The sequence below is a fragment of the Bacillus sp. FSL W8-1143 genome (assembly GCF_037965155.1).
In the GTDB taxonomy this organism is placed as follows: Bacteria; Bacillota; Bacilli; order Bacillales; family Bacillaceae; genus Bacillus; species Bacillus pumilus.
In genome coordinates this window covers 288,358-346,028 of the sequence record NZ_CP150182.1, presented here as the reverse complement: position 1 = coordinate 346,028, position 57,671 = coordinate 288,358, and the positions used below count along the sequence as shown (strand labels likewise).

Genomic DNA, 57,671 nt, shown 5'->3' with positions numbered 1-57,671 from the left:
AGCCGCTACAAGGTCTTTTTCTTCCACACATTTCACAAGTTCAGCGATCAAATCTGGCACGAAACAGCCGAAACCTACAAGTGCTCCATCAATGCCTTGAACCAATGTTGGCAATAAATATTCATCATGACATGTGAGTAACGATACATCTGGTGCATGTTTTTTCAATGCCCGTACATCGACCTCGTATTGTGCCATGTCTCTTTGACCAATTTTAAACGAAACAACATTCTCAATTTCCGACATTTCTAGTAATTGACTGGTTGTATATGAGGTTTTTGTCCATGTTGGATATTGATGGACAATGATTGAAATATCAATCGCTTCTGCAACATCTTTAAAGAATTGGACAGGTGATTCAGGCTGCATACCGAATCTTAGCCATGAATGTGGCGGCATGAGAAGTATACCTTCACCACCAGCTTCTTCAACGGCTTTTGCATGCTGGATCGCTTCAATTGTCCCTTCTGCAGAAACCCCAGAAATGACAGGTACTTCCCCTTTTAATTCGTCGGCTGCAATGCGCACTGCTTCAGCTCGTTCATGTGGCAGTAAAGTCATAATCTCGCCAGTATGTCCATTGACAACGATCCCGTTAATCCCTTTGTGATCCGCCACCCAACGGACAAGCTTACGAAAAGCAGGTTCATCAATTGAATAGTCATCTTTAAAAGGAATTAAGACAGCCGGGAATACACCGCTCCATTTTTCTTTATTTTTCATAAACAAATTCCTCCCCATTCGTTATAGTAAACGTTTACGGTAAGCGTTTACGTAAACTATCATAGAATGATATTGCCGGAGGTGTCAACATTATTTTTTTAAAATTATAATAATTCAAAAAACTATTGTTGAATTTTAGATACTATTTTATTTTTCCAAAAAAGAAAATAAGGGATAAATTTTGTTTACCATATCAACCAAAAAAACCCTCATCTTCATGAACTGGTTGAAGTATGATACCTCTTTTTCCAAACGGCAACATACCAAAAAAGGATAAATAAATTTTTATGGTCAAAACATCAAAAGGTTTTCTATCACGCTGAAAAGAAAGAAGACAAAGGGCTAAAATAAAGATCATTTTAGCCCTTTGTCAACAATCTGAGTCTACACTAAACGGTAGACTTTTTTTATTTCGAATATAAATCCCAGCCAAGCTTGAGTGTGTCCACAATATAATTGGCGACTTCCTCAGCCTCTAAATGATCTGTTTCCACCCTGGAGTTATGAAGAGAATAAATCTCCCGGCGTTCTTCAAACAGCTCTTTCATTTCATCAAGCGTCCGGTTGTGAAGAACAGGGCGGTTTTCAATTAAAATATCAAGCCGCTGCTTCCAATTCTCCCAAGATAGGTCAAGGAAAAGAACCGTACAATGCTTCAAGCAGGCACGTTTGATTTCTTCCTGTTTGAATGCACCGCCTCCAAGTGAGACGATCTTGAGTTGTGTATGTTCGCATAAATCGACGATATAATCCTTTTCAGCCTGTCTGAAGAATGCTTCTCCTTTTTGCTGAAACATCTCTGGAATCGTCATGTTGTATTTTTTTTCAATCTCCTGATCGACATCAATAAAATCTCGATATAGCTTTTTGGCAACTAGCTGCCCAATGGTTGTTTTCCCAACACCCATAAAGCCAATGAGAACAATATTCCGCTGTCTTACAGGGATTTCTCTATTGATTTTCATGATCGTGACACGTCCTCCTTACGACAAGGAATGCTACATAACGTTTCTATTATATGATAAATGGAGCGCGAAAAGATAGGCAATCTTAAAAATTGTGTTTGACGACGTAGCCGAGCTGTTCAGAAAGCCTTTGTGCCTGTTCTTTCACTTTTTGCTGCAGCTTGGGAATGACTTCTTCAGTAAACCGTTGGGTTGGACCAGATATGGATAAACAAGCCTTCACTTCCCCATGAATGTTAAAGACTGGTGCCGCTACTGCCGCAGAGCCTACCTCTCGTTCATCGATGCTGCAAGAAGTATACGTGTCAAGAATATGTTTACATTCCTTTTGCCAGTCATCTCTCATCACATGATCAGCCTCAGACGCTAATACTTTTTGTTGAAATTCTTCACTTTGAAATGCCAATAATACCTTTCCGCCTGCACCTGCGTATAACGGCAGCTTCTCACCAACCTTGACAAGATGTCGAATCGATTGCAGCCCTTCCGCCTGTTCAATACAAACCCTGCTTGTTGCATCCAGTACATACAGGTTGACGGTTTCTTTTGTTTCATCACGAAGTGCGTACATGAGTGGTTTAGCCAGTTCTCTCAATTTAATGGACTTCCCTGCAACGTATCCAAGGAGATAAAGTCTTTGACCCAATCGGTATTTCATTGTGTCTGGATTCTTTTCCACAAAATGATTCATTTCAAGTGCCTTGAGCAGTCTCGTTGTAGTAGACATTGCTAAATTCATCTCTTTTGAAATTTCCGTTAGCGTCAGCTCTTGACGTTCTTCACTAAAACAATAAAGAATATCCAAAGCGCGCTGAACCGTACGCAGTCCTGATTCTTCTTTTGACTTCTTATCAGCCATGTTCACTTTCTCCTTTTCCCCTTTGATTTCTTATCGACATAAACGATCGATTTTGCTATAATCCATTTTAAACGTTCCACTAAAAGAAAACAAATTCCACCAGTCGGAACAAAAACGATTGGAGAGGTTTGATGGAGGAGATATTTGAATGTACCTGCTCGTTTTTACACTTCTTATTAGCCTATATATTGTTCATCAACTATTTCCCGCTCCCATACTCTCCTATTTTGTTGGTCTGCTGGCCGCTGCTTCGCTCATCATTTCTTTTAAGAAAGCAAGTGGGCTTTATTTGAAAACAGGTGCTATGTTTCTCATGATTGGCTTGTTCTTATTTTTCTTATCCGACGAGCCATTGCACACGTTTTTTCTTCACTTTCATTCCATGCTAGGCTTGCTTTCTCTATTTTTCATGCTGCCTTTTATTCATTCTCTCATACATGTTGGACATTTCGATACACAATTAAATAAACTGCTCACACTGCATACAACGAGCACAAACCAGCTTTATCGCAAGAGTTCATTTGTCACTCATATTCTTGGCATGTTTTTAAATATCGCGACGATCCCCTTACTATATACATCGCTCAAACCGTCGCTGGATTCCCTAAAAGAACAAGTGAGACAACATCTTTATACACGTAACCTTTTAAGGTCATATGCATTATGTTTAAGCTGGAGTCCTGTTGAAGTGCTCGTAAGCGTCACCATTGATGCAACCAAACTCAAATATTATCAAATCGCACCCGTTACTTTTGGTTTAATGGTCCTCGTGCTGGCGACAGATTGGATGCTCTTCTCTCGTCAAAGCAAACGATTCCCAAACATCATTCAGTCCGCAGAAACAAACTCCAATCCTCGTCGAATTAAGCGAAAAACCCTTCAGCTTGCTTTCATGCTGCTGAGTTTTATGACAGCCGTCTCACTTGTCGATGCATGGATTGGGAAAGGCTATTTATTCGCTGTTGTGCTAACCATTATTCCATTTGCTCTATTATTCTCTTCTGTCATCAAAAAAAGAAAACAATATATCGCCGTCTCTGTCCCTCATTGGAAAGAAAGTACCCGTCAGCTCTCCAACTATATGTGTCTATTTTTAAGTGCTGGCTTCTTTGTCGATATGCTGCTTGCCACAAACAGTATGCAGCCGATTCAAGCATTTATTGTCAGTATATCAGACGATGCCATTTTGGTTTATTGTGTCATTGGGTTATATTTTCTGATCACCGCTCTTTGCGGTTTTCACCCGCTCGTCTCGCTTGCTTTGTTAGTCAGCATGATGGCACCTGTCATCCAAGAACTTCCTGCTCTTCCCATTGCCATCATGCTTATCGTTGCTGGAACATCAACTGTCATGTTTAGTCCTTTTAATGTTTCTGTCTCCCTATTAGCTGATTTGATGAAGGTCAACCCTTACCGTATCACTCGCTGGAATATATGGTTTGCTGGCTTTTATATCAGCATGGGTATCGCATGTGCAACGATCATCACTATTATCTTTTATTCATAAAAAAGAGAACTCAACTTGGTTTGAGTTCTCTTTTGCTTTCTCACTCTGGTTTTAATTGAATACGTTCAATTTTCCCTACGATAAAAATGTACGACAATGCCCCGCCTAATGCGACTAAACTGACGAATAAAATACCCCCGTTGTATGAGCCTGTCGCCGACACGATGAATCCGATAATAAGCGGAGTGATGATCCCAGCTAAATTTGCAAAAAAGTTAAATACACCGCCAGCCAGACCAACCATTTCCCTTGGTGCCACTTCAGACAGCATCGTCCAAGAGATATTAGACAGTCCTTGTGCAAATGAAGCGATGGATAAAATGGTCAGCACAAGCGGAATATTTGTTGTAAAGTTCGCTAAAACAATGGTACTCGTCAGAAGCAAGCCAACCACTACCGGCAGCTTCCTCGCTACATTAACGGATACGCCCTTTTTAAGCAGCCAATCAGACACATAACCTCCAAACAATACCCCAAAGAATGCAGCAATATAAGGAAGAGAAGCCGCAAAACCTACCTTAAGAAATGCCATATTTTTCGCCTCTGCTAAATAGGTCGGAAACCATGTTAAAAAGAAAAAAAGTGTAGACGCTACAGAGAATTGGCCAATATAGAGCCCAATCAATTTACGATATTTTAGAAGGGCGGCAAAGTCTGCCCATTTCAGCTTCCCCTGTGATGCTACTGTCAGTCCATCGCCTTGCCGAATCAATTCTAACTCCTCTTCATTCATCTTCGGATGCTCTTTCGGTTCGTGATAATACTTGTACCAAAAGAAAGCAAATATGATACCGAGCGCACCTGCTGTAATAAAGACGGTTCTCCAATCGAAAGTCGTCATGATCCAAAAAAGAAGAGGTGTCGCAAATGCAAGACCCACATACTCTCCAGCAGTATAAACACCTGTCGCAAAAGCCCGTTCCCGCCTTGGAAACCATGTGGTGACAATGCGGTTATTCGCAGGAAATGCGGGAGATTCTGTAATCCCAATAAACAAACGACAGCCGAATAAAAAGGCAAAGCTGTTCGCAAACGCCTGCAGGCCTGTGAAAATAGACCAGGTAATGAGTGATATCCCATACGTTACCTTTGAGCCAAATTTATCGAGAATAAAACCGCCTGGTATTTGCATCGCTGTATATGTCCAGCTAAATGCTGAAAAAATGAGGCCTAATAAGGCAGGATTTAATTGCAATGAAGATTGAATAGCAGGTGCAACAATGGATACACTGGCTCGATCAATATAATTAATGGCGGTAATAAAAAACAACAGAATCAATATGCCAAAACGGGCTTTCGTTGGCTTCATATAAGCGGGCCGCAATTCATTCCCCTTCAGTTCTGAATGCACTTTCATAACCATCCTCCTTTGTTTCCGCATCGTGCGGTTCGGTTGAGCGCCTTAAATAACCCCTTTTTCCTCCAATTGTTTACACTCTTCTTCTGTTAAGCCAAGCATATTTGTTAAAATCTCATAATTATGTTCGCCTAAATCAGGTGCAATGTGCCGGATACTTCCGGGTGTTTTTTCAAACTTTGGAATGATCCCAGGCACCTTTACTTTTCCAAGACGGGGGTGATGCACCTCGACGATATTCTCTCGTGCTTTAAATTGCGGATGCTCGAAAATATCCTGAATACTTAAAATTGGGCTCACAGGAACGCCATGAGTATCTAGAATTTCTAATACGTCATCCCTTGTTTTCGACGCGATCCATTGAGAGACGATCGCATCCATCTCTTTGTTATGCTTCAGCCTAGATGCATTGACCGCGAATTTTTCATTCTCTAATAAATCTAATCGATTCATCGCCTCTGCCAATCGATTGAAGGTCGAATCCGTACTCGTCACAAGAACCAAATAATGCCCATCCTTTGTCACATAGGTGCCGGCAGGGCTTGAATGACCGCTTAACCCCGGTGAACGCTCACGCACCTTCCCAAGCTTGTCATATTCTGCAACCAAAAATTCTAACATACGAAACACAGATTCATAGAGGGCCAAATCCACCATTTGCCCAGTTCCTTCTGAATGTGTATCTCTGTAATACATCGCTGTCACAGTAGCAAACGCCACATATATGCCTGCAATATAATCTGTTAAAGAAAAGGAAGGACTGACTGGATGCCGGTCTGGAAACCCTTGAATATATGTAAATCCGCTAAACGCCGTCGCAGGTGTTCCAAATCCGGCCTTGTCCTTAAACGGACCCGTTTGTCCATAACCCGATACACGAATCATAATTAATTGAGGGTTGATTTCTTTTAATACGTCGTACCCCACGCCCCATTTTTCGAGAGTTCCAGGGCGAAAATTTTCAATCAACACATCGACCTGACCTGCAAGCTTTTTAAAAATGTCTTTTGCTTCGTCTTTGTGCAGATCCAGTGTTAGAGATTTCTTATTCCGTGAGAGACCTGACCATCTAAGTGGTTCACCTTCTGCAAAAGGGCCAACATGCCGCAGCGTATCGCCTTTACCAGGAATCTCGACTTTGATGACCTCTGCACCAAAATCCCCTAGAAGCACCGCGCCATAGGGGGCAGCGATCATCGTAGAGACGTCTAATATTTTCATTCCTTCGAGCGGTGTATTCATATTCATTGCTTGACTCCCTTTCATTCAAGTGATGAAGGGCTAAATAACTTTCTATTTTAGCCCTTGTCATCTTTCTGATTGACCCGGAAGCCCCTGATGATTCAAAAGGAGGGCTTACCGGAGCAGTTTGTTAATCCTTCGGAAGCTGCCCTTGCGGTGTGTAAAGCCAAATCAGCCATAAAGGTTCATCTCCTGTATTTACATGCTGGTGCGAGACACCGTCTGGAATGAACATGAAATCATTTTGTTTAAAGGACTGCCTTTCTCCATCACAAATGACTTCGCCAGATCCTTTAATCACATAATCAAATTCCTCTGAACCTGGGTGATTGTGCACTGAACTTGCTTCTCCCGGTTCAAAAATGGTGAGACCTGCCATCATATGCTCTGACCCAACAGTATCTGGTGTAATGGTTTGAAATACCTTTCGAATCATTTGCTCCTCTGGATGATCTAAACCTAACCATAATGGGTTCCCATCTTGAAACGGATTCAATACTTTAATTTTCATTGTTACTTCCTCCTCGTTATGTTTAATTCACGCTGACATGTGAGCGCTTTGAATTTGGTGAATAAATATCATTAATATTCCAATGTCCATCCGTAGGGACAGGATCATTTTTCATTGCTACATCGATGACGCAAGGCTCTTGAGATGCAATTGCTTCAGCTAAAGCTTCTTTGAATTCAGAAGCAGAGGTGATTTTAATCCCCTTCATCCCATAACCTCTTGCAATGGCAGCAAAATCCGGAGAATAGCTTTCTCCACCTTTTCTGAAAACAGTACCGTACGTCGTTTCATAGTGCGCCATTTGCAAGCCAGCTATTGTTCCAAACGCACTGTTATTCATCACAATCCACACAACAGGAATGTTCTCTTCAACGGCTGTTGCGAGAACGGATGGATTTTGACCGAATCCGCCGTCCCCAACGAGTGACACAACGACACGGTCAGGCTGGGCAATCTTTGCCCCAAGTGCGGCAGGTGCTCCAAATCCCATCGTTGCAAAGCCGCCTGGTGTTAGAATGGTCCCTGGCGTGAGCACAGGAAATTGCTGTCCCACCCCATTTTTATTCCAGCCAACATCCGTTGTAATAAAGGCATCTGGCGGTAATACTTCTCGTACTTCCTGCAAAATACGCTGCGGCTTCATTGGGAAGGATTCATCTTGAATGTTCGTCAGGTTGCTCGCCTGAAAATCCTTACGATATGCCGCAATTTCCTTTTTCAATTCAGGTCGATTCAGCCCTTCTGGCAGTCTTTCTCTCGCCACTCGATTGAGTACAGTCAAGGCCTGCTTCAGATCAGCTACTGCTCCAATGTCAACAGGATAGTTACGTCCAATTTCATTCGGATCAATGTCAATATGAATGAGCTTGGTTGATGGGAAACGGAACGTATATTCTGATTCCCACGAACTCGCATCAGCTTCAGCAAAACGGGTGCCTAAAGCCAATATATAGTCCGCCGCTTTGCACTGATCATTGATAAATTTTGTCCCCCAAAATCCTGTCATTCCAAGGGTCATTGGGTGATCATCTGGCATGGCTCCTTTCCCCATCAAAGAATGGGCGACAGGGATACTTAGATGATCAGAGAATGCCTTTAATTCTTCAGCTGCGTCAGCTAGTAAAATGCCTCCCCCTACATATAAAAGCGGCCTTTCTGCCTGCAGCAATCGATCTAATATCCGATTGGCCGTTTGATCATCAATTGAAGGCTTTTCAATGGTGTGTGTATGATGGTTGATTTGTTCAAACAGGGACACATCTAGGTCTTTTGAGAACACATCCATTGGAACAGATATCAGCACTGGGCCAGGACGGCCGCTTTCAGCTAACTGAAATGCTTTTGATAAAATCTCTGGAAATAATTCTGGAATATCGACTCGCCATGCTCTTTTCACAAACGGCCGGTAAATTTCGTATTGAGAGGCATCGGAATGAAGATTGATCTCTTGATGTGGGTGCTTTCCGTAGTAATGACTCGGGACATCTCCTGCAATGACAACCATTGGAATGGAATCAAGTGCTGCATTCGCTACCCCTGTTGCCGCATTGGTGAGTCCAGGACCTAGATGACTGAGAACAACAGCTGTCTGTTTCTTTGCTCGCGCATAACCATCTGCTGCATGTGCCGCTATCTGTTCATGTCTGACATTTACAAATTGAATCGAGCTTTTTTCAAGCGCTGATAAAAAAGCAATATTCGTATGACCGCAGAGACCAAAAATATGCTCGACTCCCCGATTCTCTAAATACTGAATAACCTGTGTAGAAATATTCTTCTTCATGTTTCTCTCCTCTCACGGTGCAGCTATGAATCTGCTACTCTCTTATTCTTTGAAAAACAATAGATAGAACGCTGTTCAAATCCTGTATTGCCACTTGCCCGGGAGCTGAGCTTTCTTTCCCTACAGCAAAGGTCATGACAGATCCAAAAAGTCCACCAACCATTCTTGTAAAAGCCCCATATTCCCCCATTGCCATCGAAATAACGGGAATCGACAGCTGCTTGTTCGCATGGCTGGTCGCAGAGAGCAGTGTTAATGCATCCTCATAGGAATGCGGCATCACTGCAATCTTTGCGATGTCGGCGCCGACTGATTCTGCATTGACGAAGAGCTGCACGAGACGATCCAACTCAGGGGTACGCTGGAAATCGTGATACGACACAATCAAGATGACCCCATTACTTTTAGCCGCCTGACTGACTTGCTGTAAATGTGTCACATCATGCATCAATTCATAATCAACGGCGTCCACAAGCTGTGTGGAACAAAGCTCGACAAGCAGAGAAACCTTCTCATTTTCTGAGAGTGATATACTTTCGCCGCCCTCCTTTTCAGAGCGGATGGTGAATAAAAATGGTATGCCCTTTGCCTTTTCTACCATCCCCTTAAGGGTTTCTATGACTTGTTCCTTGTCATGAAGGTGATGAAAAAAATCCGCCCGCCACTCTATCACATCAGGCTTCTTCTCAGTTAATACCTCGACCTCATGAAACAATTCTTCCTTTGTTTGCCCGATGAGCGGCGTACAAATCATTGGCTGACCGCCTGTCTGCACACTTTTTACCTTTTGCTGAAATGCATTCACATCCATACGCCCCTTTCACAGACCATTTGGAAGCACGATCATTTTGGTTTCGGTCATCTCCTCAATAGCGAAACGCGGACCTTCTCTTCCAAGACCACTTCGCTTAATTCCTCCATAAGGCCAATGATCCAGTCTAAAATTTGATGTCCCATTGATGACAACACCGCCAGTTTCAAGCTCTTTTGCTGCGTGTAACGCAACATCCAGCTGATTCGTAAAGATCCCTGCCTGCAAACCATATCGACTATCATTTGCTTCTTTAATTGCCTCCTCCAGCTCCGCATAAGGGAGAATGCTGACAACTGGGCCGAATACTTCCTCACAGACGACCTTGGCCTGTTTCGGAGGGTTCAGCAAAATAGCCGGTGTGATGCTCGCTCCATTTCTTTTTCCCCCACATAAAAGCTGTGCCCCCATACTCTGTGCCTCTTGTATCCATGTCTCAACTCGCTGCGCGGCCTGTGCATCGACCATACAGCCGATATCACTCTCACTGGACAGCGGATCTCCAACGACAAGCTGCTCTACTTTTTGTTTTAATACCTCAGTAAACGACGGCATTATTTCCTGGTGGACATAAATTCTTTGAACAGAAATACAGCTTTGACCAGAATTACTAAAGCCTGTCTTGGCACAAAGGGATGCGGCTTGTTCAATATCAGCATCGTGATGAACAATCGTCGCGCCATTCCCTCCGAGTTCGAGCAATACTTTTTTTAATCCCGCAGAGGTTGTAATATGCTCTCCTCCGGCAGCCCCACCGGTAAAAGAGATGAGATTCGTTCTTTCATCAGTGACTAACTGTTTCCCAGCCTCGACCCCGCCAATCACAAGCTGCAAACTCGCCTCAGGGAACCCTGCTTCGAGAAGGAGTTTGACAAACGCTGTAGCAACAGCTGATGTTTGCGGTGCAGGCTTCAAAATAATGACATTCCCTCCCGCAAAAGCTGGACCAACTTTGTGACAAATTAAGTTGAGCGGTGCATTAAAAGGAGTAATCGCCAGCACAACTCCGACTGGTATTTTAAATGTCATGGCCATTGCTCCCTGCCCACGTGATGATACATTGCCTGGAATGGTCTCACCTACTAATCGATTCGCTTCTTCCGCCGACTGCGCTAGCGTCTCGATTGATCGTGAGACTTCATCTCTTGTATTTTTAAGCGGTTTGCCTAATTCTAACGAAATCAGTTTTGCGAAATGGTCTTTTTGTTCTTCAAGCAAGGTGGCTGCTTTCGTTAGAAGCTTTGAGCGTTCGATTGCCGATATTCCCGCTATTTGTTTTTTAGCATGCTGCGCAATAGAAAGTGCCTGTTCTATGTCTTCTGATGAGGCGAGATATGATGTACCGATCCTTTCTCCTGAGTAAGGATTGATGATATCTGTTTTCACACGATCGGTATCCATCCACTCGCCGTTTATATATGATAATGCTTTTAAACTGCTCAAATTTTCTCTCCCTCCTTGAGGTGCCGCGTTCCATGTCCTGCATAACGAACCAATCTTTCTTCGTTTGGACAAGGTCCCTTCACGAGGGCTCCCTTTCTCAGCTCCTCATATGCATGCGCCACGATGCCCATTCCTCTAGATAAGGAAAAAATGCCTTTTGCTGCTTCTGCTGGAATGTTTAATTCACATTGGATTGCAGCAGATACACCGTCTATATTCATCGTGATTTTCTTCCCTTTCAGGTGTTCAAGCTCATGTCTAATCGCTTCGGCTAACCGTAAATATATCCCACTGATAAGACCTTGCTGGACATATGTGTGACTTAGCTCATATAGACGTCGAACCCTCGGATCATCATCATGAAGCTGATGGCCGATCCCCGGGATTTTTTCCTTGCGAGTTAACCATGTGTGACATACTTGCTTGGCCGCAGACTGTATATCCTTTTGATCATCGTAGATCGCTTTGGCTTCGTATAACATACGCATGGCCTTCTCTCCGGCTCCGCCGTGAATATCACCTAATAAATTCACCCCTGTTGCAACAGAGGAATTAAACGAAATGCCGCAAGTCACCGCCATTCTGGCAGCTGCAATAGATGGCGCTCTTGGTCCATGGTCCGCGCCTGCGACAAGAACACTTTCAAAAAGAGCTGCTTTTGAATCATCCAATAATTCACCAACAAGCAGTAAATAAAGCATTTGTGGATACGACAGTTCGCCAATCAGTTCTTCAATCGGATAACCTCGAAGTTCAATTGAATTTTTTTGAATATGACTAATCTCAGTTTCCCACCAAGCGCCTCCCTCTTTGTAGATTTCCAGTGCACTTCGATTTTTCATTGTGTCAATCATTCCTTTAGCTTCTTATTTGGAGGTGAACCACCCCTTTATTCCATTCAGTGGAATCTAATTTCACTTTTCGGAATGTGGTTTCATTGTAAGCGCATTCTTTTTCTTCGTCAATCATTTTTTCTGAAAATACTGTAAATAGCAGTGAAATTAAGTGAATCGAACTAATTATGCTTGCTTTTTTTGATCAAAAAAATCTTTATTTAGTTAAATGGACTTGAGTAGATCGTTCTACTAATTTAATGAATTTTTGGTTATTTTGTCAAACCCATTTAAAAATTCACCATAAAAAAACCTCTCCGTCTACTGGAGAGGTCGCTTTTTTATTTCCACCAGTCATCAAACATGGAAGCGGGTACTTGGCGTTTATGCTCTGATTGAACATAGCGCTTTTCAATCGCTTCTGCTGCTTGTTCTGACACGGGCTTACCTTCTAAGTAATCATCAATTTCATTGTACGTAATGCCTAGTTCTGTTTCATCCGTTTGCTGAGGTTTGTCATCAAGCAGATCGGCTGTCGGTTTCTTTAAGTATAGGCGCTCTGGTGCTTGCAGCGCTTCTAGCAGTGTCCGGCCTTGGCGTTTCGTCAGACCTGTGAGCGGGAGAACGTCTGCACCGCCGTCACCATATTTCGTGAAAAACCCAGTGACTGCTTCGGCTGCATGATCTGTACCAATGACAAGTAATCCTTCTTCTCCTCCAACAGCATATTGCGCGATCATTCGCATGCGTGCTTTGACATTCCCTTTATTAAAATCAGACAACGGTCCGCCTGTGTCTTTTTGATATTGTTCACTGAATGCCGTCACGGCAGGCGCAATATCATATTTCCACGACTTGTCCGGCTGAATAAATGATAAAGCGAGCTGGGCATCATCTTCATCCTGCTGCACGCCATGCGGGAGACGCACCGCAATAAAGACTACCTCTTCCTTTCCTTCTTGACGCAGTTCAGATGCAGCGAGCTGTGCAAGACGGCCAGCGAGCGTTGAATCCTGTCCGCCGCTAATGCCGAGAACGAATCCTTTCGCGCCGGTTTTTTTCAAGTAGTCCTTTAAAAATCCAACCCGTTTTTCAATCTCCTGCTTCGGGTCAATTGAGGGCTGCACATGCAACTCTTGGCTGATCTTTTTTTGCAAACTCATACACTTTTCCTCCTAAGCATCCTCTACATGAAGAGAACAGGTTTTACTCTAAATTCATTGATTTTACAACGTTTTTTGAATCTTCATTATACCATGTTTTCAGGAAGAACATTTTGTAAGACGTTCCCCTATTTCATCAATGATCAAACATTCACAAATGAAAAAGACCCTGTCGATACGGACTGGCCTTTTTTTCAATCAATTTCTACCCGTATAGATGTACAGCTTGCGCCATTACACTTCCCAATATCAGCAGGGCATGCGGATACGGCCACAATGAGGTCCATTTCGGCTCGCAGACGAATGTAATCACCGGGAAGAGATTTTGGCAGCTCCACAGACAGCTTTCCTTTTTCATCAATGACTGTATTCATAAAGGCATTAAAAGGATAGTACATATCCTCCTTCGGAATCCCAAATGGTTCAAAGGCAGTCCTTAAATTATCGTAGCATGTATGCATGACCTCTAAATGCGTCCGTCCGTATAAAAGCTGGTACATTTCTTGCCGGCAGGCGGGCATATATAAATCATGGCACTCGACTGTATCTTCAATGACCGTAAACATCGGTTTGTATAAATTAGAATAGAGCTTATCGCCTTTTTTCACTTTGGACGAAAATAGGCTGTCCATTGTCGCGCCTTGGTCAAATTTTTCATAAAAATCCTTTTCGTGATAGGCCATGACATCTGCTACTTGCTGGCCTTCAACATCAACCACCCGCATACATTGACCTTTTCCTAAACGAAAGCCCAGTCTGCCCTTTGGTAAAATGACATATTCTCCGTTCATCACATACACTCCTTTCCTTGACAGTATGCCCAAAACGTCCTCTTGATCATGTATAAAAAAAAGAGGCGGTCACAAGCTAATGTCATTGAAACAGAAAGGTGTTGCGCATGCATTGAAAGAAGAACAAACTTTATCTTGGTGGCAGCTTTCTCTCATCGGAGTCGGCTGTACGATTGGCACTGGTTTCTTCCTTGGTTCCAGCATTGCCATTACAAAGTCCGGTTTTTCCGTCTGCATTTCTTTTTTACTTGCTGCGGTTGGAACCTATCTCGTCTTTAAGCATTTGGCTGCGATGACAGCCGATAATCCTGATAAAGGGTCATTTTGTTCCTATGCTCGTAAAGCATATGGACGCTGGGCAGGGTTTAGCAATGGCTGGGTGTATTGGTTCGCAGAAATGCTGATTACAGGAAGTCAGTTAACAGCGATTTCTCTTTTTACCCGCCACTGGTTTCCATCTGTGCCGCTCTGGGTGTTTTCTGCAATTTATTCCGCTCTTGCCCTGCTCGTGATTATCATAGGGCTCTCTTCTTTTCAAAAGACAGAAAATGTCCTTGCGGTACTGAAGACATCGGCGATTTTTCTATTTATGATCCTTGCTGTGCTTGTGTTATTCGGGATTCTGACAGATCATAAACCAACCCTTCACCTCCCAAACAAAGATCACGAATGGATGCCGCTCGGTCCACTTGGTCTTTGGAATGGATTGATTTACGCGTTTTATGCATTTGGGGGAATTGAAGTCATGGGGCTGATGGCGGTTCATTTAAAGGACCCGAAGGATGCAGCAAAGTCTGGACGCGTCATGCTGATCATTCTAGCGGTCATCTATATCGTCTCAATTGGACTTGCTCTCTTGCTTGTCCCAGTGACAGCCTTTAATGAGAACAGCAGTCCCTTTATTACATCATTAGAGCCATTTCATTTATCGATCTTTCTTCATATCTTTAATGGCATTTTCATTATTGCCGGCTTTTCGACATTGGTTGCCTCTCTCTATGCAGTCACGACGCTGCTTGGCACGATGTCAGAGCATCAAGATGCACCTGCTTGTTTTAAACAAAAAGACCCATCTCATGTCAGATGGTCTTCGATTATCTTAACTGCTGCTGGATTAATTGTCTCGATTTTGCTTGCGCTCTTTTTGTCCAAACACATCTACGAGCACCTCACAACAGCAGCCGGCCTTACCCTTCTGTACACGTGGGTCTTCATTCTGTTCTCAAGTAAAAAGCTATCAAAGCCATCCACTCGCCAAACGTGCGAAATGTTTCTTGCACTGCTCCTGATTGGAGCCGCCATTTCAGGCACTTTAACAGAGGCAAGCGGACGACCTGGCTTTTTTATCAGCCTTGGGATCATTGCAGTGATTGCCATCATGGTGCTATTTATGAGGAAAAAGTGGAAGCAGCAGGATCAGACCGCATCATAATTTCATCATGTTTCTTAATGCAGTAAAAGGACATTTGGCGGAGGCTGGTTTCTCCGCCTCTTCATCTGGGAGAAAGTATTGCTTCCATTCATGATTGGTCGGATCACCGTACCATTTTAATGATGGATGAACGCCGACCTCATCATACGCTTTGAGCCGCTTGCGAACGAGCTGGCTCATTTTTTGACCAAACTTGGTCGATCCATTCAATTTCTCAAACACCCATCTAGGCTGAAATGCCATTAAGACATAAGGAAAGTGGCGGCTTTTTCTGAGCTTATGAGCCGGTGTGGAGCATAAAATAAAATACGCTTCCCCGTGAAAGCAATACTCCCACTCATGATGATGAGCATCTAGCGGAATATCCTCAGGCCATGGCACTTCATCTTTCTGGTGCAGTCGTTGAAGCAATGACCAAAACTGCTGCTCAAGCTCTTCAAGCGAACTTTCCTTTAAATCCTGTGGTGTTTCAAAAAAGCATATAAATGAAGCATATTGACCCGTTTCTTTCGCACAGCTTTGATATTCTCTCAGCAGCTGCGCTAATTCCTCAACAGCTTCCTCTTTTCTCGGATCACCCACAAACCCATAGCGTAAATGATCGAGAAAAAATCCCTGTCTTCCTGGGACACAAGGGAATGTATCTGCCTCATCTCCTACCATCTCTCCAAATAGCGTAAAAGCATCCTGCTTCCATTCTTCTAGTGATCGTAGATTTTGATCAAGGCAACTTTTTGCATACAACTGGGCCATTTCCTTCCACCTCGTTTTAGCGTCTTCTCCATAGCCTATGAGAAAAAAAGGCTGTGGTGACTGTCCCTAAGCGACTTTCCTTGCGCATTCCAGAGGTGGATGTTCTCATTCAAATTCAGCATGTATGTGCGTCTTTCACTCCATGCTGCTTCTTTTAATAGAGCGCTTTTGTATCTTCCCTATGATCGGTTCTTCATCAAAAAGACAGAATCGAGCACCCAATAAATGAGGGCTGAGCAAAAGCTAAACAGATAGACTTTGTAGCTAATGAACACAACCAGTCCATAATCAATCCATAACGCTAACGCAGAGCAAATCACCCACGCCGCAAGAAAATAAACAAGTAAGTCACGGCCTCGAAACCTTCTAGGATGCCTGTGTAAAACAAGCTGAATCGGTGCAGCAAACACTACATAAGCGATTAAAATCAGCAGACTTGTCATCTCCACATAACCAAAGCCTGATTCAGTCGGGATAAATAGCATGGTATATACGAATGTCGCTGTGATGACTGATAAGATCAGCATGCACAAATAGTTGAATACTGGAAGAAAAATACGCATGGCAAAGCTCCTTGAATCCATTTTATATCTCACCATTATTCAAGAATGTGTTATGTCTGTCAATCCTTACAAAAAAAGCAGACTGACATGAGTCTGCTTTTCTACCCAATCAACGCCATGATCCCTTGATACCCGAAATAAGCGCCGAAACCAAGTAAAGATAAGCCTGCAAGCACGGATAAGCCATGTAAGACACGTTCACTTAAATAGCGCCTAAACGAACTAGCAAGCAGCGCCATGCTGAAATCCCAGATCAACATGCCGATAAAAATAGCCAAGCTGTACATCAGCATTTGAGATGCCCCATACTTTTCGATCGTATTGGCCAAAATACTGCCATAGATGCCAAGCCAAAATAAAATACTGAGCGGATTGGAAAGAGAAATGAAAAATCCCGTCATGAACGACTGATTAATTGAAGTGTTTCCCCCATCCTTTTTTGGGCTTTCCTGCAAATTGATTTTACGCAGACTTTCAATGCCCGTATAGGTCAAAACGAAAAAACCGAACAGCCACAAAAAGGTTTTCACAAGAGGTGCGGTCAAAAGCTGGGCGACACCAAAATAAATGAGGAGCATATAGACAATATCCGCAGCCATTGCCCCCACACCAAAAATCCACGCGTGCCAAAATCCACTTTTAATCCCTCTGTCGATTTGAGCTGCATTGACTGGCCCAACAGGCGCTGAAAGTGACAACCCTAAAAAGATATAACCAAAAAACACCGCCACATAGACGTCCTCCTTTTGATGCTGACTTGTACATATTATTCAAACGTTCTATGGTTTAGTACAAGTCCTTTGCCATCTTTTCAGGTGGATTCAAGGAGACATTGGATATTGCTTAACGATCGGCTTTCAGCGCCGATTGTTGCGGCAGGACCGTTTCCTTTTTCGTAGCACGTTTCATTTGAATCGCAGCTGCAAACAGAAGAACAGCTAAGAAGGCGAAAACAAAGACGGCACTTGCTGCTCCTGCCCATTCAAGACTAAAGCCGATCAAGAAGGACAAGCAGGCTCCGCCTAAACTTGCGGCTGCAATAAAGTAACTCGTCGCCTCGTCGATCGCATTTTCAATCATTAATGCAGATGCAGTCAGTGCGATTGGGAACATACCAGCTGCACACAGACCGATGAAAAAGATGAGAAGCAGCTGCGCGGCGATGTGGGTTGTCAGGGCAAATACAACGAGCAGCAGAATCATGAGTGCTGCGCTTAGCTTTAAAAAACGCAGCGGGTGCAACTTATCAGCTTTTCTCGCAATGACAGTTCTGCCAATGACGATCGCTGTCCAAAAGGTAGAGACCGCAAAGAGACCCCAATTGTCTCCTCCCTTCTCCAGCATGATCGACGGTAAAAAGTTCGCAAAGTTCGTTTCAATCCCTGCGTAGAAAAAGGCAAAGCAAATCATGATCACCACAATGATTCGATTGTTTCGATCAACAAGTAAGGACGGTTTTCTTACCCCATTGGAAGGAGCAGTCATCTGTCCACTAGGCAATTTGTTCATGAAGGTAAGCCAGAGCATAAGGAAGAATGTCAGTGCACCGACTTGAAATAAAAACACATAGTGCCACGTCTGTTCATTGACAGTTAGTAAAATCACAAGTGGAAATAACAGTGCTCCTAACCCAAAGAAGACCTCCATGATGCTGATTCGCTTCGCACTGTTTGCCATCGAAATCACATACGCTCCGGCTGTTGTCTCAAGACTGCCTGCCCCGCTCCCAAGAAAAAAACCTGCCAGCACAAGTGTTGACCAGCCAGGAACCAAAAGCCCAAGCAGAAGTGACCCGATCATCAGCAAAAGACCCATGGTCAGAACAGCGCCGTAGCCTTTTTTCCTCACAAGGATGGGGGATAACAGAACCCCTGTCAAAAAACCAATAAACTGAAAAAAGATTAAAGAAGATAATTCCCCAGGACCCTTATCGTAACTAGACAGTAAATAAGGAGTTAAGCTGCCAAAAAACACATGAATGGTCCCAATAAAAAAATAAAAGACACAGCCAAAATAAAATACTTTTTTCATCTTTTCACTTCCTCTAAAAAGGAGCGGAGTTTTGACATCCTCCGCTCCACCTCTTTAATATGTCTGGGCAGACTCGACAGCCTCTTCCCTCTCGAAGCACGTATTAAGCGCTGCTTGCGCGCGATACCCGTCTACAAAATCAGCGACTTTCATATGAGATGGATATGGATCTGTATTCACCCAGTGCATCAGCTGATCACGGAACGTATCAGACCATCCGTAAAATTCGTTTGGCGGATCTGTCAGCAAGGTTTGCGGCATTTGATGACGCTCCACACACAAGCCATCGCTGATCTCATATTCGTTTTTCATGTTCGTATGGTATTTGAATACCTTGTCATGACCAACGACTTCTACACTAAATCCGCATTCCTCCGGCTGCGTACTTTTGGATGTGACCAAATGAAAGAACACTTGATTCTCCATCTGACCGAAAATTTCGGTATGATCATCCACCTGTACCTTTTTCTCTTCCTTTTCCTTTACATGCGTCAGCATCTTGGTATTTAAGGAGTCTTTCTTCATGTCACTGCCAAATAAGTACCAAAGCATATCAATTAAATGAATGCCAAGATCTCCTAATGCACCGCTCGTACGCAGACTCTCCCCGCTGTCTCTCCATGAAAATGTCTTTCTTCTGAGGGCACTGTTTTTCTTAAAATGAGTCCTGACAGTTAAAATCCGACCTAATTCACCATTGGCAATCAAATTCTTCAAAATATTCACAAAGGATAAGTAACGATAGTTAAAGCCCATACTGGCTTGAACCTGGAACTGTTTGGCTGTCTCCACCATTTCCTTCGCTTCCTTCAGCGACACAGCCATCGGCTTTTCACATAAAATGGGCTGTCCTGCTCTTAGTGCCTGAAGGGCATGGTCTTTGTGACAAAAATTCGGGGAAGCAATGATCAACCCATCAGATGCATCTGCTAAAGTTTCGATACTTGAATACACGCGTCCGCCATACTGTTTAATGAATCCCTGTGCAACTGACTCGTGTAAATCATAAACACCTGATAACTCTGCACCTTTGATCGTTGATAATGCTCTTGCATGTGCTTTTGCAATATTCCCTGCTCCAACAATTCCAATTTTCTTCATGAATGTGCCTCCTCATGTTTATACATCACTGTTTTCAGTGTTTCATAGATTCCTTTTGCATACCCATGATGACAAATTTGATGATGGTGCCGCTTGGCTTCGGCCGTCGCATTTTGGACGAGGAAACCGTGCGTGACGGATTGAAGCATCCGCAAATCGTTCCCACTATCTCCAAAGGCAAAGCCTTGACCTTTCGATAAATCATATTGCTTCAGCATAAAACGGACAATTTCATCCTTCCCTGTGCCGACTGGTAAAAAATCGACATCATAGCAGTCAGCAGGGTCTCCTGCGAGCGGATTGCATTTGTTGATGTTGACCGCCACCCCGCGCTCTTTGGCAAGTGTTTGGATGAATGATAGATGATGAAGATCTGTCCGTTCATCCTGCTCCTGATAATAGAAATTCTTCTTATACCCTGAGCTGCCCAGCTGCGTTTGCGGTCTGAGATGAATTCCCTTTTCATGTATGGTTTCGAGGATGTCTTCAATTTTTTCATCTGAGAAGCCCTGTGCATCCAGCCGCTTCATCCACTCCGCATCTGGCTGTCCAAAACGAGCATCCGATGTATACACAATCTCAGTCCCTAAGTTCGACGCAATAAAATGCGGGAATTGATAAAAACCGCCTGTTTTCATTTTACTTGTGACAGAATCGAGGCTACTTCCCGTGACCCAGCCAAGCATGAGCTGTCCTGCTTCACTCTTTTCTGCCACAAAGGCTTCCAGCCGCTTGACATCCTCTCTCTGCTCCTCTGTCATTTCGTGAGAATAATAGGTTTCATCAAAGTCACAGAAGACGATCCACTTCGGATTATCCGGCTGATTCAGCAGCTTTTTATTGAATGGAAGACTTGATAACATGATGAACCCCCTCGATGACCTTCTCCTGATCTTGCAGCGGCATGCCTGGATACAACGGCAAGTGAAGTAATTCCTGTGCTGCTTTTTCCGTTTGTGGAAGTGTCGTTTGTTTATACTTTTGAGAAACAAGTTTTGTTTGATGCTGATGCGATAGAATCGGGTAATAAACATCCGTTTCTATGCCCATTTTCAGCAATTTTGCTGCAAGCTCATCTCGCTCTCCCTTCAGCACTCTAATCGGGAACAGATGCCAGACGTGGTCATCCGTTAGCTTCGGAAGCTTCAAGTATCCTTCTTCCTCAAGCGTTTGCAGCTGGTCAATGTATCGCTTTGCTAAGTAGAAACGTTTAAAGTTTTGTAATCCTAAATACTTCATACGTTCGAGTCCGATCGCTGCCTGCAAATTATCAATTTTCGAATTAAAGCCATAGTCACTGCGTTTGACATTTTTCTTTCCTACTTCAAAGCCGTGATAGCTGATCTCCATGCATTTCTCCGCTAAGGCTTCATCATTTGTCGCGATGGCTCCTGCCTTGCCGCAGACACCAAGATTTTTGTATGGATTAAAGCTGAGAACAAGCCCATCTCCATATGCTCCAAGGCCCGTGCTGCCGATCGCCTGACAGCCATCTTCAATGATTTTCAGCCCATGCTTTTTCGCAATCGCCGAAATGGCCTTCATATCCGCTTGTTTTCCATATAAATGAACCGGAAGAATGCATGCCGTTTGATCTGTGATATGCTTCTCTATTTCACTCGGTGCCAAGCAGTAAGTATCTGGATCAATATCGGCATAGACTGGAACAGCCCCAATCGCAAGCACTGCATTTTCTGTTGCAGCAAAGCTATTCGCTGGCAAAATGACCTCATCTCCTGGAGTGACGCCTGCTGATATAAGGCTGATCATTAGGGCATCTGTTCCACTTGACGTGGCAATGACATATTTCTTCCCTAAGTACTCAGCGAGCTGCTTTTCAAACGCCGGGATATATGGCCCTGAAGTAAAACGGCCAGAACTCAATACTTCTTTCAGCACCTGCATAATGTCATCGATCTCATCCTCTGAAATCAGTTTATCGACTGGCAGGAACGGTATCTTTTTTTCCTTATTTTGTTTATAATGGAAGAGAATTTTTTCCAATCCTGTGTGCCCTATATCTTGCTCGAGGAACGTCACCAGCTTTTCATTTGCTAGGTGCTTCTCAACTGAATCAGACTTTACTTGAACACCTTGATTGATCATATCCAGCAAAGGAAGATAATCCTTGCTTTTACCTGATATCTTCGTCAATATTTGCATTCCATTCCCTCCAATTAATCAATTCCATTTGTTAATATTTAACTTGTTTCACATTGTAAATGATGTTATCGATTTCAGAACAATAACTTTGTGTAAAGGATTTGTTAATATGTGTACAATTTATGAAATTGCCAAACGCTGCGGGGTTTCAACCACCACCGTTTCCAGAGTGCTGAATCATCATCCATATGTGTCAGAGGAAAAGCGCCAGCTCATTTTACAGGTGATGAAAGAAATGGAATATACACCGAGTTCAGCGGCTCGCACCCTTCGTTCACATCAGACAAAAACCATTGCTGTGTCTGTCCCGGCTGTGGACCATCCTTTTTTTGCACAATTCATTAAAGGAATTTCAAAAGAAGCACTGGATCAAGGCTATAAAGCCATCGTGCTTCAGACGTTTTATCAGGAATCATTAGAGCTTGAAGGGCTTCAATTATTAAAAAGAAGAGAAGTAGATGGGGTCATATTAGGGGCATTAGAAAATCCGTGGGAAAAGATCGAGCCATTTTTAACGAACGGCCCTATTGTCATGGCGAATGAATATCATCAAACAGCAGACATCCCGATTATTGGATACGATGAGCGGGAAGCTGCCTATAAAGCAGTTGACTACTTGATTCAGTCGGGGCGGAAATCGATAGGGTTTTGCTTTGATACAGAAAGCAGTGAAGCACAGAAACAAAGGAAACAGGGCTATCTCGATGCTCTTTCTGCACACGGCTTGCCGCTGCATGACGATTGGCTGTTCGGCGAGGCCTTCACCATTGAAGACGGTTTTCGCTTAATGGATGTCATCCATGACATGAAGAATGCACCTGATGCCATTTTCACCGGTAATGATCAAGTCGCAGCAGGACTCATTAAACAGGCCATTTCATATGGTTATCAAATTCCTAAGGATCTAGCGGTGATTGGCTATGACAATCAAGACATTTGCGAGGTGACGGCTCCAACGATCACCACAATTGACATCCCGATCGTAGAGCTTGGCCAGCGGTCTGTGCAGCAAATAATCGAGATCCTGCAAGACCAAAAACCATTACAGCGTGAACATATCCAGCTGCCTACCCGGCTCGTAACAAGGGAATCAACATAAACAAAAAAGACTGAGAGCTGTCTCAGTCTTTTTTAAACCTATATAAATTGAGCAAGAATGAATGTCCATATACACACTATGCCGAGCAGGATGAAGCTGTACTTCACAGTCTTTTGGAAGAGCTCAGATTCTTTACCTGTTTCTCCAACTGCTGCTGTAGCAATGGCGATAGATTGTGGAGAAATTAATTTCGCCATGACCCCGCCTGTTGTATTTGCTCCGATTAACAAACCTGCTTGTGAGCCGATTTGAGAAGCAGTGACCGCTTGAAGGTTACCGAATAAGGCGTTGTTACTCACGACAGATCCTGTAATAAACACCCCGATCCAGCCAAGCACTGGGCTGACAAGCGGGAACAAATCGCCTGTTTTGGCAAGTGCAAGCCCAATGGCTGAACTTAGTCCGGCGAAGTTCGCCAAGTTGGCAAATCCCATGACAAAACAAATAGTGAGAACTGGTACCCAAAGCTCTTTCACTGATGCTTTTAAGCAGGCAGCGCCTTCTTTTAATGTAATATGTCTGCTAAACAAACCTGTCAGCATCACCGCAATTAGAATGGCAGTACCTGTTGCACTGATCACATCAATTTTAAAGATCGCATCAATAGGTGTTGCTGTTTGTGCAATTGGTGGTAATTTCACAATTTGCTGATGCAAAAATGGCATTTTTACTAAAATGGTTGTCCAGTTGAGCGGGCCTCCTACAGCAAACAATACTTTAAATGCTGGTAGACTCCATACCGTAATCACGGCAGTTAAAATATAGAATGGAGACCATGCTTTCAGCACTTCAACGCCGCGATACGTTTGTTTCTGTTCAATGTCTGGTGCCCCTTCTTCACGATAAATATGTTTCGGCTGCCATTTTCGAAGAAATAAAGCCAAAATCCCCATACTTGCTAAAGCTGAAATAATATTGGCAAGCTCAGGACCCATTGTCACCATTGTGACAGCTTGCAAAATGGCATAGCTTCCACTCACAACAAGCAAGGCAGGAAGTGTTTCTTTAATCCCTTTGAATCCGTCCACAATGAGAATGAGTAGGAACGGAATACAGAATGAAATAAACGGAATCGTAAACACAAGGGTTTGAGATAATGCAAGCGGCGTCATATTGCCCATTTGCGCCCCTGTAATGACTGGGATACCCACAGCACCAAATGCGCCAGACGCAGCATTGGCAATTAAGCAGAGCATCGCAGCTTTCAGCGGTTTAAACCCAAGCTCTGTTAAGAGAGCGGCACTAATCGCAATCGGTACACCAAACCCAGCGGCTCCCTCTAAAAATGCGTTAAAACTAAAACCAATTAATAAGAGCTGAAGACGTTGATCTTGAGAGATTCCTGCAATACTAGAACGAATAACATCGAATTTACCAGATTTCACAGCAATTTTATAGAGCCACACCGCCATGATGACGATATATCCAATCGGCCACAGCCCATTAGATATACCGAGCAGCACAGCAGATAATGCTTTTTCAATTGGCATATGAAAGAAGAAAACCGCTGTTACAAAACTGACGATTAAGGTAAAACAAGCGGCTAAAACACCTTTTAACTTAAATACGGTTAATGCAAGTAGGAAAAACAAAATTGGAAGCATTGCTACCAATGCACTCACGAACTCATTACCAAACGGATTATATATTTGCTGCCACATAGTGATTCATCCTTTTCTGCTCAGATAGGTTGCTTTTGATTAAAAATGAGGAGCCAAAATCTCTTTTAACACATTCACACTGTGCGCGAATTGTTCTTTTTCTGTATCATTCAGTGCAAGCTCTATCACTTCTGTTGCGCCATTTCGATTCACAAGGGCAGGTACACCAATGTAGACATCTTCTGCTCCGTACTCTCCATCTAAGTAAGTGCTGACAGTCAAAATACTGTTTTCATTGTGCAGAATCGCTCTTGTTATGCGGGCCAAACTCATCGCTACGCCGTAGTAAGTAGCGCCTTTTTTCTCAATGATTTGATAAGCGGCATGACGGACATTTTCCATCATCTCATCTAAATCTTCTTGTTTGTATTGATCATTTTTCTTCATTAATTCTGTAATCGGTACACTTCCGATATTCGCATGACTCCAAACAGCAAGCTCTGTATCGCCATGCTCTCCAATGATGTATGCATGCACATTGTGTGCCGCTGCGTCGAAGTACTCACTAAGCATGTATCTAAATCTTGCAGTATCAAGTGTAGTTCCACTGCCAATCACTCGCTCTTTTGGCAGTCCACTGAATTTCCAAGTCGCATATGTTAAAATATCAACAGGGTTTGTGGCGACTAAGAAAATACCATCGAATCCACTTTTCATCACATTGTCTACAATGCCTTTAAATATATTTAAGTTTTTTTCAACAAGGTCAAGTCTCGTTTCACCTGGCTTTTGGTTCGCTCCAGCACAGATACACACAATGTCCGCATCCTTACAATCCTCATAATCTCCATACCATGTGTTCACCGGATGCGGAGCAAATGCTTTCCCGTGGTTTAAATCCATGACGTCACCCATTGCTTTATCTTGATTCAAATCGATGACAACCAATTCATCTGTGATCACTTGATTTATTAATGTAAAGGCATAACTGCTACCTACAAAACCTGCTCCAATAAGTGCTACTTTGTTTACTTTTTCGTTTGTCATTTATCTCATCCTCCTGAGTAAAACTAGGTTGTTTTTCGTATGTGAAGTATTTCACATTCTTATTGTGCAACACTTCACATACTTTTTCAAGGGGGTTTCTGAAAAAAAATATGTAGCGAATTTGTGAACACTCTTATTGTGCTTTCAAAGCGCTGTCTCCATGCATATTTCCACAAGAAAAAAGCTGCCAAGCCATTGTCAGCAGCTTTATACATGTTAATAAGGTCCCCAATTGATCATCACGCCGATGCAAATAAAGACAAGGCCAATGACAAACCAAATGAGCGCAAGCGGCACCATAAAACGAAGCCACTTCACATAAGGAATACCACTTGCAGCAAGCACAGCCATGAGCACACCTGACGTCGGATTGATACAGTTAACCACCCCTTCACCAAGCATCACCGCTTCTACAGCGACCTGTCTTGTGATGCCCATTAAGTCAGCCAGCGGCGCAAGAATTGGAATAAAGACAACCGCTTCTCCTGATCCTGATGAAATCAAAAAGTGAAGAAGTGCACTCGCAATATACATCCCGATCGCACCAGCAATTGGACTAAATCCTGTCAACATACTCGCCAAGCCATTAACCACAGTATCAAGCAGCTTACCGTTTTCCAAAATGACAGAAATGCAGCGTGCCATCCCAACAATGAGTGCGCCGTAAACAAGACTTTGACAGCCGATGATAAACGTTTTCGCAATATCATTGGCTGCTAATCCGCCAAGCAATCCAGCAGCAATGGCCATGAAAATGAAGACTCCTGCCATTTCCTTATCGGTCCAGCCAAGCTGAAGCGCGCCATATAAGAAGCCCCCAAGAGACAATCCACACACTGCTAAAATCAGCTTATGTCTGCCCGTAAATGCAGGCTTGTCCACAGATTCTGCATCAGATCCGCCAAGTCCCTTCGCAGGAAACCATTCATCTCCAAGAAGACTTCCCTTCTCTTTATTCTTTAGGCGTCTTGTATATAAATAGATGTACACAATACTAGATATAAGAAAACAAAGATAAATAATGACACGCAGGCCAATGCCAGAAAAAATCGGCAGCTCTGCAATCGTCTGAGATAACCCCAGTGGAGATGGAGACAATATGGTTGCGTTAAACCCGGCATAACAGCCGATATAAATGACCGCAGCTCCTGCCACAGCATCCCATTTCAAGGATCTTGCCACAATGATCCCGATTGGAATAAATCCTATAACAGAGTTCACGACAATTCCGGTCGTTCCAAGCACTGAAAATAATCCTCCAACAATACAAATAAACAATAATTGCTTAGTTTGAAATCTGCTGATGACATGGTGAATCATTCCGTTAATGGCACCTGTTTTCTCCAAAATGGCTATGGTTCCACCAGTAAATAGAATGAGAAAAATAATAGAAGAAGACCCTACCATCCCTTCCTGAATGGCTGTAAAAAAGCCCACTGGACTTACGGGTGATTGATCAATGCGGTGATAGCTGCCAGGAACAGCTGTTGTAATTTCCCCTGACGTCTTTCGGTCAAATTCACCTGCTGGCACAAAATACGTTGCAACGGTACAAATGAGCGCAATGATAAATAAGAGAACATACGCATCCGGCATTTGAAGTTTTCTTTTTTGTTTCTCTGGTGGTAATACTGCTGCTGTTTTCATGTGTCAAAACCCCTTTGTCCCGATTGGAATTTCACTTAATTTTCTGAATAATCAAATGATGTGTTATATTATAAACACTGATGATATTTAAGATCAATATTATTTCACTAAAAGAATATTTTGACAGATTTTCTGTCAGCAAGGAGGCTATTCATGACAACTTTGACAAACGACATGCAGCAAACGGTGAAAGACATCTTTGATCACCTGCACGCCCACCCTGAAATCAGCTGGGAAGAAACGAATACGACGGCTTATCTTGAGGACTTATTAAAGAAAATGGGCTGTCAAACTCGAACATTTGACGACTGTACAGGAGTGATCGGTGAAATGGGAGAAGGTTCACCAGTGGTCGCTGTGAGAGCCGATATTGATGCACTTTGGCAGGAAGTAGATGGTGAGTTTCAAGCCAATCATTCATGTGGTCACGATGCACACATGACAATGGCTCTCGGCACCTTCATGGCATTAAAAGAAAAGGAGCTCCCAAACGGCACCATCCGCTTCATTTTTCAGCCTGCTGAGGAAAAAGGCGGCGGTGCGCTGAAAATGATTGAAAAAGGTGTGCTAGCAGACGTTGATTACTTATACGGAGTGCATGTGCGCCCAATTCAAGAAACATTAAACGGACGCTGCGCACCTGCGATCTTACATGGATCGAGTAATCATTACATCGGCACAATTATTGGTGAGGAAGCCCACGGTGCACGCCCGCATCTAGGGGTCAACGTCATTGAAGTGGCTTCTACCCTCGTGCAAAGACTCGCGCATATTCATGTCGACCCAAGAGTTTCACATTCTGTGAAAATGACCAACCTACATGCTGGCGGAGGTAGTTCAAACATCATCCCCGGCAAAGCTTCTTTTACATTAGATGTCAGAGCACAAACAAATGAAGTGATGGATGAACTAGAAAAAGAAATTGAAAGAGCCGTACATGCTGTAGCAGATGCCTTTGGCGCTTCCATTACCCTTTCAACAGATCATCGTCTGCCTGCCGCTACCTTAAATGAGGAAGCCGTTCAGATGATGTCTCAAGCCATTGAAAAGATTTTAGGGAAAGAACAGCTTGATCCTCCGATCGTAACGACAGGCGGAGAGGATTTTCACTTTTATGCAGCGAAGGTTCCGCATATCAAATCCACGATGCTTGGTTTAGGCTGTGATCTAAAGCCCGGTCTACATCATCCGTATATGACATTCGACCGCTCTGCTATTTTTACCGGCATTGAAATTTTAACTGAAGCTGTTTATCAAACCCTTCAGCAGCATTCATCATAAAATCAAAAAACCACCCGTTTTTTCTTTAAACGGGTGGTCTGATTGTTTTACGCATTCAAATCTGTCATGGCTGGGACGTTGATTTCTTTAACACAGGATACCCTTGATAAATGAATCACACATCTCGCAAGCTCTACTATATCCTGTACAGGAATTCTCGTTTCATCATATAGAGCGATGGCTTTTTCGGCACCATCTTCATATGGTACCTCTGCCGCCAGCTCTCCTGGATTAATACAGGTGACAGATATTTTATCTTTTCTCACATGCTCTCTTAGTGCATTCACAATTCCGCGCAGGCCAAATTTAGATGCAACAAAAGAAACTTGCGGTAGGTTTGTATGATCAAGTCCCGCCGTTGAACCAATCACGATGATTTTTCCATTCTCCGATTTTCTTACGTGCGGAAGCAGTGCTTGGATGTAAGTAATCGTAGACGTGACGTTCACATTGATTAAATGAGCGATATCCTCTGGCTGATCGTGATCAAATGAATAATCATCTTCAAAGCCTCGTTTTTCCCATAAGCCGACGTTATAGATCAGGACATCAATGGTTTTGTCCCCCAATGCTTCGATCATGTATGGGATATGAGATTGGCTTGATAAATCAATTTTCAGCCAAATTCTATGTACACCGTTATCTAATTTCAAACTGCTCGGTTCACTTCGAGACACAATCCAAACTGTATCTCCGCTTGAAGGAAGACCTTTAACAAAAGCATCCCCTAATCCTTGACTTGCACCGAATATGATATAGTTTTTACTCATAGCTCCTCCTTCTACGTCTCATGAGCTTTCAGTCAGACAGTAGCTCATCTGTAAGCGTTTTATACCTCTATCATATAGGTTCTAAGATTTGGCTGCCTCTTTTATGCCTGTCTTTACTTTCGGTTACTTGATTTCCTTTAATTCCACTGGTAATGCGCGTTCCTCTATAAAGCATTGAACCATATCCATAAACAGTTCTTTCTTCTCAAACGTAAATGTATGTCCAATAGCGGGAACGACGACACCTGCTGCCTGCGGATGTGAATTCGTTATTTTCTTTGCTGACCGTTTCATGATGCCTTTTTCCTTTTCCCCCACTGTGACAAGAATTCGTGCCTTCGCTTGTTGAAACGTGTCTGGGAGCTTGTAATGGAGATTTTCTTGAAACATCGTCAGAAGGGTTTTCTTCTGCAAATTCTTCGAATCCGCCACATAGTGATTGAGTACATCGTTTGGAAGCCCCATTTTTTCAGCTTGGAGCTCGATAAACCAATCTTTCTTTAATAATGGATACGTAAGAGGTAAAAGAGGTCTCACCATCAAGTAAAGCCATGGCAGCGGCATTACAAGAGCACTATTGATGACGGCTATGTCTACGATGTCAGGCTCTTTTGATAACACCTCAACGGCAACCTGTGCACCTAGAGAGAAGCCAACGAGTATTACTTTATGTCCGTGCGCATGCTGCTTGATCCATGAGATGACTTCAAGAGCACTTTCTCGCATGGAAAAGGACTGTTCATCTGCTCTAGTCCCGTGACCAATGAGGTCAGGCGTATAGCATTCATACGCTTCTTTGAATGTTTTTATCTGCTCCTGCCACATCCAGCTACTTACTCCTCCGCCATGCAGGAAAATCATGATTGGCTTAACCATCATCGACAACTCGTCCACCTTCCTTATATATAAGAAAAAAGCAGCCGCTTTTTGAGCAGACTGCTTTTTCATATGCTCCCTTCTATTATAAGGGAACCTCATCATAATTGGCTATTTTTTCAAATCCTCAATCGAGTTGACGTTCTTCATATATGTCGGAACAACTAGACCCATGCGAAGACCTTTCATACTTGTGCCTAGATCATCATATTTCCCTTTAAACTTCGCTGCATACGTTTTATGCGTATTTGGCAGCCAAGCAGATAACGAGGCATCCGCACTTCCAGTTGCAATTGCTGTCCACATTGGACCTGCTTCCACCTGAGTCAAGGTCACTTTAAATCCGAGCTCACGCAGTACTTCTGCAGCAACATTGGTACTTGCAATCTCACTATCCCACGCAACGTAGGCAAGATTGACTTTGTCACCATTCGACTTTTTCACGCCTTTTGTCCATTTCGCTACTTGGTCTTTATGTTTCTTCACATATTTAACGGCGGCATCCTTTGGATTGATACCATCTTGGATATCCATCATGACTTCGCCCATATCATCTTGAGACCATTTAAACTGACCAAGCATTTTGGCTGCATCCGGCTGATCCTTTGCAAACCCTTTACGTGAAATCGTATGAATCTCTTCCGCTTCACCGTAAGATTTCTTTGGGTCCTCTAAATATTTTAAATCATATCGAGAAAACATCCAGTGTGGATTCCAGCCAGTGATGATGATTGGCTTTTTACGGTCGTAAGATTTCTTGAGCGTTGCAGTCATGGCTGCACTTGATGCAGACACAACCGTCCAATCCTCTAAGCCGTAATCCTTTTTCGCTTGATCCGTTAGCGCCATAATCCCTGAACCAGGATCAATACCGATAATGGTTTTATTCACCTGCTGTGCTGCACTCGCATTTGAGTCCGACTTTGCGCCACAAGCGGCTAGTAAAAAGACAAGCAGGGCGGTCATCCCAATGTAGATAGACTTTTTCCACATTAAGCATTCCCCCTGGTTTTTTTCGTTTTAATGTTTTGTGTAATACGGTCAAGTGTAATCGCCACAATGACAATGGCAATACCTGCTTCAAATCCAATTCCTGTTTTCAGCTGCGTTACCGCACTATATACTTCTGAACCAAGTCCTGGTGCACCTACCATTGCCGCAATGACGACCATTGATAGAGCAAGCATGATACTTTGGTTAATACCAGCTAGGATGGTTTTTGTTGCAAGTGGAAGCTGAACTTTGAACAAACGCTGGAATGTCGTTGAACCAAATGCTTCTGTTGCTTCAATTAAATCAGCTGGTACTTGTTTAATACCGAGAATCGTCATACGAATCGTTGGCGGCATAGAGAAAATAACCGATGCCACAACTCCAGGCACAACGCCAATGTTAAAGAAGAAGATGGCTGGTAATAGATAAACGAATGCAGGCATTGTCTGCATTAAATCTAAAATCGGTGTCACAATTTTACGCACAGTTTCCTTCTGTGATGCCCAAATACCGATCGGAACCCCGATTACGATGGAAATGACCACAGCTGTTAAAACGAGCGCAAGGGTTTGAAGCATTGGATGCCAGTAGCCTAAATAGTCAATCAGCAAGAATCCAATAAGTGTAAAAAGAGCAATTCCTCTTGTACTGATCCACCAAGCAATGCCGGCAAAAATAAGGGTTAAAATAATGGATGGAATCACACCAAGTACTGCCACAATTCCATTTACTGTACCTGCTAATCCATTTGTGATGCCATCAAAGAAACCGCCAAACGTTAATGTTAACCAGTCAACAAATTGATCGATGTAATCCGCGAACGGAATTCTAGGTAAATCACTCATACTAAACATCTTATTCTACCTCCTGTGCAGAAGGCTCTTGTGTTTTAATTTCCTCAAGCTTGTTAGAAGACATGTTGATATACTCATCATTACCTGATAACGCACCAATTAATGCACCTCTGACCACAATACCCTTCATTCTGTTTTTCTCATCGACAACGGCAATTGGAATGTTTGCCGCATCAGACACTGCATCAAAGATTTCTGTCAAATACGTAGATTCCAATACTGTCGTGAATTCTTTATCAAGAACAGTTTCAAGCGATGCTCCCATTTCTGCCGCCTTTTTCGCCGCTTGTGCAGAAATAACACCTAATAAATGCTTTTTCTTATCAACTGCATAGATTGACGAAATTCCAAGGTTTTTCATGAGCGTGAGCGCAACACGTGCCCCTTTGTCGAGCTGGACTGTTTCTGCACGTTTCATAATATGACCAGCGGTTAATACTTTAGAAAGGTCGACATCTTCAACGAAACGTTCAACATATTCATTCGATGGGTTCATCAAAATTTCTTCTGGTGTTCCGATTTGGACGATATTCCCGTCCTTCATGAGCACAATGCGGTCGCCAATCCGAAGCGCCTCATCTAAATCATGGGTAATGAAAATGATCGTTTTTCCTACAGATGTGTGAAGCTCAAGCAATTCATCCTGCATGTCTTTACGAATTAATGGATCGAGTGCGCTGAATGCTTCATCCATTAATAAGATGTCAGGGTCATTTGCTAATGCACGTGCCAATCCAACACGCTGCTGCATCCCACCACTTAATTGGTTTGGATATTGCTCTTCAAAGCCTTCAAGTCCAACAAGCTTTAAAGATTCAAGCGCTTTTGAGTGGCGCTCTTCTTTGTCTACACCTTGTAATTCAAGACCATACTCTGTGTTCTCAAGAATGGTGCGGTGCGGGAACAATGCGAAGTTTTGGAAGACCATGCTGATCTTTTTCCGTCTGACTTCACGCAATTGATCCTTTGACATATTTGTTATCATATCCCCATCAATATATATTTCGCCGGAGGTTGGTTCGATTAACCTATTTAGCAGCCGCACAAGTGTGGACTTTCCGCTCCCTGATAGCCCCATGATGACAAATATCTCGCCGTCATACACATCAAAATTTGCTCGATTGACACCAACTGTTGCGCCGGTCTCTTTTAGGATCTCTCTTTTTGTTTTTCCTTTTTCAAGCATTTGAGTTGCTTTTTTAGCATTTTTACCGAAAATTTTAGATACATTATTTATCTTGATTTTGATATTTCTCTCTTCAGAATTCATATTTTCCCTCCAAATTAGCATCTTTATAACCGTAACATAAGCGTTATGATGCGAACAATCTTTAGAATTCGCTTATTTCCGCACAATATGTATGAATTCCATATAAGAGGTCTGGTGATTAGAGTTTATACGCCGTATTACTCGTAAATCCTATAGAATGCTTCATAAACAACATATTTTACGGGGTATTTCCTCTCATCAGACAATATTTTACTTGAAATTCCTAATTGTGCTAAAAAATAACTCAAATCCTCACCATAGCGGACTTTTTCAAACATGGGTGAACCATTCCCCTGAACAGGATTTACCCGAAAATGGTCACATAGAAACCTTTTTCATTCAAATTTTAATTAAAATATTAAAAAACTGCCTGCAACTTTAGTTACAGACAGCTTATTTTTTAGGACTCTAGTGCAGCTCGCTTAATATTATCTTGCAATTCAAGCATACGCTTTGTTCCATCTTCGCGTAATCGTTTGTTTTCTTCTTCGATCTGTTTTGTCTCTTTCATCCCTTGTACAATCGTATTAAAGGAAGATTCGATCGTTTCAATGTCGATACTTGGACGTCCAGACAATTTGGCAATCTCTACACTTTGGCTTGAGATGTTTTCAGCATTTCGTTTCAGCATTTCATTTGTTCTTCTATCCAGCTCACTCATTGAATCAGCCACAAGCTTTTGTCTTTTCGCTGTCACAGCTTGAATGATGCCATTTTTAAAGATCGGAATCGTGATAATGAACGCTGAGTTGATTTTACCGATTAGTTTCGTATTCCCACGCTGCAGCAAACGAATTTGCGGTGCTGTTTGAAGAGCCACCATCCGTGCCATATCAAGGTCATATACACGCTCTTCCAACGCTTGAATGCCGTTACGAAGTGTATCAAGCTCCATTTGTGCGAGCTGGTTTCCACTAACTGCTTTTTCTTCATAAGAAGGAACCAATTGCTTTAATTCCTCGATTTTCATTTGACCTGCAACGACATACTTTTCAAGCTCCATATAGTATTGAATGTTATGCTCATACATTTCTTCAAGCGTCACAGTCGATTTGGTCATTTCATCTTTATATTTACTGATTTCCACATTAATTTTTTCAATCTCTGCACCGAGCGTTTGATATTTACTGAAAATCTTTTCAATCATGCTGCCGCCGCGTTTAAAGATTTTTGACAGTAAACCACCCTTTGGCTCGTCAAAATCATTTTTATCAAAACGATCCATAATTTTTCCAAGCTGCGTCAGCATCGTTCCTGAGTCAGTGACACTAGTTGAACGCATCATCGAAAGAATACGATCAGAGAACTTAGAGATTTCAACGGCCGGCTGTTTTCCGTATTCAAGCAGCTCCAGCTGATTTTTCGCATCGATCTGTCTCGCAATATTTTGCACTTCTGGTTCATTTCGAAGCTGAACGCGAATATCGTCTGCCTTCTCAATGGAGATTTCCTCTTTATCAATTGAAATGATGTCATTTCCGTTTGTATTTGTCATAAGCTTTGATCTCCTTATCGGTTTTTAATGGATTGAAATAATTTTCTAACGATGGACGGCTCTTTAAACTCCTGGTTCATAACCATCTCATCAAGCCAATGGGTATCAAATAATTGGTCATCTATATACCGCTCAATACACTGGTATCCCGCCGGATGATACACGAAGAGATCCACACCCATTTCATTTAGAAAAATCAGGGCAGCCGCATCAGAACGAGTCAGCTCACCATTATATTCCGTATGATATAAAATCACTTTCGGTACGGTTTGTGCATAATCAAAGGTTTGAATGAGTTCAATGAGCTCCTGGCCGATATGCAGTACCTGTTTGAATAAATAAATACGGACATCTAATTCAGTCTCATTGCCTTCTTTTAATAGCTTCGGATGCTGACAGATTCGAGATATCGCCTCTGCTATCGCACGCTGCGTCCCCTCATATAGATGAGAAAACTGCCACACGTTGCTTTTCATTAATAATTCAGGATCAATCTCTCCAGCAGACGAAAGGGCATGCTGATAATGAAATTGATAATTCGAAGACACTTCTTTCGTAAAAGGAAAATGGCGAATGGTCTTCGTCTCTTTCCATTCCATTAACGTGTGGATACGATCCCAGTATTCACGCTTGTCTCGTGTGACTCCCATCATTTTCGCAAAGAGGTTCGGAATCTGTATCGTGTCGCGGTCTGCTTGAAAATTAGGGCGGATAAAGGAACGTTCCTTTGCAATTAAAAACAGCTCATCATACGTTGTCTTCAGCGTAATAGAATGAGGAGTATGATCTCTGAATTGCCAAGGCTTATACAGCATTGAATCTTCCGTGTGGAGCACCTCTTCAAGCTCTCTTGTCGAGCGGTACGCCACCGTTGACTTCCTCTCAGGCTTTTCAGTAGGGAACGGTTCCAGCTTTGAAGTCCCCGGATACTGATCAATAAAAGTCAGCTTTTCTTCTGGATCTAGTTCGCGGAACGAATCCTCGCCCTCTGGATGAAATAGCACAACATCACAGCCAATCAGCATGACATAGTAAAGAAAATAAAGCTGACTTTTATTCGCCTCTCCATACCAAATGACAGCCGGCATTTTTTCTTCTATATTGACTTCCTTCAGCCATGGACCTAGATGATTATTTGAAAACTTCACTACATCCAGGAGTACCCGGCGGAAATCAGGATGCTGAAATCCCCCTTCATGCAGCTGTTTGAAATGCTCAAACACCTTGATCAATGAAAGGCGGATATGCCGGTTCATCACAGGGTTTGGATGGCGTACAATCAGCTGTTCACCATCTAAGAAAGCCACAAAGCGATTCACAGATAATCCCTTTTCTTCTTGGTTAATCAAATGAATGCGTTGAAGCGCTTGAAAATGCTCTGGCTCAATATGACGATTGAGCGTTTCACTTAAAATGTGAACGCCATCTGTTTCATATAATTCATGTAAATAAATAAAATAATCGGTTGCATCATGCGGAGTTCCAAGGACCCGGGCGGCGAGACGCGGCAAGGACAATGTATGCTCGTCCTTTACATAACCGTCTCTTTCAGGGAGCGGCTTTTTCAGCACGTTTTTCCAGGCTTCCTGCTCCGCCCGTGTTTGGTTAACATTGATTTCTTTATAACTCACGCCGCTCCTTCCTTTCTCCTATATTTTCTCGAAAGCTACTACTATCATATCATTCACCCTTCTACTTCTGCTATCGAATCGAAGGCTTTTTTGCGGTCGTCATCTGGTTCATGACACAAGCGGTGATTTCATCTGCTGCTGCCATGCCAGATGCTGCTGTCGGCTCGAGCAATGGATCAAAGTCGAGCACTTCTCCATGCATTGGGGCAAAGCCCATATCTGCCTGACGAATGAGACCTGCATCTAAGAGGGAATCACCCGCACCGTATACATATTCAAGCTCCAGCCGCTCCTTTAGAAAAGCAACAGCATCCCACTTATTGAGCGGTGACGGAATAAAGTAAAGCTTCCGTCCTTGTAGAGACACCTGCCAGCCTCTCTCCTCGCCCCACTGCTTCAATTCAGCAAGTGGAATGCGAGACAGATACTCATCTTTCATAATCAAATAAAGAAATCTTCCCTCGGCTGTCCGGGTACGCTTCACCCATGCGGCAACTGGAAGTTCGGAGATGGCTCTTAGCATCTCTCTGACTGACATACACGCTTTGAGCCTCTCATCAACGATGACCTGCCAATTCTCAAGCGGCTTGCCGTGATGAAGGATACAGCCCCCATTTGTCGTGATGGCATACTCCGGTTTGAGCTCTTGCTGAAAGAAGGTGATCCGTTCATACTGAGCGGTCGTTCTTGTCGTCACTGGAATGAACCAGCCTAACTGATGAATCATCTGCAAAGACTTCTTCGTTTCAACCGACATATAGGAAAGCGGACGTTCATCCAGCATCTCAACTAAATCATAATCTCCTTCATACTCATACTGATCCAGCACTCGGTGTGAGTAAATCAGTGTCCGGTCTAAATCGCTGGCAAACGCACTTGTCTTCATGACGTCTGCTCCAGCGGACGAATGAGTCCACAGCACGTATAGGACATATTGGCATATTCAATGACAGGAACGCCTCTGTCCTCTGCCAAAAGCAAAATATGCTTTAGCTTCTCCTGAGACCCAGGCTGAATCAAGATTTTCCAAGGGATTCTTCTCAGCAGCACACGAGTCGTCTCACCAACACCTGGCTTAATCAAATGGGTGTTTTCAATTTGAAACTCCTGACCGATCGCTTCAATGGACGCCATCCCTCGCCAATCCGCAGGCATTCCGTGCGCGAGGATGGTTTCTGCTTTCTCTTCTACATTTGGTTCGAGGCTAGAAAATGCTTCTTCGATTGTATCCACATACAGATTGGACACATCCTCTTCAAGAAGCTCTTCATAATATTTTGCCCCATGGAAATCATCGGCATTGATCCAGCGGTTGTTTAGTACCGTACGACTAACAAGTCCAGATACAGTCGAATTCAGACAAGCACTAGGAATGAGAAAATCCTCTCTCGTTCCGTAGACATGTGTACAATAGCCAGGATCGGCGAGTACAGCCAGTTCACTAGAAAGACGAATACCGTATTTTCTTTCAAAATCAATCACCGCTTTTTGGAGCTCTCTCGAAATCGCACCTTTTCCGGTCCATCCATCAATAAAGGCAATCTCATAGCCCGGATGCTCCTTGAGCATATAATGCAGCGCATTCTCATCTATTCCTCGATCACGAATAATCGAGATGCTGTAATGAGGCAGTTCAAGACCATACGTCTTTCGAATATATCGTTTGATAAGTACCCCGATCGGCGTTCCCGCTCTAGCCAAACTGCAAAGCACCGTTTGGAAGCCTCGCTTTTTCACAATCTGTTCTGCTACAACAGCTACTGCTTCTGCTACCTTCTCCTTACTTTCTTTCAGAGATTCATAGAATAAATCCATATAAGATTCCGTTGGTTTATATTCAATCGGCAGCATTTCTGAATAATGCGCACCACTCTGAATCGAACGTTCCCGCTCCTCTGTACTTTTCTCCATCTCAATGGATGATAAATCTTTGAGTAAGAAGGTTACATCCTGTTCTGGATAGCTTCCCATCTTTGTATACACATTAGCCATTCACCTTCACCTCGTCTGATAAAGTCACAATATGCACATGCTTCACATGCCGCTCGGCAAATAAATGAACAAGCGGAAGCAATGCCTCCTGAGAGACCTTTTTCTCAAAGAAGAGAAATACATCATCGTATTGACCTTTTGGTATGTTGTACACGTAATGCTGGATTCGAGCATCCTCTGGACTCACAAAGGTGAACCCGTTTTGAACAGCGTATCCATCCTTTTCAACTGGATGAATTGGGCTTCTCGTCGTTGAATGAAAGAGAACACCCTCTCCCATATGTGCAGCCACTCTCATCGGCACATACATCAGCTCACCTGTTCCTAAACAAAGTGTCTGCTTTCCTTTGCGTTCCTTCTTTAGTTTCAGTCCAGCCTCTGCAGCTGCTTGGTCGATGGCTGCCGTATCTGCTGCGTTTAAACCAAAACGACCCGTTTCATGTATATATGGCGAATGACCAGCCGAATTGGTTGCATGAGAACGTGCATATGGCTCTTGCTGAAAGAAAGATTGAAGGGAGTGAACAGAGAGACTTGGCAGATCCTTTTGCTCAGCTATCTCATACGAATAAGCTGGTTCATCCAGCGTTTTGCCTCGAAAAACCATTTGCCCTTTTAATAAAGACAATGAGGTGATGTGAATACCAAGCTCCTTTTCAAGCTCACACATGGCTTTCTCGTGCTCCTCTGTCCGCCAGTCTAAAATAGAAAGAATCGTGTAAGAATGCCGTGGGTGCTTTGCATGAAGGTCCCGAATGATATTGATATTCGTACGACCTGTCGTGACTTCATCATCTACTAGCACGATGGGACGGTTTGTGCGAAGTAATGCTTCGTCTGCATAACAAAGCTGATCCGTTGCATGCGAATGCTCTTCTTCAAATACCAATGAAGGATCAAGATCCAGCAGCTGTTCACGTGTCGTATGAATGTAAGATGCTCCTTCTAATACGTCATACACACCGTGGCCAAGAGCTGTGGCTGTTTCTGCAAAGCCGATCACGATCGGCTGTTTTCCTGTTGAAAGCTTCTCTTTTTTGAGCGCTTCGTAGGCTTTAGTTAATACCGTGTGGTCATCCGTCTTGAGTGCTTCTACTAAAAGCTCTTGATGCGGAGACGTCTTGCCTGTTTGCTCTTTGGCATACGCCATGGCTAAAAGTCCCGAGACAAGGAGCGGTTTTACTGGATGAACAGGAATGTGCTTACCGAGCACCTTACTAACGAATAAAAAGGCTCTTTTTTTGTTCACCCTTGCTGCCATGTCAAAAAGATGCTCTTTTTCTAGCTGAAGCGCACCTTCTTTGAGAACAAGCTCAACTTCCATATGTTCCAAGATGCTCAGCGTATGCGGCTTCTGCTTCTGTGAGTATGTCGATATAGCTTCTATTTTCATGAAACACCCCGTAAATATCTGACTTCATTAAAATGTGCTCTGCCCACCGGTAATGCGGCTTCGTTTCATTCATTTTATTAGAGAAGGTACTCTTCATTACGCCAACTGTGCCGTCTGCATGTTCCAGAATGCTTAATGCATCCATATACTCTTCCTTCGTCACAACATACATGCTTTGAACCGGCTTGAGATGTGTTGGATGAATGACCGTCTTTCCATGAATGCCGTTAGCCACATCGAGTTTTGTCTCCTTGAGTAAACCTTGTACGTCATCAAATTCAGATGAAGACGATTCGCCACTCTTATGAGAAAGTGCCCGGATGAATGGTTTTTGTTCCTTTCGTGCAGGGCCAAAATGCTCCCACACAGCACCTGATACCACAAAGGAACGGCCAAAATAATTGATGATATCTGTGATCAGATCAGCAATCAAATTAATTTCATAAATGGTCGTGTCACGATCACGGCGAATCCCGTACAAACCGCAAAGATCTGTTGCCCCAATGCGAATATTCAAAATATATTCCTCGTCATTCAGCAAGATCTGCTTTAACTCTGACAACACCGTATATCTTGTTTCTTTTTCTAGTAAATCAGGTGTTTCCAAAATGGGCATCCCATAAAGTGTTGTCTGCGTTTGGGACGATGCCTGTTTCAGACTGTCCAAATAATCCTTCGCATTATGAACCGAGTACTTCGGGAACACAAAACCGGTAAGTAATTGAAGAGAGGAACCGAGCAAGTCTGCCATTTTGAGCAGCTGTTTCGGCGAACGAACGCGAATAAATATAAGAGGCAAATGTTCAGCCGTTTCAGGCGCATGCGTGACTTTCTCTTTGAGACTGGCCAGTTGTGCCACTAGATTCTGTTCAGCCATGTCCACTTCTTGATCACCGATGGCATCCTCCAAGCAAAATACAACAGAGCAAAGCGCTTCATATTTCTGCGACAGCAGCATATCTGCTATATCTTGTCTTGTCGCAGGCATATACAAAGTAGCACCTAATGCATGCGCAAGTACATGCCTCGGTGTCAGTGAATGCATCGCCCCCGGCCGCTTGAAAAAAAGATCGTGCTGCCTCGCCTCTGATAAAAAACGAAAATACCGCATGCTGTGCCACCTCCTGTTGTTTAGAGAAAATCAATAACCTGATGATTCAAAAAAGATGGAGCCGCTAGTCAACTCCATTACTTTTTGATCGTCCTATTCTATTCTTCTTTTGAAGCCGCAGCTTCGTTTGTCACATCTTGATGTTTCTTCTTATTGATTTTATGAACAATAAACGTTCCGATAAACGCTAGAATAATAATCGCAAAGAATGCAAGATGCGGAATTTCAATATGTGCAGCACTTAAGCCCATTTTGATAGCAATAATCCCGATGAGAATAAACGCGGTATTCTCAAGCTCTGGGATACGGTCAATGAGGACAAGGAATAACTGTGCCACTGTACGCATCATGAGAATGCCAAGCATTCCGCCTAATAGAAGAATCCATACTTCCTCAGATACAGCGAATGCCGCAAGAATACTGTCCACCGAGAAGGCAAGGTCCATAATTTCCACAGAAATAACGGTTGCCCAGAACACGCCAAATACGCGAATCATCCAGCCTTCTTTTTTCAATTCCTTCGCTTCGTCATCGCCGTCACCTAACCAGAAGTGCTTAATGACAAGCCATGCTAAATATGCAGCTCCGAGAACCTTAATCCACCAGAACTTAATAAGCAGCATCCCCACGCCAATGAATAGAAAACGGAAGAAATAAGCGCCAATTAATCCGTAGGTTAATGCCTTTTTACGCTGCTTTTCTGGTAAATGTTTCACCATGACAGCTAATACAAGTGCGTTATCTGCTGATAACAATCCTTCAAGCACAACAAGGGTCCCAATGAGCCCCCAAGAGACAGGGTTTGTTAATACCTCTGCCCACATATGCCAATCAAAAAACGAGGCATACGTGTCCAACATATGTTTCAAAATGTCCAACTGGTTTTCCTCCTATAAGTGTAGAAGCATCAGCAGGCTTTCGCCTGCTGTTATTCTTGATCGCTGTTTCTTTCTCACTTTGGAAAAGGCCCTCATATGAGTCATTGGCAGCGCCTCTTGAATTTTGTTTCTCTCGTTTATACTTCTAACCCATAATTTTGACAAAGAGCTGCAAGTCCGCCAGAGAATCCGCTTCCGATCGCGTTAAACTTCCAATCGCTTTCGTGTCGGTACAATTCACACACTACGACAGCCGTTTCAATTGAGAAGTCTTCCCCTAAATCGAAGCGAATCAATTCTTCCCCGCCCTCTTCATTTACAACACGAACAAACGCATTTGAGACTTGTCCAAAATTCTGGCTGCGCGTCTCTGCATCATGAATCGTCACTGTAATTCCGATACGATCAATGTTAGCAGGAATTTTTGAGAAATCAACGAGAATTTGCTCGTCATCTCCATCTCCTTCACCCGTCCGGTTATCACCTGTATGAGTGACACTGCCGCTTGGGTGCTGAAGGTTATTATAGAAAACAAAATCTGTGTCTTGCTGACAACGATTGTTTGCATCCACTAAGAATGCCGAAGCGTCCAAATCAAATTCGGCTCCGCCAGAATATTTATTCGTATCCCAGCCAAGACCGATCATCACTTTCGTCAGTCCTGGGTTGGTTTTTGTTAAATCGACACGTTGTCCTTTTGAAAGCTGAATCGCCATATTCGTATCTCTCCTGTCTCCTGAAAATATGAAAACGGGTCGTTACCCGATATCTAAACCGAAGTCTGTTGCAATGCGGGCAAGTCCGCCTTGATAGCCCGATCCAACAGCCGAGAATTTCCATTCTCCGCCATGACGGTATAATTCACCTACAATAATCGCTGTTTCAATTGAAAAGTCCTCCGCCAAATCATAGCGAATGAGCTCTTCATTTGATGCTGCATTTAAAATGCGCACATATGCGTTCGTGACTTGTCCGAAATTTTGACTGCGCGCTTCTGCATCATGAATCGTGATGACAAATGAAATCTTCTCAATACTCGCTGGTACAGCTGATAAGTCGATGTTGACCTGCTCGTCATCTCCGTCGCCTTCACCAGTGCGGTTATCGCCTGTATGAACGACACTGCCGCCACCGCCAGTTGTTTGATTGTAAAAGACAAAATCAGATGGTGAGCTTGCCTTACCTGCCGCATCTAAAAGAAATACACTTGCGTCTAGATCAAAGTCTTGTCCGCCGTCATACTTATTGACATCCCAGCCAAGACCTACGACCACTTTTGTTAAACCTGGATTTGTTTTTGTTAAATCAATTTTTTGACCTTTCGCTAAAGAAATTCCCACTAGGAACCTCTCCCTTCTAATTAAATGTAGTTTCTCGTAATATCGGCAAGCTTCGCATCATTTGTACCGTCCCCAACAGCCGCAAACTTCCACTCATTCTCGTGACGATAAAGCTCTCCGACGATTAATGATGTTTTCCCTGCATACTCATCTTTTAAATTATATTTCACTAATTCTTGATTGTTTGAACGATCCACGATGCGAATGTACGCATTTTGAATCATACCAAAGTGTTGATTTCTTCTTAGTGCATCATAGATGTTCACAACAAACACCAATTTATTCACATTGCCCGGCACCTTGCTCAAGTTGACGAGGACTTGTTCATCATCTCCGTCTCCTTCACCAGTCAGGTTGTCACCTGTATGCTCGACACTGCCGCATTTGCTTTTCAAGTTGCCAAAATAAATCAAATCTTTATTTTCCGTAAACTTATCATTTTTCAGCATGAGCACTGAAGCATCACAATCAATATCAGCGCCGCCTCCGCCGCCAAACAGCTTTCCTAAAAATCCGCCGCCTTGTGATACAGGGTCCCAGCCAAGTCCAACTAGGATATTCGTTAGTCCTGCCTTCCCTTTTGTTAAATCAATACGTTGACCTTTTTCTAATGTAATCGCCAAATCAATCACTCCTCCAGCATAATAAAAATCTATTTATTAAGCGATGGACCCTATTAAAATCATCATACATGAAAATTCGACAAAATTCATGAAATGACATTGGAGCCTCTTACTCTTTTTTCTATTTACTAGTATATACGATCTACGTTCAAGATAGGTTTCAAACAGATGATATTTTTTTAACGAAAGATCCATGTTGAAAATGGTTCATGTCGTAAATGAAGTGTTTCATGTGAAACATTGTCGAAAATTCTTGTCCACAGCTCTTGCTGATAAATAGTGTATTGATGTGGTTTCATATGTTGATATAGAAAAGATAAAGCATGAGATCAAAGGATAAACCCTTTCGTTTCCTTCCATCCGTGGATTTCTTTATACTTATATCCAACGTATTATCGAAAGGATGTTGATGATGCCATCACTTCACATATTAGATCAAGTCGCTATTCCTAAAGGTCAGACAGCGCAAGAGACATTGATTCACACAACGCAGCTGGCTCAGCTTGCGGAAACGCTTGGGTATGAGCGTTATTGGTTTGCTGAACACCACAGCACAAGAGGGCTCGCTAGTACAGCACCTGAAATATTAATGGCACATATTGCTGCTCATACATCGACCTTACGTACCGGGTCTGGCGGCATTTTACTTCCGCAGTACAGCCCCTTGAAAGTAGCAGAGGTCACGCGGCAGCTTGAGGCTCTGTATCCTGGACGAATTGAAATCGGTGTCGGTAAATCTCCGGGCGGGATTGAAAGGACGAGACTGGCTTTGACAGACGGCGTGCATAAAGACCTGTCTCAGTTTGACCGCCAGCTGAAGGATCTTCTATTTTACTTATCAGACAGCCTGCCTTCTGGGCACCCGCATGCAGGGGTCAAGGCTTCTCCGCTTGTTGATGCTCGTCCTCCAGTTTGGCTGCTTGGTCTAGGAGAAAATAGCGCCATGCAGGCAGCGGAACTTGGGATCAACTATATTTTTGGTCACTTTATCCACCCTGCACGTGGCAAACAAGCATTTGAGACGTATCGGTCTCACTTTTCTCCATCTGTCTTTTCCACCCAGCCGCACGCTATGTTTGCCGTGTTTGTCATTTGTGGTGAAACCGATGAAGAGGCCGAACGGATCGCCAGCAGTACAGATTTATGGCTGCTGCGTGTTGAAAAAGGACTAGACAGCCGCGTACCTTCTATAGAAGAAGCCAGTACCTATCACTACACCTCGCAGGAAAAGAAAAAAGTGTTACTAAACCGCCAGCGGATGATCGTCGGCTCAAAGGCAACGGTGAAAGAGCAATTACTTAGCTTGATGGACCGCTATCAAACGGATGACATCATGATTTTAAACAATTCATTTGATCCGATCGAAAAACAGCGCTCCTTCAAACGAATTGCCGAATTATTTTGAAGACAAAGGGCTAAAATAAAATCATTTTAGCCCTTTGTCAACGATCTGAAATGGGAAATGTAACATCAAGATGTCAAAATCCTTCCGCCTGTCATCTGATCGCAAATGTGTCTTCTAATCGTTAGCGAACTGTAAACGCATAAGGGGTGTACCTTTTATATAGTAGAGGTACATATGAAAGACACGTTTACGACGCTAGAAGGAAGGAGATGACAGGCCATGAATAAGAGACTCGAATGGGTCGATGCAGCTAAGGGGATTGGTATTCTGCTCGTAGTCATGGCACATGTGCCCATTCCAGATCCGCTCAAGCAATTCATTTACTCTTTTCATATGCCGCTTTTCTTTTTACTATCAGGCATGATGTTTCGATCATCCTCACGCCCTGCTCTGTCATTTATTCAGAAGAAAGCCAAGAGCTTACTCTTGCCCTATCTCTATTTCTCCATCATTACGTATGTTTTCTGGTTCACCGTTACTCGTTTTTTTGCCTTTAAGGGACAAACGGATATTGACCCTTTCGTTCCGTTTACAGGTATTTTTATATCCAATGCAGATGAAGCTAGACTCACGCATAACCCAGCCATCTGGTTTTTAACGACGCTCTTTTTAGTGGAAATGATCTTTTTCTTTATGCACCGTCTGACAAAAGGGAAACCTGCTGTCTTGATCTTACTGACCGTCCTTTGCGGAGGTGCTGGATATGCCTCAACCTTGCTTTTAGACCAAAGTCTGCCGTGGAATGCCAATGTCGCCTTGACGGCTGTTGTGTTTTATTCAATCGGATTTTTGACAAAGCAATGGTTTGTGGAATTAAAAACAGACCCAACCCTTCTTCTTTGTACAGGTCTGCTTGTACTGACGGCTTATATGCAAAGCTTTAATTCGCGGATTGATATGCGCGTGAATGACTATGGTGATCTTTTTCTTTTCTATGCATGTGCGTTGCTCGGTTCAGCTGCTGTGATTTATTTAAGTTTCAAATTCAAAACGTCCCCTATTTTGACGTATCTCGGTCGAAATTCCATTGTTATTCTTGTCTTGCAGTTTGCCGGCATCGATATCATGAAAGCATTTGTTTATTATGGACTTGGTATCAATATTGCAGATACAGCGCAGCTCTCTTGGACTCTCTTTTACACGATTGGGACATTGCTGCTTATGGTGCCGTGTATCTCCTTCCTGAGCAAGTACCCGATGCTGCTCGGCAAACCAGCCAAAGCCGCACACCGCTACGAACAAAAAACATCCGCCGGCTGATCGGGCAGATGTTTTTTGGATTAATCATTGATTTGAGAAGGGTAAAGCGTCATTCCTCCATCTACAAATAAAGTGGTGCCTGTGATATACGAAGCTTCCTTAGATACGAGAAATGCAGCAGCGGACCCAATCTCCTTCGGTTCGCCAAATGCTCTCATCGGAATCTTTTCAAGCTGCTTTTGTTTTTTCTGTTCATCCTGCAAATCATCATTTGATTCGGTCGCCATTGTACCTGGTGCAATTGCATTGATCCGAATCCCTGCTTCTGCATAATCAAGAGCCAGCGTTTTTGTCATCATGTTCATTCCGCCTTTGGAAGTGGAATAGTGAACATTGAACGGGCGCGGTATTTCCTGATGGACACTGGATATATTTAAAATAGACCCTTTGATGTCATGCTCCATCATATAGGCAATTGCGACCTTTGCCCCTAAAAAGGCGCCTGTGATATTGACATCAATGACTTTTTGCCATTGCTTGAGCGTCATCTCATGCGGCATCGCTTCTTCACCATTAAAGCCTGAATTATTGACGAACACATCGACTGTTCCGAAATGCTCCAGTGCTGTATCCATGATGGATTGAATTCCTTCCTCTTTGGAGACATCTGCGTGTACTTTCACCGCCCTACCTCCGCGCTGCTGAATGGCTTGGACCGTTTCTTCAGCACCCTCTTCATCACCTTTATAGTTCACAACCACATTCATCTGCTCTTGTCCAAATCGTAATGCGATGGCTTGTCCGATTCCTTTTGAAGAACCTGTGACAATGGCTGTTTTCCCTTTTAAATCTTGATACATCTGTATTTCCTCCTATCACGTGCTTCATCTTGTTGATACACAATGGTTACCCATTTTGAAAAAAAGAAAAACACAATCCTCTACAATCGTTGACTAAGAGGATTGTGCTGTTCATCAAGCTAAAAGGTGTTATAGACATTTTCACAAGTTTCAGCGGTTGGCTGATAAAAGCAATGAGACTTATACCTTGCCACAAACGGCTGATTGTACCATGTCGGTGGACAATTACCAGGCGGCTTAAAATACCAAAGGCTGAATTTTGCTGGCCAAAATCGTTCTCCGTTAATATTCCTCCGTGCAAGTGTTTTTTCTGTTTCTCGTGCTCGTTGATAAAAATAACCATGCGTGACTGCTTCAAATGCATGCTCCTGATAAATCATTTGTGGAATCGTACGCAGCCCTTTAAAGTCAGAGCAGTTGGCACGCAACCGGTTGATGCCCACATTTCCTACAAGCAGCATCCCTTGCTTCCCTTCACCTTCTGCCTCCGCTCTCAGCAGTCTGGCCATGAGGTCAATATCAGAGCTTGTCGCTCTTACCACTGCCATACATCCACCTCCATTCGTTTCTCTTTTATTTTATGTAGGGTTTCTGTGTAGATGACTGCCATTTTGAAGGGAAAAGACACATTCCGTGTCGAGAGCCTGTCTAAACACCTCAACATTTTGCTGGACATGTGTCTCTCTGCCAACAACACACAAACCTAGTGATCATGCACATTACAGGAAAAAATATTCATTACTATAGACTCACTTACAAGTCATAAAAATCCTTCTAATTGCGACACCAGCATCAAAAACAGTCATTTGAACCTATTCAACAATCCGACTCAAAACCTTAAAATATAAAATATTGAGTTTTTACAGGAGACATCAAATCATATTTTACAAGTTTCTCCTTTCAACTTAGTGTCATTTTTACTACTTGAAGCTGTGCGACCTTAGAAACGCACTGAAGTATTGACAGTACTTCCGCTTCATTCTACAGTAAAAAACATACAGTATTTTTCTTTTTGTGCAAAAAGAATGATATGAACTAAAGCTTTTCAATAAAATTCATCATAAACCCGAGGAGGAAAACACGTCATGTTTAAAAAGAAATTATCCCTGTTTCTTCTGATCTTATGTGTCACTGTTGTCGCTGCTGCTTGTAGTGGTGGAAAAGAAAAGTCAGCTGCAAAGGAAAAAGATACAAAATCTCTTGATGCAGCAGAGGTAAAGGTAGAAAGTGCTGAGTACACATTACCACCTCAATACGATACATCTGTACAGGATGATCAGTATGTACTAAAAGTGAACGTATCTGTAAAAAATATCAGCAAAGAGCCTCTAAATGTTGATAAAAGCAACTTTACGCTTTACCAAGATGACTCACAGGTGTCTACGATCTCTCCAGATGACTACAATGAAGTATTATCTTCAAGCTCTCTAAATGCAGACAAAGTATCAAAAGGCGGTCTTTTCTTTGTTGTTGATAAAGACAAAGACTATCAGCTTGTGTACAATGAGCCAGGTAGTGGTTCTAAAAAAGATGACAAAACACTAGAATTCGATATTAAAGGTAAAGACTTAATGAAAAAAGCAGATACACTTCAAGCATCTGCAAAAGCTCTTTCTTCTTATATTGATGTGATGATTTTCGGTAAGAATAACGACGAGTTCGAAAAACTAACAGGTGATAACAAATCAACTGTAGTCAACCAATTTGATAAATCATTCAAACAAGGCTACATCACGTCATCAGGTATTTCTTCTAGCTCAGCGAAGGACGAAAACCTTGATAAGCTTCTAAAAGCTGTGAAAGAAACATTAGCTGAAAAATCAAAAGTATCAACAAAAACAAAAGCGATCAGTGGTGATAAAGCTGTTGTGACTGTAACTCTTACACCAATTGATGCAAGCCCGCTTGTCGATCGTTTAAAAGAAAAAGCGACTGAGTTCTACAGCAAAAACCGTTCAGCTTCTTACGATGAAGCTCAAAAATACCTACTCTCGATCTACCCAGAAGAGTTCAAAAAATTAGGACCATCATCTTCTGAAGAAACAGTAGAAGTCAACATGAAGAAAAATGACATCGACCAATGGAAACTTGATTTGAACGATTACAAAACAAGCTCATTAGTTGAAAAGTTCATCAAGAACTAATAAAAAACCCCCGATGCCGGGGTTTTTTGTTATGATTTATAATCTAGTTTGGCGAACGTGAACCCCCTCTATCATAAAAAACCAGAATATAGTCAAGTTACCTTACCCTTGACAACATTTCTTTCTATAATCAGTGTTCCATTTCTTTAGCTTGATCCCTATGAGATATTCAATCCTGATTATTATTTTTTGTACTTAAGATTTTTTTTCTGCTTATTTGTGTTAAAGATGAAATGTAAACTCGAAGTAAAAAAATGTACTCTTCATTCTTTATTTCTATTGAAGATATTATAAATCTAGCTTCTTTCCTAACTCATTATAAAAGTAAACCATCATTTTCATTCACCAACTCTTTTTTTCGATTTAAGTTATTCCTCAATAAAACTCTTCGAAATATAAATAATTCCATTTTTACAAAATAATCAAAAAAAGGTTCTATATGCTCATTTTAAGGTGATTTTAAACTTTTTATCATTGTTATTGTGCTAGAATTAGTAACTACTTCAAAGAGAAAATTTACCATGAAATTAAATCATTTTTTAAGTTAATCGCTAAATGAAGTCAAAAAAGGATATTTGGTCTATTTCTTCTAGTCAGGCAGAAGTTGTTGCAGCTGGAGCTAATACAAAAGGTAAACCATTTAAAGAAGTAGATAGATACAAAGGTAAGCCGAAGAAAGGTTATTATTATCACTGGCATCCCTATAAAAGAACTCCAAAAGCTCATTCATTCTACGGAGGTCCTGTTAAATAGTTAATAGAGGTGAATCATGTACAATTACGAAAAGCTATATAAACAGTATTTATATAAAAAAGATCAATTGATTTTTACTAAAGAACAAGTCGTTGAAATGATAACGTCTAAATTTAAAGCTAGAGAATTTTCAAAAACAAAGATTTTAGATTTAGTAAATGATGATCACTTTGAATATACTAAGATATATAAATGTTTTGTCATTGATGATCCGAGTATATTGATTCAATTGTTTTCGAATGAGGAAAAAAAGGATCATCGTGAACAAGTACTTCATAATCGTCTTCATCCTTTAAATCCCAAAAAAGCAAAAGAGTGGGATTATAATCACTTATTGCTTGATGAACAAGAAGGTAGAAGAATTGATATCATTTTAGAAAGTAAAGATGGAGTATATGTTTCAGAATTTACCGTAAGAGATAGTTGCGAAAAGCTTAATAGGTATATAAATGCTTTAATTGTAGGTGCACTTATTGAAAATGGGTTAGAAGAATATCCTGATGGTATTCATGATGAGTATTTTCAATTTTATTTAGAGAACTTGGATCAATTCGGTTTCTTAAACTGAAAAACACGGTGATCGGTATTCACTTGAAAACGCCCTCTATCATAGAGGGCGTTTCTTTATTTTGCAAGCATCCATTTTTCTTTCATAAACAAGCTTCTCACGATGACAAACAAGATGACGACTGCGAGGGCTGAGGAGCCGAGTGTCAGAGTGACGGCCATCGGATCAATGATTCCAAACATCAATTGCTTACAGAGCGCATGAATATTGAGGAATGGGACAGCAAAGTAATACGTATCTAGCTGCGTAGCACCTGCTCTCATGGTAAAGAACATTGGGATCACACCTAATGTAATGATCATGGACATGTACGATTGCGCTTCTTTCACTGAGCTTGAAACGACACTGAGTAGCAGTTCAATCATTGATACCATGAAAGAGAAGATGATAAGCGCCGCAAACATGACGGCGATAATGCTCCACATTTGATCACCAAAGTTCAGTGCTTGTTTTAGCTTTTCTGTAAAGAGCAGCGTGGATAAAAGCAGCATGCCGATCGCCACAATTCCACTTAAAATCCCGAACATGGAGACAGCCAGCCATTTTCCGATGAGAATTTGGAGTCTGCTGGCAGGTGTCAGGAACAACGCTTCAATGGATTTTCGGTCTTTTTCACCCGCTACAATATCAAGCGCAGCTGGCAAAGCACCTGAGATGACGGAGGTCACCAAAATCATTGGAAGAAGAATCGACAAAAGCATAGAGGTCATGCCATTTTCTCCTTCATCGCCCTCTTCTACATCAACAGCCTGCACCTGAAATGGATGAACAACAGACGTATTGATTTGATCAGCGGCTAAACGCTTTTCTACGACTTGGTTTTGATACTGCTCCAGTAAGGATTGCAGCATTTGAACCGTTATCACCGAATCATCATCTGTTGTGTACCCATGAATTTTAATCGCAAATGATTGTTGATGCTGAAGCATGTCGTCTGCCTCTTTCGGCATTTCCAGATAAGCATTCGCCTTTCCATCTTTGACAGCTTGCTGCGGGTCGTCAAATGTTTCAAGTGTGAGGTTTTTGACCTCTTTGATCATTTGATTCATTTCAGTTGGAAGCTTTTCATTCACTGCGACCGTATACGTTTTATCTCCTGGATCTGCAATCATGCTTTCATAAAAGAACACCAGTCCAAGCATCGTCAAAAGAGGTATCAGCACTGTTAAGAGTAGTGTTTTTCGGTCTCTTAGCGCATCTGTCATTTCTTTTAAAAATACGGTTTTCCACATTATGAAATCCCCCTAGCGAGCTTCGACATAAAGATATAGTTCAAGTCATCACTTTGTTCCTGTGTATATAATTCTGGAAGTGTCCCTTTATACACAAGCTCTCCTTGATGAATCATCATGACACTGTCACAAAGCTGGCTGACTTCTTCCATGATGTGGCTTGAAAAAAGGATGGTTTTATTTTGCTGCTTGAGCTGATGAATAAAGTCTCTGAAAATATTACTTGATGTAATATCCAAGCCTGTTGTCGGCTCATCAAATAAAATAATGTCAGGATCATGAATCAAGGTTCTGGCAATCGCCACCTTTTGTTTCATTCCTCTTGAGAATCCTTTCACCTTGCGATCCATGTATTGTCTCATCCCAAAACGCTTTGCCAAATCCTCTATTCTTGCTTTGATTTCATGCTGATCTAAGCCATACAATTTGCCAAAGTATTCAAGGTTTTCTCGTGCCGTTAAACGATCGTAAAGCCCCGTCTCACCGCCAAACAAGACACCAATTCGCTTTTTCACTTCCGTAGATTCTTTCACCGTATCAAAGCCTGCGACAGTGACTGATCCGTGCGTAGGTTCTAATAATGTGGCTACGGCGCGTAATAATGTGGTCTTCCCTGCACCATTTTCTCCTAGGATGCCAACGACTTCCCCTTCCTTCACGGAGAACGTCATATGTTTCATCGCTTTCACGACTTTTTTCTTATCTTTAAACCAGCAGCTGCAATCGCTGAGAGTAATCATGTGGTTCGCCCCTTTCAACTTTCTAAGTCTATGATAGAAAAAATAACGCTTCCCTGACATAAAAATGTCGCGAAACGTCCTTTTTCTGTCTTGAAATGATCTATTTTAAAAAACAAATGATAAAATAGACAAATAATACGATGAGTCATAGGTGATTTTTATGATAAAAGTAGGTCTCGTTGACGATTACCGAGTAGATTTAGAAAAACTGCATGCCATTGTAGGCAGAATGGAGACTGTGGAGATTGTCTTTGTCACGCAGTCAGCAGAGGATGCATACGAGAAGGTCAAAAAAGGAGATATTGATCTGTTGTTCGCAGACATTGAAATGCCCGGAATGTCCGGTTATGAATTAGCGGATCTCATTCACTCTCATGCACTGAATGTCGATGTTGTCTTTGTGACAGGAAACAGCGGATATGCGGTCCATGCGTTTGATTTAAATGTTCACGATTATATTATGAAGCCCTACCAAGCCGATCGAATTGCCAAATCCTTAGAGCGCTACATGTCCACCAAGCAGGAGAAAAGCATTCATGGACGGCTTCTCATTAAACAGCAGTCAGATATTCATGTGCTGCAAAAGAAGGATGTCATTTTTGTTGAGCGAACAGGCCGGTCAACCACCATTGTCACAACAACAGGAGATATCCAAACATATCAGACATTAAACGAGTTAAAGGGCGATCTAGCTGAAAAAGATTTTATCCGCTCCCACCGATCGTTTATCATCAATATTCATTACATTAAGAACTTCTCGGCGTATGCCAAAAATTCATTTATCGTGTCTTTTGAAGGTACAGATAAAAAAGCCATGATAACCAAGCAGCAATTAGAATACTTTAAGAAATACTATTTTTAAGGAGAACGAACGTGAACGCTTTCTATCTTGGATTCCGCATGTATGCTCTCATATGGCTAGGTCTTGCGTTACATGCAGCTGCTGAAGCTATTCTGCCGCTATCATCAGGAGTGCTGTGGCTCCTCACTTTTTGTGTGATTTGTCTTTATACATTTTTCATATACAAAAGGTTTTTGCCTCATGTGAGTGGTTATGTGATGTTGGGCGCTTTTGTGCTCTTTACCTGTGCAGGTCTTTCCCTTTTTCTGACGCAAGGAAATGGATTGAGCTCTCTTTTAGTTTTGATCATCCTCATGACAACAGATATCCTTTCATTGAAGATGATGCAGACGGAGAAACGATTAAACGGACGGCTTCAAGAGCTGATCAATGCAGAATCAAGAACCAATGAATTGCTGCTTGAGCTGCGCAGTAAACATCATGAAACAGCTAGACATTTAAATGCCTTTTCCGCGTCGAACGACGAGCACGAGATCAAGGATTTGATTCAGCAATACGTAAAACATTTCCCTTGGATGAAAGGAGAAAATGCTTATTTGGCCTCAACCCTGCATTCCTTTTTTAAACGGGCTGAAAAAGAGGACATTGACCTTTCTCTAGATTTTCAAGCACCTTTTTCATCGCTTCCCTTTTCTAAGGCGGAGCAGGTTAGTTTTACTGGAAACTTGCTTGATAATGCCCTAGACGCAGCGATTGAAGCGAAGCAAGCCGGGAAAGAGGGCAGCATCTCGATTGCGACCTCTATTCGGAGCGGGCTCTTTTTAATCCATTGTGAGAACAGCACAAAAGGAATGGAAAAACACGTGTTAGACCATTTGTTTAAAAACTTTGGCCGCTCGACAAAAGGCGGGGATCATCAAGGAATGGGGACGTATATCATTCATCAGCTTGTTGAAAAGGCAGACGGTACTCTTGATTTCACTTACCGGTCTCCACATTTGCGGCTTGTCATCAAAATCCCTCTCACGATGTCATAAAAAAAAGGTGCAGCTAAGCACCTTTTTTGATTAAGAGAAAATGTGGTCAATTTGATTGATTTCCTCTTTTGTTAATTGAACTTCGTTTGTTTTTAGGTTTTGCTGAACTTGCTCAGCTCGTTTTGCACCTGGAATAATGGCGTCGATGCCGTCCTGTGCTAAAAGCCAAGCGAGTGCAACGTGTGCCGTTTCGGCGTTCTTTGATTGTGCAATTGCCTTCAGCTTGTCTACTTTTTCGAGGTTTTGAAGGAACGCCTCGCCTTGGAAAAGCGGATCTTTTGCTCGAATATCATCAAATGTCGCATCCTTCGTAAATTTACCAGTCAACAAACCTGACGCCAACGGGAAATACGGAATAAAGGAAATACGATGCTCGACGCAGTATGGGAGAAGATCCTTCTCTGCCTCACGTTTCAGCAAAGAATACTCTGACTGAAGCACATCTAAGTAGCCATCTCGATTAAAGGCTTGAAGCTGTTCAAAATCAAGGTTAGATGCACCAATGGCCCTGATTTTCCCTTCATCCTTCAATTCCTTTAATGTGCCTGCTACTTCTTCCAGCGGCGTCCGGCCGTCCGGGAAATGCATATAGTATAAATCAATATAATCTGTTTGCAGTCGTTTCAGGCTATGTTCGACCTGCTCTCTTAAAAAGTCCCGGCTGTTATCCAGCTCAATTTTTCCGTTTACTTCTTTATGAGCCCCCTTTGTCGCAAGGACAAGGTTTTCTCTACCGCCTCTTTTGGCAATAATCTCACCGATCAATTCCTCTGAACGGCCCAGCCCATAAATAAAAGCAGAATCTAAGAAATTGACACCTTGATCAAGAGCTGTCTCCACAAGCTCTCGTCCGGCATCTTCACTCAGGTTCGGGAACAAATTATGTCCACCTACCGCATTCGTACCAAGCCCTATCGGATTCACCTGTAAATTAGTTCGTCCAAGCGTTACCTTTTTCAAAAGCTCATCTCCCTTATCTGCTTAATCATCCTTATTTTCCCATGAATCCTTTCCAACATTCAAGTATCCTGCTCTCTGAAGCACCAACACCCTCACTTCAAGATTTTTACGTAAAAAACATTTAAAACCGATAATAAATCTACAAATTAATCCTTATTAACCGGTATATTAGACTTACGCATTTCCTTTTATTATTGGCTTTTGTGTAAATTCCTTTCAAAGATAGGGACTAAAACCTATTCCTCATCATGATTGAATTTCGATAGAATGAAAAGTGCAAATCGTCATAAGGAGATTTTCCCCTGTAACACCCGAATATACCATCCTATCTGTTTCTTTTTTCATAGTCAGATAGCGGGAATGAAATGACGAAAGAAAAGCAAAGGAGCATCAACTGTGAATCTTAAAAAAATAAGTGCACTCCTCATGATTTCGTTCGTGATGATCATCTCTGCAGCTTGCCAGAGCTCAGCAAAATCAAGCAACACTGATCAAAAATCAACAAAAACAGCAGAGGTAAAAGTCGATAGCTACGAATATACGTTACCAGAAGACTCAACAACTACGCTAAGAGACAACGAATTGGTGCTAAAAATCAACCTGACGATTACAAACAAAGGTGACAAAGCTCTATCATTATATAGCTCTGACTTCTCCCTTTATCAGGACGATGCCAAAGTATCTGATTTAAAATTTTACGGCAGTAAAGACCGTCTTGACCTTGGTTCATTGAACAAAGGAAAATCACAATCAGGTGCTCTTTATTTCCTAGTAGACAAAGGGAAAAAATATCAGTTCGTGTACCAAGACAGCATCAAGAAAAACAGTGATTCGATCGAAATCGACCTAGATGGAAACAAAATACTGGATACAGCGAAAAAGCTGGATAACCCTGCAAAAGCGCTATCCGCTTATACGGATATCATTGTATTTGACAAAAAGAACGATCAATTTGCAGATTTAACAGGTGACAACCAATCCGATGTCGTGAATAAATACCACGACATGTTCGTAAAAGACTTCAAAAGAAGCGCTGGGATGTACGGCAATGAAGTAAGTGACCGTGATATCCTGTCTATGTACAAACGGATTCAAGACACCATGAAGGATAAAACCAAAGTAGAAACAAGTGTAAAAACCATCTCTAATGACGAGGCGAAGGTTGTCGCTCAAGTAACAGGCATTGATGCTTCTAACTTAAAAGACAAGCTGGACAAGCAAAGAGACGAGTTTTACAACGGCAAGATCCGCTCTAAAGAAGAATTGTATAAGATAAGCTTAAACTTGTACGCATCTGAATTCGAAAAGCTTCCTCCAGTCTCCAGCCCGGCTGAATACGAAGTGAAAATGAAACGTAATGGGGATGGTCAGTGGAAAATTGACCTTAACGATTATAATACATCTCAGTACATGAGTGGTTTTATTAAAACAAGATAATCATGAACTAAAAAAAGACGCTGGCCCAATGAAGGTGCCGCGTCTTTTCTGATGCTATACCGTCGCCTCTTGTTCTTCTTTCACCGCTTTTTCAATATCTTTAAAACGGCTCGATACAGTAGACGCACTAATGCCATACTTTTTCGCTATTTGTGCTTGAGAAAGCGGGGCATCGCTTGCAAGTGAATGAATGTAATATTCGATTCCCGCAGCAAATGATGCTGCTTTACGGATCACAGGTGATTTCTGATCACAATAGGCTTTCCACACAGTTAAAGCGCCATCAGTCAAGCTTTGGTCCCCGTGTTCCTTCATTCCGTCTTCAATCAGCTTAGCTGTTTCCAGTTGAACGTCACTCGCCCAGTCCATGCGATCTGCTGTTAGACCTGTATCGCCTTCTGTTTGAGCAGATGTTTCTGATTCTTCTACTTCTTGCTTTGCAAACATGCACTTCAACACGTCAGGGAATGATTCTCTCATAAATGTGCTGCGCGTTCCTCCATTTGCCTCAAATGCTTCAACAAGCTGACGAACTTGAAGAAGAAGCGTATCTGTAAACTCTTTCGCAAACATCGTATATTGAATGAAAAACTCTGCTTTT

General features: G+C 42.5%; 55 protein-coding genes (2 of these 55 only partly in view). 12 read left to right on the top strand and 43 right to left on the bottom strand.

Going from position 1 to position 57,671, the window contains the following annotated elements; all coding sequences use genetic code 11:
• The 3 genes from NSQ36_RS01890 to NSQ36_RS01880 all read right to left on the bottom strand — a co-directional run.
• A protein-coding gene (locus NSQ36_RS01890; protein ID WP_003213849.1) for a dihydrodipicolinate synthase family protein crosses the window boundary here: on the bottom strand, positions 1-723 show its 5' portion. Its footprint begins 225 nt before the window's first position; the window shows 723 of its 948 coding nt (coding positions 1-723); its start codon is at positions 721-723; the stop codon falls past the left edge of the window.
• Positions 724-1,130: 407 nt separating this feature from the next.
• Positions 1,131-1,688: a shikimate kinase gene (locus NSQ36_RS01885; protein WP_003214270.1), complete on the bottom strand. Its 558-nt coding sequence runs from the start codon at positions 1,686-1,688 to the stop codon at positions 1,131-1,133.
• 85 nt (positions 1,689-1,773) lie between these two features.
• Positions 1,774-2,547, bottom strand: coding sequence for an IclR family transcriptional regulator (locus NSQ36_RS01880; protein WP_251191155.1), 774 nt, complete (start codon positions 2,545-2,547; stop codon positions 1,774-1,776).
• Between the two features lie 148 nt (positions 2,548-2,695).
• On the opposite strand from NSQ36_RS01880, the gene NSQ36_RS01875 reads away from it, so the two are divergent.
• Positions 2,696-4,054: a hypothetical protein gene (locus tag NSQ36_RS01875; RefSeq protein ID WP_251191156.1), complete on the top strand. Its 1,359-nt coding sequence runs from the start codon at positions 2,696-2,698 to the stop codon at positions 4,052-4,054.
• Between the two features lie 40 nt (positions 4,055-4,094).
• Here the strand turns inward: NSQ36_RS01875 and NSQ36_RS01870 are convergent, their stop codons facing one another.
• The 9 genes from NSQ36_RS01870 to NSQ36_RS01830 form a co-directional block, all read right to left on the bottom strand.
• Positions 4,095-5,411 carry an MFS transporter gene (locus NSQ36_RS01870; RefSeq protein WP_106029634.1) on the bottom strand — a complete coding sequence of 439 codons (1,317 nt, stop codon included), beginning with the start codon at positions 5,409-5,411 and terminating at the stop codon, positions 4,095-4,097.
• Between the two features lie 45 nt (positions 5,412-5,456).
• Positions 5,457-6,659 (bottom strand): CoA transferase, encoded by a 1,203-nt coding sequence (locus NSQ36_RS01865; protein ID WP_080984713.1) that lies wholly within the window; start codon positions 6,657-6,659, stop codon positions 5,457-5,459.
• A 124-nt stretch (positions 6,660-6,783) separates the two neighbouring features.
• Entirely contained in the window at positions 6,784-7,164 is a 381-nt protein-coding gene (locus NSQ36_RS01860) for a cupin domain-containing protein (protein WP_003216877.1), read from the bottom strand.
• A gap of 22 nt (positions 7,165-7,186) precedes the next feature.
• Positions 7,187-8,947 carry a thiamine pyrophosphate-binding protein gene (locus NSQ36_RS01855; protein WP_251191157.1) on the bottom strand — a complete coding sequence of 587 codons (1,761 nt, stop codon included), beginning with the start codon at positions 8,945-8,947 and terminating at the stop codon, positions 7,187-7,189.
• Between the two features lie 34 nt (positions 8,948-8,981).
• Positions 8,982-9,758 carry a type I 3-dehydroquinate dehydratase gene (gene aroD, locus NSQ36_RS01850; protein ID WP_251191158.1) on the bottom strand — a complete coding sequence of 259 codons (777 nt, stop codon included), beginning with the start codon at positions 9,756-9,758 and terminating at the stop codon, positions 8,982-8,984.
• A gap of 9 nt (positions 9,759-9,767) precedes the next feature.
• Positions 9,768-11,201, bottom strand: coding sequence for an aldehyde dehydrogenase family protein (locus tag NSQ36_RS01845; RefSeq protein ID WP_251191159.1), 1,434 nt, complete (start codon positions 11,199-11,201; stop codon positions 9,768-9,770).
• Positions 11,198-12,055 (bottom strand): citryl-CoA lyase, encoded by an 858-nt coding sequence (locus NSQ36_RS01840; RefSeq protein ID WP_226804624.1) that lies wholly within the window; start codon positions 12,053-12,055, stop codon positions 11,198-11,200. Before NSQ36_RS01840 ends, NSQ36_RS01845 begins: the two co-directional genes overlap by 4 nt.
• A 320-nt stretch (positions 12,056-12,375) precedes the next feature.
• The gene (gene nadE, locus NSQ36_RS01835) at positions 12,376-13,197 is read right to left on the bottom strand and encodes an ammonia-dependent NAD(+) synthetase (RefSeq protein WP_050943271.1); all 822 of its coding nucleotides are present in this window, start codon (positions 13,195-13,197) and stop codon (positions 12,376-12,378) included.
• Positions 13,198-13,391: 194 nt separating this feature from the next.
• Positions 13,392-13,988 (bottom strand): urea carboxylase-associated family protein, encoded by a 597-nt coding sequence (locus NSQ36_RS01830; RefSeq protein ID WP_003217259.1) that lies wholly within the window; start codon positions 13,986-13,988, stop codon positions 13,392-13,394.
• A gap of 79 nt (positions 13,989-14,067) precedes the next feature.
• Here NSQ36_RS01830 and NSQ36_RS01825 point away from each other — a divergent pair, with 79 nt between their 5' ends.
• Complete coding sequence (locus NSQ36_RS01825) at positions 14,068-15,420, top strand: amino acid permease (protein ID WP_339206584.1); 1,353 nt, start codon at positions 14,068-14,070, stop codon at positions 15,418-15,420.
• Here NSQ36_RS01825 and NSQ36_RS01820 read toward each other — a convergent pair.
• The 7 genes from NSQ36_RS01820 to NSQ36_RS01790 form a co-directional block, all read right to left on the bottom strand.
• Positions 15,415-16,173 carry a YqcI/YcgG family protein gene (locus NSQ36_RS01820; RefSeq protein WP_003216950.1) on the bottom strand — a complete coding sequence of 253 codons (759 nt, stop codon included), beginning with the start codon at positions 16,171-16,173 and terminating at the stop codon, positions 15,415-15,417. The genes NSQ36_RS01825 and NSQ36_RS01820 overlap by 6 nt on opposite strands.
• Before the next feature lie 179 nt (positions 16,174-16,352).
• Positions 16,353-16,736: a UPF0715 family protein gene (locus NSQ36_RS01815; RefSeq protein ID WP_003216904.1), complete on the bottom strand. Its 384-nt coding sequence runs from the start codon at positions 16,734-16,736 to the stop codon at positions 16,353-16,355.
• A gap of 101 nt (positions 16,737-16,837) precedes the next feature.
• On the bottom strand, positions 16,838-17,467 hold the full coding sequence (locus tag NSQ36_RS01810) for a LysE family translocator (RefSeq protein WP_339206581.1): 630 nt from the start codon (positions 17,465-17,467) through the stop codon (positions 16,838-16,840).
• A gap of 112 nt (positions 17,468-17,579) precedes the next feature.
• On the bottom strand, positions 17,580-18,767 hold the full coding sequence (locus tag NSQ36_RS01805) for an MFS transporter (RefSeq protein ID WP_003216903.1): 1,188 nt from the start codon (positions 18,765-18,767) through the stop codon (positions 17,580-17,582).
• Between the two features lie 54 nt (positions 18,768-18,821).
• A complete protein-coding gene (locus tag NSQ36_RS01800) occupies positions 18,822-19,868 on the bottom strand; it encodes a Gfo/Idh/MocA family oxidoreductase (protein WP_212046236.1) in 1,047 nt (348 codons plus the stop codon).
• On the bottom strand, positions 19,865-20,731 hold the full coding sequence (locus NSQ36_RS01795) for an HAD-IIB family hydrolase (protein ID WP_212046237.1): 867 nt from the start codon (positions 20,729-20,731) through the stop codon (positions 19,865-19,867). The genes NSQ36_RS01800 and NSQ36_RS01795 overlap by 4 nt, the downstream gene beginning before the upstream one ends.
• Positions 20,706-22,031, bottom strand: a complete 1,326-nt coding sequence (locus tag NSQ36_RS01790; RefSeq protein WP_212046238.1) for a DegT/DnrJ/EryC1/StrS family aminotransferase — start codon at positions 22,029-22,031, stop codon at positions 20,706-20,708. The genes NSQ36_RS01795 and NSQ36_RS01790 overlap by 26 nt, the downstream gene beginning before the upstream one ends.
• Positions 22,032-22,140: 109 nt before the next feature.
• Here NSQ36_RS01790 and NSQ36_RS01785 point away from each other — a divergent pair, with 109 nt between their 5' ends.
• On the top strand, positions 22,141-23,130 hold the full coding sequence (locus NSQ36_RS01785; RefSeq protein ID WP_003217004.1) for a LacI family DNA-binding transcriptional regulator: 990 nt from the start codon (positions 22,141-22,143) through the stop codon (positions 23,128-23,130).
• Positions 23,131-23,168: 38 nt separating this feature from the next.
• On the opposite strand, the gene NSQ36_RS01780 is transcribed toward NSQ36_RS01785, so the two are convergent.
• From NSQ36_RS01780 to NSQ36_RS01770, 3 genes are all read right to left on the bottom strand, one after another.
• A complete protein-coding gene (locus NSQ36_RS01780) occupies positions 23,169-24,791 on the bottom strand; it encodes an L-lactate permease (protein ID WP_339206578.1) in 1,623 nt (540 codons plus the stop codon).
• A gap of 39 nt (positions 24,792-24,830) precedes the next feature.
• A complete protein-coding gene (locus NSQ36_RS01775) occupies positions 24,831-25,778 on the bottom strand; it encodes an L-lactate dehydrogenase (RefSeq protein ID WP_003217251.1) in 948 nt (315 codons plus the stop codon).
• A 216-nt stretch (positions 25,779-25,994) separates the two neighbouring features.
• On the bottom strand, positions 25,995-27,425 hold the full coding sequence (locus NSQ36_RS01770) for a YfcC family protein (protein WP_003217247.1): 1,431 nt from the start codon (positions 27,423-27,425) through the stop codon (positions 25,995-25,997).
• 153 nt (positions 27,426-27,578) lie between these two features.
• Between NSQ36_RS01770 and NSQ36_RS01765 the strand changes: the two genes are divergently transcribed.
• Complete coding sequence (locus NSQ36_RS01765; RefSeq protein WP_050943291.1) at positions 27,579-28,706, top strand: M20 peptidase aminoacylase family protein; 1,128 nt, start codon at positions 27,579-27,581, stop codon at positions 28,704-28,706.
• A 47-nt stretch (positions 28,707-28,753) separates the two neighbouring features.
• Here the strand turns inward: NSQ36_RS01765 and NSQ36_RS01760 are convergent, their stop codons facing one another.
• The 15 genes from NSQ36_RS01760 to NSQ36_RS01690 all read right to left on the bottom strand — a co-directional run bounded on the left by NSQ36_RS01760 (position 28,754) and on the right by NSQ36_RS01690 (position 43,932).
• Positions 28,754-29,476: an SDR family oxidoreductase gene (locus tag NSQ36_RS01760; RefSeq protein WP_137055221.1), complete on the bottom strand. Its 723-nt coding sequence runs from the start codon at positions 29,474-29,476 to the stop codon at positions 28,754-28,756.
• 123 nt (positions 29,477-29,599) lie between these two features.
• Positions 29,600-30,424, bottom strand: coding sequence for an alpha/beta hydrolase (locus NSQ36_RS01755; protein ID WP_003217161.1), 825 nt, complete (start codon positions 30,422-30,424; stop codon positions 29,600-29,602).
• A gap of 39 nt (positions 30,425-30,463) precedes the next feature.
• The gene (locus tag NSQ36_RS01750) at positions 30,464-31,345 is read right to left on the bottom strand and encodes a glycine betaine ABC transporter substrate-binding protein (protein WP_339206576.1); all 882 of its coding nucleotides are present in this window, start codon (positions 31,343-31,345) and stop codon (positions 30,464-30,466) included.
• Positions 31,345-32,190 carry a glycine/proline betaine ABC transporter permease subunit OpuAB gene (gene opuAB, locus NSQ36_RS01745; protein WP_034620780.1) on the bottom strand — a complete coding sequence of 282 codons (846 nt, stop codon included), beginning with the start codon at positions 32,188-32,190 and terminating at the stop codon, positions 31,345-31,347. The genes NSQ36_RS01750 and opuAB overlap by 1 nt, the downstream gene beginning before the upstream one ends.
• 10 nt (positions 32,191-32,200) lie before the next feature.
• The gene (opuAA, locus tag NSQ36_RS01740) at positions 32,201-33,469 is read right to left on the bottom strand and encodes a glycine/proline betaine ABC transporter ATP-binding protein OpuAA (protein ID WP_003216978.1); all 1,269 of its coding nucleotides are present in this window, start codon (positions 33,467-33,469) and stop codon (positions 32,201-32,203) included.
• Between the two features lie 400 nt (positions 33,470-33,869).
• Positions 33,870-34,964 (bottom strand): toxic anion resistance protein, encoded by a 1,095-nt coding sequence (locus NSQ36_RS01735; RefSeq protein ID WP_251191166.1) that lies wholly within the window; start codon positions 34,962-34,964, stop codon positions 33,870-33,872.
• A gap of 14 nt (positions 34,965-34,978) precedes the next feature.
• A complete protein-coding gene (locus tag NSQ36_RS01730) occupies positions 34,979-36,595 on the bottom strand; it encodes a YceG family protein (RefSeq protein WP_003217097.1) in 1,617 nt (538 codons plus the stop codon).
• A 70-nt stretch (positions 36,596-36,665) separates the two neighbouring features.
• Positions 36,666-37,481, bottom strand: a complete 816-nt coding sequence (locus NSQ36_RS01725; protein ID WP_251191167.1) for an HAD family hydrolase — start codon at positions 37,479-37,481, stop codon at positions 36,666-36,668.
• On the bottom strand, positions 37,478-38,587 hold the full coding sequence (locus NSQ36_RS01720; RefSeq protein WP_106029646.1) for a cysteine protease StiP family protein: 1,110 nt from the start codon (positions 38,585-38,587) through the stop codon (positions 37,478-37,480). The genes NSQ36_RS01725 and NSQ36_RS01720 overlap by 4 nt, the downstream gene beginning before the upstream one ends.
• Entirely contained in the window at positions 38,580-39,911 is a 1,332-nt protein-coding gene (locus NSQ36_RS01715; protein ID WP_251191234.1) for a phosphoribosyltransferase family protein, read from the bottom strand. The genes NSQ36_RS01720 and NSQ36_RS01715 overlap by 8 nt, the downstream gene beginning before the upstream one ends.
• On the bottom strand, positions 39,901-41,091 hold the full coding sequence (locus NSQ36_RS01710) for an HpcH/HpaI aldolase/citrate lyase family protein (protein ID WP_106029648.1): 1,191 nt from the start codon (positions 41,089-41,091) through the stop codon (positions 39,901-39,903). The genes NSQ36_RS01715 and NSQ36_RS01710 overlap by 11 nt, the downstream gene beginning before the upstream one ends.
• 98 nt (positions 41,092-41,189) lie before the next feature.
• Positions 41,190-41,969 (bottom strand): TerC family protein, encoded by a 780-nt coding sequence (locus NSQ36_RS01705; protein ID WP_012008834.1) that lies wholly within the window; start codon positions 41,967-41,969, stop codon positions 41,190-41,192.
• Between the two features lie 137 nt (positions 41,970-42,106).
• Entirely contained in the window at positions 42,107-42,685 is a 579-nt protein-coding gene (locus tag NSQ36_RS01700) for a TerD family protein (protein WP_003216935.1), read from the bottom strand.
• A 42-nt stretch (positions 42,686-42,727) separates the two neighbouring features.
• On the bottom strand, positions 42,728-43,309 hold the full coding sequence (locus tag NSQ36_RS01695) for a TerD family protein (RefSeq protein WP_003217119.1): 582 nt from the start codon (positions 43,307-43,309) through the stop codon (positions 42,728-42,730).
• Positions 43,310-43,329: 20 nt separating this feature from the next.
• Complete coding sequence (locus NSQ36_RS01690; RefSeq protein WP_044139240.1) at positions 43,330-43,932, bottom strand: TerD family protein; 603 nt, start codon at positions 43,930-43,932, stop codon at positions 43,330-43,332.
• Between the two features lie 412 nt (positions 43,933-44,344).
• On the opposite strand from NSQ36_RS01690, the gene NSQ36_RS01685 reads away from it, so the two are divergent.
• Both NSQ36_RS01685 and NSQ36_RS01680 read left to right on the top strand, forming a co-directional pair.
• A complete protein-coding gene (locus NSQ36_RS01685) occupies positions 44,345-45,337 on the top strand; it encodes an LLM class flavin-dependent oxidoreductase (RefSeq protein WP_310427431.1) in 993 nt (330 codons plus the stop codon).
• 219 nt (positions 45,338-45,556) lie between these two features.
• On the top strand, positions 45,557-46,597 hold the full coding sequence (locus NSQ36_RS01680; RefSeq protein ID WP_310427429.1) for an acyltransferase family protein: 1,041 nt from the start codon (positions 45,557-45,559) through the stop codon (positions 46,595-46,597).
• 20 nt (positions 46,598-46,617) lie between these two features.
• Here the strand turns inward: NSQ36_RS01680 and NSQ36_RS01675 are convergent, their stop codons facing one another.
• The gene (locus tag NSQ36_RS01675) at positions 46,618-47,397 is read right to left on the bottom strand and encodes a glucose 1-dehydrogenase (RefSeq protein WP_335365101.1); all 780 of its coding nucleotides are present in this window, start codon (positions 47,395-47,397) and stop codon (positions 46,618-46,620) included.
• Positions 47,398-47,516: 119 nt separating this feature from the next.
• Entirely contained in the window at positions 47,517-47,945 is a 429-nt protein-coding gene (locus NSQ36_RS01670; protein ID WP_003217242.1) for a cell wall hydrolase, read from the bottom strand.
• Positions 47,946-48,482: 537 nt separating this feature from the next.
• Between NSQ36_RS01670 and NSQ36_RS01665 the strand changes: the two genes are divergently transcribed.
• From NSQ36_RS01665 to NSQ36_RS01655, 3 genes are all read left to right on the top strand, one after another.
• Positions 48,483-49,541: a DUF4352 domain-containing protein gene (locus tag NSQ36_RS01665; RefSeq protein WP_003217128.1), complete on the top strand. Its 1,059-nt coding sequence runs from the start codon at positions 48,483-48,485 to the stop codon at positions 49,539-49,541.
• Positions 49,542-50,096: 555 nt separating this feature from the next.
• Positions 50,097-50,294 carry a hypothetical protein gene (locus tag NSQ36_RS01660; protein WP_310427422.1) on the top strand — a complete coding sequence of 66 codons (198 nt, stop codon included), beginning with the start codon at positions 50,097-50,099 and terminating at the stop codon, positions 50,292-50,294.
• 16 nt (positions 50,295-50,310) lie between these two features.
• Complete coding sequence (locus NSQ36_RS01655) at positions 50,311-50,862, top strand: hypothetical protein (RefSeq protein ID WP_339206571.1); 552 nt, start codon at positions 50,311-50,313, stop codon at positions 50,860-50,862.
• 56 nt (positions 50,863-50,918) lie between these two features.
• On the opposite strand, the gene NSQ36_RS01650 is transcribed toward NSQ36_RS01655, so the two are convergent.
• Together NSQ36_RS01650 and NSQ36_RS01645 are read right to left on the bottom strand one after the other, a co-directional pair.
• Positions 50,919-52,094: an ABC transporter permease gene (locus NSQ36_RS01650; protein WP_226804612.1), complete on the bottom strand. Its 1,176-nt coding sequence runs from the start codon at positions 52,092-52,094 to the stop codon at positions 50,919-50,921.
• A complete protein-coding gene (locus NSQ36_RS01645) occupies positions 52,094-52,834 on the bottom strand; it encodes an ATP-binding cassette domain-containing protein (RefSeq protein WP_003217123.1) in 741 nt (246 codons plus the stop codon). The genes NSQ36_RS01650 and NSQ36_RS01645 overlap by 1 nt, the downstream gene beginning before the upstream one ends.
• A gap of 160 nt (positions 52,835-52,994) precedes the next feature.
• Here NSQ36_RS01645 and NSQ36_RS01640 point away from each other — a divergent pair, with 160 nt between their 5' ends.
• Both NSQ36_RS01640 and NSQ36_RS01635 read left to right on the top strand, forming a co-directional pair.
• Positions 52,995-53,696, top strand: a complete 702-nt coding sequence (locus NSQ36_RS01640; protein ID WP_106032912.1) for a LytTR family DNA-binding domain-containing protein — start codon at positions 52,995-52,997, stop codon at positions 53,694-53,696.
• 11 nt (positions 53,697-53,707) lie between these two features.
• A complete protein-coding gene (locus tag NSQ36_RS01635) occupies positions 53,708-54,673 on the top strand; it encodes a GHKL domain-containing protein (protein WP_339206567.1) in 966 nt (321 codons plus the stop codon).
• A gap of 30 nt (positions 54,674-54,703) precedes the next feature.
• Here NSQ36_RS01635 and NSQ36_RS01630 read toward each other — a convergent pair whose 3' ends face one another.
• Positions 54,704-55,633, bottom strand: a complete 930-nt coding sequence (locus NSQ36_RS01630) for an aldo/keto reductase (RefSeq protein WP_339206565.1) — start codon at positions 55,631-55,633, stop codon at positions 54,704-54,706.
• Between the two features lie 396 nt (positions 55,634-56,029).
• Here NSQ36_RS01630 and NSQ36_RS01625 point away from each other — a divergent pair, with 396 nt between their 5' ends.
• Positions 56,030-57,070, top strand: coding sequence for a DUF4352 domain-containing protein (locus NSQ36_RS01625; protein ID WP_339206563.1), 1,041 nt, complete (start codon positions 56,030-56,032; stop codon positions 57,068-57,070).
• A gap of 54 nt (positions 57,071-57,124) precedes the next feature.
• On the opposite strand, the gene NSQ36_RS01620 is transcribed toward NSQ36_RS01625, so the two are convergent.
• A protein-coding gene (locus NSQ36_RS01620; RefSeq protein WP_339206561.1) for an SEC-C metal-binding domain-containing protein crosses the window boundary here: on the bottom strand, positions 57,125-57,671 show its 3' portion. Its footprint extends 539 nt past the window's final position; the window shows 547 of its 1,086 coding nt (coding positions 540-1,086); the start codon falls outside the window, past its right edge — the gene reads right to left on this strand; its stop codon occupies positions 57,125-57,127.

What these genes read in the sequence shown, in the direction of transcription:
- NSQ36_RS01885 (WP_003214270.1), bottom strand. Translation starts at nt 1,688, where the DNA reads ATGAAAATCAATAGAGAAATCCCTGTAAGACAGCGGAATATTGTTCTC.
- NSQ36_RS01880 (WP_251191155.1), bottom strand. Translation starts at nt 2,547, where the DNA reads ATGGCTGATAAGAAGTCAAAAGAAGAATCAGGACTGCGTACGGTTCAG.
- NSQ36_RS01875 (WP_251191156.1), top strand. Translation starts at nt 2,696, where the DNA reads ATGTACCTGCTCGTTTTTACACTTCTTATTAGCCTATATATTGTTCAT.
- NSQ36_RS01870 (WP_106029634.1), bottom strand. Translation starts at nt 5,411, where the DNA reads ATGAAAGTGCATTCAGAACTGAAGGGGAATGAATTGCGGCCCGCTTAT.
- NSQ36_RS01865 (WP_080984713.1), bottom strand. Translation starts at nt 6,659, where the DNA reads ATGAATATGAATACACCGCTCGAAGGAATGAAAATATTAGACGTCTCT.
- NSQ36_RS01860 (WP_003216877.1), bottom strand. Translation starts at nt 7,164, where the DNA reads ATGAAAATTAAAGTATTGAATCCGTTTCAAGATGGGAACCCATTATGG.
- NSQ36_RS01855 (WP_251191157.1), bottom strand. Translation starts at nt 8,947, where the DNA reads ATGAAGAAGAATATTTCTACACAGGTTATTCAGTATTTAGAGAATCGG.
- aroD (WP_251191158.1), bottom strand. Translation starts at nt 9,758, where the DNA reads ATGGATGTGAATGCATTTCAGCAAAAGGTAAAAAGTGTGCAGACAGGC.
- NSQ36_RS01840 (WP_226804624.1), bottom strand. Translation starts at nt 12,055, where the DNA reads ATGATTGACACAATGAAAAATCGAAGTGCACTGGAAATCTACAAAGAG.
- nadE (WP_050943271.1), bottom strand. Translation starts at nt 13,197, where the DNA reads ATGAGTTTGCAAAAAAAGATCAGCCAAGAGTTGCATGTGCAGCCCTCA.
- NSQ36_RS01830 (WP_003217259.1), bottom strand. Translation starts at nt 13,988, where the DNA reads ATGAACGGAGAATATGTCATTTTACCAAAGGGCAGACTGGGCTTTCGT.
- NSQ36_RS01825 (WP_339206584.1), top strand. Translation starts at nt 14,068, where the DNA reads ATGTCATTGAAACAGAAAGGTGTTGCGCATGCATTGAAAGAAGAACAA.
- NSQ36_RS01820 (WP_003216950.1), bottom strand. Translation starts at nt 16,173, where the DNA reads ATGGCCCAGTTGTATGCAAAAAGTTGCCTTGATCAAAATCTACGATCA.
- NSQ36_RS01815 (WP_003216904.1), bottom strand. Translation starts at nt 16,736, where the DNA reads ATGCGTATTTTTCTTCCAGTATTCAACTATTTGTGCATGCTGATCTTA.
- NSQ36_RS01805 (WP_003216903.1), bottom strand. Translation starts at nt 18,767, where the DNA reads ATGAAAAAAGTATTTTATTTTGGCTGTGTCTTTTATTTTTTTATTGGG.
- NSQ36_RS01800 (WP_212046236.1), bottom strand. Translation starts at nt 19,868, where the DNA reads ATGAAGAAAATTGGAATTGTTGGAGCAGGGAATATTGCAAAAGCACAT.
- NSQ36_RS01795 (WP_212046237.1), bottom strand. Translation starts at nt 20,731, where the DNA reads ATGTTATCAAGTCTTCCATTCAATAAAAAGCTGCTGAATCAGCCGGAT.
- NSQ36_RS01790 (WP_212046238.1), bottom strand. Translation starts at nt 22,031, where the DNA reads ATGCAAATATTGACGAAGATATCAGGTAAAAGCAAGGATTATCTTCCT.
- NSQ36_RS01785 (WP_003217004.1), top strand. Translation starts at nt 22,141, where the DNA reads ATGTGTACAATTTATGAAATTGCCAAACGCTGCGGGGTTTCAACCACC.
- NSQ36_RS01780 (WP_339206578.1), bottom strand. Translation starts at nt 24,791, where the DNA reads ATGTGGCAGCAAATATATAATCCGTTTGGTAATGAGTTCGTGAGTGCA.
- NSQ36_RS01775 (WP_003217251.1), bottom strand. Translation starts at nt 25,778, where the DNA reads ATGACAAACGAAAAAGTAAACAAAGTAGCACTTATTGGAGCAGGTTTT.
- NSQ36_RS01770 (WP_003217247.1), bottom strand. Translation starts at nt 27,425, where the DNA reads ATGAAAACAGCAGCAGTATTACCACCAGAGAAACAAAAAAGAAAACTT.
- NSQ36_RS01765 (WP_050943291.1), top strand. Translation starts at nt 27,579, where the DNA reads ATGACAACTTTGACAAACGACATGCAGCAAACGGTGAAAGACATCTTT.
- NSQ36_RS01760 (WP_137055221.1), bottom strand. Translation starts at nt 29,476, where the DNA reads ATGAGTAAAAACTATATCATATTCGGTGCAAGTCAAGGATTAGGGGAT.
- NSQ36_RS01755 (WP_003217161.1), bottom strand. Translation starts at nt 30,424, where the DNA reads ATGAAAAAGCAGTCTGCTCAAAAAGCGGCTGCTTTTTTCTTATATATA.
- NSQ36_RS01750 (WP_339206576.1), bottom strand. Translation starts at nt 31,345, where the DNA reads ATGTGGAAAAAGTCTATCTACATTGGGATGACCGCCCTGCTTGTCTTT.
- opuAB (WP_034620780.1), bottom strand. Translation starts at nt 32,190, where the DNA reads ATGAGTGATTTACCTAGAATTCCGTTCGCGGATTACATCGATCAATTT.
- opuAA (WP_003216978.1), bottom strand. Translation starts at nt 33,469, where the DNA reads ATGAATTCTGAAGAGAGAAATATCAAAATCAAGATAAATAATGTATCT.
- NSQ36_RS01735 (WP_251191166.1), bottom strand. Translation starts at nt 34,964, where the DNA reads ATGACAAATACAAACGGAAATGACATCATTTCAATTGATAAAGAGGAA.
- NSQ36_RS01725 (WP_251191167.1), bottom strand. Translation starts at nt 37,481, where the DNA reads ATGAAGACAAGTGCGTTTGCCAGCGATTTAGACCGGACACTGATTTAC.
- NSQ36_RS01720 (WP_106029646.1), bottom strand. Translation starts at nt 38,587, where the DNA reads ATGGCTAATGTGTATACAAAGATGGGAAGCTATCCAGAACAGGATGTA.
- NSQ36_RS01715 (WP_251191234.1), bottom strand. Translation starts at nt 39,911, where the DNA reads ATGGAAGTTGAGCTTGTTCTCAAAGAAGGTGCGCTTCAGCTAGAAAAA.
- NSQ36_RS01710 (WP_106029648.1), bottom strand. Translation starts at nt 41,091, where the DNA reads ATGCGGTATTTTCGTTTTTTATCAGAGGCGAGGCAGCACGATCTTTTT.
- NSQ36_RS01700 (WP_003216935.1), bottom strand. Translation starts at nt 42,685, where the DNA reads ATGGCGATTCAGCTTTCAAAAGGACAACGTGTCGATTTAACAAAAACC.
- NSQ36_RS01685 (WP_310427431.1), top strand. Translation starts at nt 44,345, where the DNA reads ATGCCATCACTTCACATATTAGATCAAGTCGCTATTCCTAAAGGTCAG.
- NSQ36_RS01680 (WP_310427429.1), top strand. Translation starts at nt 45,557, where the DNA reads ATGAATAAGAGACTCGAATGGGTCGATGCAGCTAAGGGGATTGGTATT.
- NSQ36_RS01675 (WP_335365101.1), bottom strand. Translation starts at nt 47,397, where the DNA reads ATGTATCAAGATTTAAAAGGGAAAACAGCCATTGTCACAGGTTCTTCA.
- NSQ36_RS01670 (WP_003217242.1), bottom strand. Translation starts at nt 47,945, where the DNA reads ATGGCAGTGGTAAGAGCGACAAGCTCTGATATTGACCTCATGGCCAGA.
- NSQ36_RS01665 (WP_003217128.1), top strand. Translation starts at nt 48,483, where the DNA reads ATGTTTAAAAAGAAATTATCCCTGTTTCTTCTGATCTTATGTGTCACT.
- NSQ36_RS01660 (WP_310427422.1), top strand. Translation starts at nt 50,097, where the DNA reads ATGAAGTCAAAAAAGGATATTTGGTCTATTTCTTCTAGTCAGGCAGAA.
- NSQ36_RS01655 (WP_339206571.1), top strand. Translation starts at nt 50,311, where the DNA reads ATGTACAATTACGAAAAGCTATATAAACAGTATTTATATAAAAAAGAT.
- NSQ36_RS01650 (WP_226804612.1), bottom strand. Translation starts at nt 52,094, where the DNA reads ATGTGGAAAACCGTATTTTTAAAAGAAATGACAGATGCGCTAAGAGAC.
- NSQ36_RS01645 (WP_003217123.1), bottom strand. Translation starts at nt 52,834, where the DNA reads ATGATTACTCTCAGCGATTGCAGCTGCTGGTTTAAAGATAAGAAAAAA.
- NSQ36_RS01640 (WP_106032912.1), top strand. Translation starts at nt 52,995, where the DNA reads ATGATAAAAGTAGGTCTCGTTGACGATTACCGAGTAGATTTAGAAAAA.